Here is a 57,112-nt window from a genome sequence, read left to right on the forward strand (position 1 = left end):
TGCGTTCCAGCCTACCGAGGCGCGGTATTTCGGCCCTTCGAACGCGAAGCGACTCTCATGGCTCCACTGGTCGCCCTTGGCATCCTCGGCGAACTCCAGATACGCGGCCGGGCCACCGTCGGCGTCGAACACTTCGAGAGCGTCGAACCGGCGATACCCGTTGACCGTCGTGAAGGTGATCCCGGGCGACAGGTCTGCGGTGATCGTCAGGTTTGCGTCATAGACGTTGCGGTCGAGGCCAAGCTTGCGTGCGCCGAGAACCGCGGCGCTGTACGGCGAGCCCGAGAGTTCGGCGTAGCCATAGTCGCCGGTCTGCCCGCCGGTCGGGGCGTGCGCACGGCTCTTGAACGCAGTACCGGGGTTGCGCTGGCCGTCATAGGTGAGGACGAGATCGGCGGTGATGCTATCGCTAGGGCGATAGCGCAGCGAGCCGCGCAGGCCGCGCTGGTCCTGGCCGTTCAGATCGTCCTGGTCGACGAGGCCCTGGTTCTGGTTCGGGACCTTCGGATCGCCGGCGATGTTGCGGACATAGCCATCGCGGTATTTGTACGCGAACGCGATCCGCCCGGCGAGCACGTCGTTGCCGGCGTTGAGGAAGCCAGACACCTGCGTCCGGTTGAAATTGCCGTAGGAGCCGTTGATCGCGCCCGACACGCCGGGCTGCGGTTTCGCCGAGATGACGCTGATCGCGCCGACTGCCGCGGCTGTGCCGAACAGCGTCGCCTGCGGGCCCTTCACGACCTCGATCCGCTCGAGATCGAACAGGTCCTGATACGCACCGCGCGACCGGCTGATGTCGATGCCGTTGTAATACAGCGTGACGCGCGCGCCCTGCTGCGACGAGCCGTTGTCCGAGGTGATGCCGCGGATCACGAAGCCCGGGTTGTTCGCGCTCTGCTCCTGGATCTGCAGGCCGGGAATATACGCTGCGACCTCGCTCAGCGAATTGACGCCGATCGATGCCATCTTCGCGCCGGTGATCGCGGTGACGGTGACGGGAACGTCGGCGATCCGCTGTTCGCGCTTCTGCGCGGTGACGACGATCTCGTCGTTCGGGGTGGTGGAAGCCGTGGCTTCCGTGCCGGGCTCCGCTGTCGCCTGGGCCAGTGCCGCGGTCGAGCAGGTCGTGGCGAGCGTCGCAAGCGCGAGCCGCGTAAAGATGCGTGTCATTGTGTCCCCCGTGTTCGTGCATCGGCACTAGGCAGGGAACGTGACGGTTAAACGGCGTCTTCATGAAAGCAAGATGACAGTCCAGTCACGCCACTGTCACAGGGTTGCCACCGGAGTGTCGCGGAGTGCGCCTACCGCGGCGGTGCCTAATAACGAAAGCCCTGTTCAATGACGATCAACCGCCGCGATGCTTTGAAGACTGCGCTGAAACTCGCCGGTTCGGGTGCGACGCTCGCGCTGCCCTCGGCCGCGACGCACGCAGCGGGGGCGGCCAAGAGCCGCTTCGATCACGGCGTGGCGAGCGGCGATCCCTCGCTCGACGGTGCCATCCTGTGGACCCGCGCCACCCCGGTCGAGGCGGGCCAGGCCGGCGACATCGCGCTGACATGGCACGTCGCCGAAACCGAGAACGGCAAACCGCTCCGCTCGGGCAGGGTCAAGGCGCGGGCGGCGCGCGACTTCACCGCGAAGGTCGAGGCGACCGGGCTCCAGCCGGGCCGCGAATATCGCTACTGGTTCGACGCTGCCGACGGCACGCGCTCGCCGGTTGGCCGGTTCCGCACGCTGCCCAAGGGCAAGGTCGCCGACGTCGTCATGGCGGTCGTCTCATGCCAGCTCTACGCGGGCGGCCTGTTCAACGCCTATGACGCGATCGCCAAGCTCGACCGCGTCGACACGGTGTTGCACCTCGGCGACTATATCTACGAATACGGCGTCGACGGTTACGGCGCGGACATCGCCAAGAAGATCGATCGCTTGGTCGAGCCACGTCACGAGATCGTCAGCCTCGCCGATTACCGCATGCGCCACGCGCAGGTGAAGCGCGACGCCGACATGCAGGCCGCGCACGCGCGCGCCGCGTTCATTTGTGTGTGGGACGATCACGAGGTCGCCAATGACGACTGGATGCACGGCGCCGAGAACCACGATCCCAAGACCGAAGGCGACTGGGATGCGCGGAAAGCGGCGGCGATGCAGGCGTATTTCGAATGGATGCCGATCCGCGATCCCAAGCCTGGCCAGCCCTGGGCGGCGATCAACCGCAGCTTCGAGTTCGGCGATCTCGCGACGCTGGTGATGGTCGAGACGCGGCTGCTCGCGCGCAGCCATCAGGTAGTGTCGAAGGGCGAGGAGATCACACAGGCCGAATACGCGCCGATGCTCGCCGAGCGCGCGCGGACCGATCGCGAACTGCTCGGGCCCGCGCAGCTCGCCTGGGTCGAGAAGACGATGGCGTCCTCGGTCGCGGCGGGCAAGCCGTGGCAGGTGCTCGGCAACCAGGTGGTGATGGCGAAGGTCGCAGGGCCCGATATGGAGCGCCAGCTCGGGCCGGTGAAGTTCGCAGAGACGATGGCGAAGCTGCCCGCGATGTGGCGCGAGCGTCTGACCGCGAGCATCGCCTCGTACCGCGCCGGCCTGCCGTTCGGGTTCGACAGCTGGGACGGCTATCCGCCCGCCCGCGAGCGACTCTATGCGGCGTTCAAGCGCGCGAAGTCGCGGCCGATCGTGCTGTCGGGCGACAGCCACGCGGCGTGGGCGAACGACCTGCACGATGCGTCGGGCAAACTGGTTGCCGCGGAATTCGGCTGCACCGCGATCACCAGCCCGTCCTACGGCTCGCTGCTGCCCGGCATCGGCACGCTGATCGCCGACGCCAACAAGGGCGAGGTCCGGTTCTGCGACCAGGATCTGAAGGGGTTCACGCTGCTGACCCTGACGCCGGAGCATGCGACCGGTGATTCGGTGACGGTGTCGACGGTGTTCGCCAAGCCCTACACGCAAGGCAGCGCGGCGCGCTTCCGCGCCTATGCCGATCGACCGAACCAGCCGCTCGAAAAGATCGTCTGACGGGAGCGCGGCATAGGACCAGCGGGGCGGCATGGTCGATGCCGTCCCGCGGGCCTTGGGGATATCGGGCGAGGGCTAATTGAGACATTGTAACGCTGCGACGGTCCATGCAAGAAGCGCGTCATCACTCCTGTCTTTGTGAGACACCGATGCTGCGTTCCACTTTGCTTCGCTCCGCCGCCATACTCTGCTGTTTCGCGGGATTGACGCCCGTCCAGGCGGCGCGCGTCAATCCGCTGACCGTCCCCAGCACGCTGCCGTTCCAGGCACCGCGCTTCGACCAGATCAAGGACACCGATTACCAGCCCGCGCTGGAGCAGGGCATGGCCGAACAGATCGCCGAGATGAAGGCGATCGCGAATAACTCCGCAGCGCCGACCTTCGCCAACACGATCGAGGCGATGGAGCGCTCGGGCCGGACGCTCGACCGCGCGAGCCAGGCGTTCTTCGGCGTGTCGCAGGCCAACACCAACGACGCGCTCGACGCGGTACGGTCCGCCGAGGCACCCAAGCTCGCGCAGCACAGCGACGCGATCTACCTCGATCCGAAGCTCTTCGCGCGCGTCCAGGCGCTGTACGCGAAGAAGGACTCGCTGGGCCTCGATGCCGAGCAGAAGCAGGTCCTCGAGATCTATCACAGCGATTTCCTCCATGCCGGCGCGCAATTGAACGATGCCGACAAGGCCAAGCTGCGGTTGCTCAACACGCAAATCTCGACCGCGACAACCGACTTCCAGCAGAAGCTGCTTGCCGGCACCAAGGCGGGGGCGCTGGTGGTCGACGACAAGGCCAAGCTCGCCGGCCTGAGCGATGCGGAGATCGCCGCCGCCGCGGAGGGCGCCAAGGAGCGCGGGATGCCCGGCAAATACGTGCTGTCGCTGCAGAACACGACGCAGCAGCCCGCGCTCGCCTCGCTCTCCGATCGTGCAACGCGTGCGGCGCTCTTCGACAAGAGCTGGACCCGCTCGGAGAAGGGTGACGCCAACGATACGCGCGCGCTGATCCAGAAGATCGCGCAGTTGCGTGCGCAGAAGGCGCAGTTGCTCGGCTATCCGAACTATGCCGCCTATTCGCTGTACGATCAGATGGCGAAGACCCCGGCGGCGGCGAAGGGCTTCATGACGCAGCTCGTCCCCGCGACGGCGGCCGAACAGCGTCGCGAGGCCGCCGAGTTGCAGAAGACGATCGACGCGACCGGCGCCTCGTTCCCGCTCGCGCCGTCCGACTGGGATTTCTATTCGGACAAGGTGCGCAAGGCCAAGTACGACCTCGACCAGAACGAGCTGAAGCCGTATTTCGAGATCAGCCGCGTGCTGACCGACGGCGTGTTCTTCGCCGCCAACCAGCTCTACGGCGTCACGTTCAAGGAACGCCGCGACATCCCGACCTATCAGCCGGACATCCGTGTGTTCACGGTGTTCGACAAGGACGGCTCCGAACTCGGCCTGATGTATTTCGATTATTGGAAGCGCGACAACAAGGCGGGCGGCGCCTGGATGTCGAACTTCGTCGGCCAGTCGAAGCTGCTGAAAACCAAGCCGGTCGTCTATAACGTCGGCAACTTCACCAAGCCCGCACCGGGCCAGCCCGCGCTGATCACGTTCGACGACGTGACGACGATGTTCCACGAGTTCGGCCATGCGCTGCACGGGCTGTTCGCGAACCAGACCTATCCTCTGGTCTCGGGCACCAACACCGCGCGCGACTGGGTCGAGTTTCCGTCGCAGTTCAACGAGCATTGGGCGCTCGATCCCAAGGTGTTCGCGAACTATGCCAAGGATTATCGCACCGGTGCGGTGATGCCGCAGGCGCTCGTCACGAAGATCAAGAATGCGGCGAAGTTCAACCAGGGGTATGAACTGGGCGAACTAGTCGCGGCGGCGACGCTCGATCAGGACTGGCATTCGCTGCCGGCGTCGGCCGGGCCGCAGAATGTCGACTCGTTCGAAACCAAGGCGTTGAACTCGATGGGCCTCGACACGAAGGACGTGCCGCCGCGCTATCGCACCAGCTATTTCGCGCACATCTGGGCGGGTGGCTATGCGGCGGGCTATTACGCGTATCTGTGGACGCAGATGCTCGATAACGACGCCTATGCTTGGTTCATGGCTCATGGCGGGCCGACGCGTGCGAACGGCCAGCGCTTCCGCGACATGATCCTGTCGAAGGGCCATACCGAGGATTACGGTCCGATGTTCAAGGCGTTCTACGGCAAGAACCCGGATATCGGTCCGATGCTCGAAGACCGTGGACTTTCCGCTTCGGCAAAATGATGTGGTGACGAACCCTGAGCGGCGATCGACGACGATCGCCGCTCAGGAGGCGTGCTCCGGAAAGATGGTTGGTGGATCGCCGTCGGTCCACGGCGGAGGGCGGACCATGATCCGTTCGAAAAGCCGCGACGACAGATGCCGCGTCAGCCAGGCCTGCAAACCCGGCATCGGCAGACCGTCGAAATACGATCGATCGGTTTCCGCGAACTGGCGTACGAACGGCATGATCGCCAGGTCGACGAGGGACAGCGCGTCGCGTCCCAGATGATCGGCGACCCGCAGCCGTTGGTCGAGGTTGGCGAGGATGTCCGTGGCGTCCGCGCGATGTTCCAGACGGTTCACCCCATAGCGGTCGGCATATTTGTACCGATCGAGGTGATATTTGAACGCGCCGTCATTCGTGGCGATCAACGCATCCGGATCCGTCTCGCCATTTCGCGCGACGTCGCCGGAGGCGAACGCCCACCGCATGATCGCGAGGCTCTCGTCGATCACCGACCCGTCTGGCAGGATCAGCACCGGCACCGTACCCTTGGGTGACGCCGCAAGCATCGCGGGCGGCTTCGCGCGCAGGACGATCTCGCGCAGTTCGACACCGCGCGCGCGCACCACGATCGCAAGCCGCGCCCGCATCGCATAGGGGCATCGTCGAAAACTGTAGAGGATCGGCAGCATTGGCCGACCATACCGGATCGCTACGCTGACGTCGTCACTCCGACAGCTTCGTCGCTCCCGACCGATGACCGAATGTCGATCGGCCGGGATGTCTCGTTGTTACCGCATTAGAAGCGATAGCCGATCGTCGCCTGGACGGTGCGGCGGTTGCCGTACCAGCACCAGTTGTAGTTGGCGAAGCACGACGTCAGATACTTCTTGTCGAAGAGGTTGGCGCCGTTGACCGCCAGGCTCAGGCCGTGGAGCGAGGGGGCGAACTTCGCCAGGTCGTAGCGGATGAGCGCGTCGTACACGGTGTAGGACGGGCTGTTGCGCCCGACGGTTTCGCCCGGCGTGACGCCTGCATAGACCTGGTCGACATGGCGCAGTGCGCCGCCGATCGTCAGTCCGGCCAGGCCACCCTCGGGCGGGGACCAATTCAGCGCGAGCGTCGTACCGCCACGCCCGACTGTCTCGAGCCCGCGACCGACACGCGACGGATCGTCGGCGTCGCTCGTAACCTTAACGCGCTGGCGGCTATAGGCGACGCGCGCGTCGAACCCGTAGGGCAGGGGGGCGGTCCCTTCGAACTCGACGCCCTGCGAGCGAACGCCGCCGGTCTGCCGAGACACGCTGAAATTTGGTGTGCTTGTCAGGACATTGGTCTGGTTGATCCGGAACCACGCACCCGAGAGCAGGATCTGGGTGCCGGGAACGGTGAACTTCGCACCGGCCTCAAGTTGCTTACCCAGCGATGGGTCCGCGAGTCCCGCTGTTCCGTCGCTTCTCGTGACTGGGCTAGCTTGCTGTTCGAACGAGGTCGAATAGCTGACGTACGGCGCAAGACCGAACGGAAGTGTGTAAAGGGCGGCGGCACGATACGTGAACTTCTCATCGTGCTTGACGTCCTGCCCGTCCCGATGCGCACGCGCCCAATCCTGGCGCCCGCTCAGGATCACGCGAAGGTCGCCGAGCGACATCTGATCCTGCGCATAGACGCCCTGCTGACGCTGCTGCACGTTGATCGGAGGCTGGCTACCGATCGCTTCCGGCGTGGTCGGTACCACCACCGTGCCATAGACCGGGGCAAACCCATTCAGCGACGGCGCGGTGCCGAACGCGCCGACTTCGGCCGAATGCGCGACCTGGCGGTCGGCCCCGAACAACAGCGTGTGCTTGACCGGGCCGGTCTGCACCGTGCCGGTCAACTGGTTGTCGAACGTCCAGTTGTTGAGCTGCTCGCGGGTCGCATAGGAGGCGCGGCTATAGGTCTGCTGGGTCGGGTCGGTCGCATCGAGGGCGCCGGCGGTATAGATCAGGCCGAGGTTCGACTTCACGTATTGATACCGGCCTGACGAGCGGAACGCCCAGCCGCCGCCGAAATCGTGGCGGAAGATGTAAGTGAGCGCGGCCTGTTCGCGGCTGAACCGGTTGCCCGCTTCGCCACCGTCGAAGCTGGTCGGCAGCTTGCCGTTGGGGTTGGCGATCAACGTGCCGCTGGCCGGGAACACGCCGTAATCGCCGTTGTACGGATCGTGCGAATAGGCGCCGAGCAGCGTGAAGCTGGTCGAGGTGCCCGCGCCGACGGTCACCGCGCCCGAGATCGTCTGGCGCTCGCGCTTGCCGAATTTCTGCTGCGTGTCGGCCCCGTTAACGCTTCCGTTGATCCGCCATAGGACGCCGGCCCCGGCACGGCCGCCGATATCGGCATCGACGCGGTAGAGATCGTAATTGCCGTAGGTCCCGCCAATCGCGCCGTACAACGCCTGGTCGAGCGGCAGCTTGCTCGACTCCGCGACGAGCCCGCCGGGGCTGGACTGGCCGTAGAGTACGGAAGCGGGGCCCTTGATGACTTCGATCCGATCGAGCCGCGAGACGTCGATCTGCGGGACCGCGTAGCCGGACGCGCTGCCGAACTGCTTCAGCCCGTCGAGATAGACCGGCGCGTCGAACCCACGCAGCTTGAACTGGTCGTAGACCTCGCCGCTCGAGCCGCGCGTTTCCGGTGTGACGCCGGCGACGAAGCGCAGCGCCTGGTTGAGATTCTGGAGACTGCGCCCGGCAATGTCGTCGGCGGTGATGACGCTGATCGACTGCGGCGTCTCGGCGAGCGGCGTGTCCGTCTTGGTACCCGAAGAAGCCTGACCACGCGCATGCTGCCCCGTCACGACGATGGCGCCGGTTTCGCCGTCCTCGGTGCGGACTTGCCCCTGCACCGGCAATGCGGCCAGCGTAGAACCAAGCAAAAGGGCGGTGCCGAAGCGACGACGTGTCATGGGGTTTCCTTATCGAGAACCATCCCGCTAATGTTTATGATAACTATTATCAATAGTAAGTTGGCTCTTGGGATTTTCTGGCTTGCATCTGTGGTGGTGCGGCAACACCGCGTCGCTATGATCGGCGATACCGGTCGATGTGAGGAAGCGGCATGAATGGACAGACGATAGCGGTGCAGATCGCCGCCGCGGGCGACGATGCGTGGTTTGCCAAGCGTACGGACCGTCGGTTGCGACTCCGGAACACGATCCCGGGCGAATTCAACGACGTCGACGGCGAACCGCCGGTCGGGATGGCCTGGCGGACGATCGTGATCGAAGCACAACCCGGCGCGCGCAGCCGGCAAGCCATCGCCTTGCCGCTTGGCACCGACATCGAGCAGTTCACCGACGAGGCACTGTTCGAGCTATTCGTTCAGGTGGCACCGCCAGGTGCACGGCAGGTGATCGCCTCACTCCGCAAGGTCAAGCTTCCCGCCGCGACCGGTGCCTCTTAAGGTCAGGGTCCAGGGGATCATCGGCATACCGGGCAATAATCGGGATGGACGACCGCCAAACTGGACGAACGGAAGTTTTCAACGGCGTCGGCCGTGTTAGCTTGCCCATAGAGACGCGCGTCGATCGATGAAGCGTCCACGGCGCCCCGCCCGGATACGAGAGTGTCGCACGGACGGGCGGGGCGCTTCTCCCTAGTAACGCTCAGACTTCGTCGGGGCCGAAGCCAAGCGCTCGGGTTAGCGTGGCGCGCGCGCGCGTGCAGCGTTCCCAAAGTCGCGGATCGCCGAGGTCATCAGAGCCGATCGCCTCCGGCCATTCGCGGGCGACGACGTCTTCGATCCGGGTGCAGATCGTTTCGTCGAGCAGGAACCGGGGATCGATCGACGCCAGCGCGTCCTCGTCGACCTGGACGCGCAACCGCAGGCAGGCGGGGCCGCCGCCGTTGCGCATCGATTCCCGGACATCGACCACTTCAAGCCGGCGGATCGGACCGCCATCCGCGATCTGCTCGGTCAACCACGTCCATACCGCGGCATCCTCCCGCGCTTCGGCTGGAAGCACGAGGGTCATCGTACCGTCAGTCGCAGTGACGAGTTGCGAGTTGAACAGATAGGTCCCGATAGCGGTCTTCAGGCTGACCCTGTCGGCGGGCACGGCTAGGATCACCACGTCCGGCACGAGCCGGTGCAGGTCGCTATAGAACGCCTGCGGGTCGGCGAAGGCATGCTCGTGGGTGAAGAGAACGTGCCCGTTAGCGACCGCGACGACGTCGTTGTGGAATGCACCGGCTGCGATCGCGGCGTCGCTTTGCCGGACCATCAGCGTGCGCGCGGGATCGAGGCCGTGGCGACGCGCGACCGCTTCGCTTGCGGTGCGTGACTGGCGAGACGGGAAGCCGCCGGCGTGTCCCTCACCATAGACGAAGATCTCGACGCCACTGCCGCCCGCTTGCTGCACGATCCGCATGAAGTTCGCCGCGCCTTCGTCGCCGAAGGCAGCGGGGACGGGAGCATGGACGCGGAAGAAGCGCGCATCGCCAAACGCGAGCCGCAGCTGACGCTCGGTCTGTCCACACTCGCTCGCGCGATGCGGCATGGTCGACAGGTTCGCCACCGAGATATGGCAAAGCCCATTGGCGGTGTCGGGGGCGGGCGATACCGTCCCGGCATTCGCGGTCCACATCGCCGACGCGGAGAAGGCGTTGGCGACTAGCGCTCGGTCGGCGTTCCAGGCCGAGGCAAGCACCTCGGCATCGCTGCCGACAAAGCCCAGCGCGCGGAGCCAGTCGATATTCGGGCGGACGTGTGGGAGAAAGAGGCCCTGCCTGAATCCCAACGCGATCAGCCGGCGCATCTTCACGACGCCCTGGAGCGCGGCAAGCCGAGGCGCCGACACGGCACCCGCATTGTTCGCCGACGCCAGATTGCCGATCGAGAGCCCCGCGTAATTGTGCGTCGGGCCGACCAGCCCGTCGAAATTGACCTCGATCACGACAATCCTCTCCCGTACTGTCCGCGTCATACGACTGAACAGTAGCGCGTCGGACCGCGATCACGCCAGCCGGCGCGCTGAGAAATCAGACGATTTGCGCAAGCGTCACAGCCGGGCCCGCGACGGCGGAGATCGCAGCGTAGGATGCAAAATGTTCGGGGAAAGCAGGGCTGAACCCCGAAAAATCGGCAATGGTCGGGGCGATAGGATTCGAACCTACGACCCCTGGACCCCGAGACCAGTGCGCTACCAGACTGCGCCACGCCCCGACAACATTGCCGGTGAGCGCCCTAGCCGCGACATCTCGAACGTTCAAGACAAATATCCTGCTACGATCGATTGGAAGAGCTCGTAGCGGGAAGCTGCACCGGGATGGCGGTTCTTTTATCGGGGCCGGCCGGTAACCTGGATCAAGCCTGCACATCGAGAACTCGTTTTGCCGCCGAAACGGATTGTGCGGCGATTGTCCGGGGTATCGCAAGAGCGCAGCGTCGTTGGAACGCGGATTGCCGATACGAAACAGCCGCCGCGTTTTCTCGAAACTCCAGGAGAGCAGACATGCCTAGCGAACAGGAAATCAACGACATCGTCGCCCGCGTTTCGGCGCAGGTGCTGCGCGAAGTGAAAAGCAGCGAGCAAGTGTTCCGGATCGGCGACCTCAGCACGCATGTGATCGACCTCGGCAAGGGCGGCGATGCGGCCTGGACGATTTCGTACAGCACCGCGGCCGCAACGCTCGACGGCGGGACGCGCATCCGCACGCTCGACGAGGTCGCATGGACGATCAGCTACAGCACCTCGAAGCCGACGCTTACCGAGCGCGGTATCGAACAGAAGAACTAGGGCGATGGACGGGAAGATCTGGCGCGGGGTTCAGTCCCTGCTGGACGCCTATGTCCGGATCGCCGGCGGCGACACCGCGGTCATCCTCTATACGAGCGATAGCCAACGGTCCGCCGCCCTAGTCTGCGCCGCGCTCGAGATGCGCGCCATCCCCACGATACGCGTGTGGATGGCGCCGCTCGTCGACGAGACGTTCGAGGAGAGGCTCATTGCGGTCTTGCCCGCGGTCGATGCGTTCGCGGGGCGGCTGATCCTGTTGTCGTTCGAACGCGATACCTTTTCGCATACCGGCGCGCTGACCCGCGCGTTGTCGGTATATCCGCCGGAACGCCTGCGGATATACCGCTCGATCAGCGCCAGCGACAGCCTGTTCGCGGATGCTCTGCTCGCGACCCCCGACGAACTTTCGCGACGCAACGTCGCGATCCTCGAACGGTTGACGCGCGCGTCGCACCTGCGGATCACGACGCGGGGCGGCGCCGATCTTGAGGTCACGCTTGATGCCAGGCACCGCTGGATCAGCAACCGCGGCCGTGCGCGCGAGGGCGGCACGGTGATCCTGCCGGCGGGTGAGGTTGCGACATTTCCAGCGGAGATTTCGGGCATTCACGTCGCGGACTTCGCCTATAACGTGAACGCGATCACCGAAGACGACGTGCGGCTGGAGACCTTTCCGGTAACGATCGAAATTGAAGGCGGGCGGGTCGTCGCGCATCGCTGCGAGGATCCGCGGACGATGCGGTTCCTCGACTCTGCATTGACCACGCATTGCGCCTACAATGTCGGCGAGCTTGGTTTCGGCACGAACTTCGGCATCGGTGAGCCGATCGCGATGAATTCGCACATCAACGAGCGTCGGCCAGGCGTCCATATCGGGCTCGGCCAGCATAACCAGGACCCGGGCGTGGTCGGCTATCAATGTGCGATCCACCTCGACCTTATCGCGCGCGGCGGGATCGTCGAGGTCGACGGGAGCGGTGATGTCATCGATCTCGAGCATCTGTTGCCGTCGGACGCACCGCATCCCGAAAGCACGCGCGACGAAGACGTGTTTTCGCCCGACACGTTGCAGATCGAGGACGGCGACTGCTGCGGGTTGTTGTCGGACGGCGTGCTCACGCCGTGCCCTGCGCCACTGGTCGCGGCATGAACTACTGGACCGCAGCGCCAGACATCGTCGACGCGTTCGTGCAGCCGGGTGGGCATGGAGGCGCCAGTATCCCGCTCGAACTGATGCTGCGTACGCTGACCGCGGTGTTGCCCGAGCGGCCATTGCGCTTGGTCGATCTCGGGGGTGGCGACGCAACGCTGGCGGTTCGGCTGGCGATGGCGGGGCATGAGGTCGTGGTCCAGGATATCGACCCGCAGATGATCGCGCTCGGCGAGCAGCGACTCGCGCGCGGCCCCGGCGCGATCCGCGACCGGGTCCGGCTGATCTGCGCGGATGGCGCGACGATGGCGGCGGACCAGGCGGAAGTCGCCGATCTCGTCTGCTGCCATAGCGTCTTGATGTACGAGGATGATCCCGCGCCGCTGGTCCGCACCGCGGTCGCGCTGTGCAAGACGGGCGGTCTCGTGTCGATCGTAGCGATCAACCCGGCGGCGGCGGCGATGCGATCGGGACTGGCGCAGCGGTGGGCCGAGGCGCGCATCGCGCTGGAGACGGGCAGCGACGCGCATGGTCCCTATGCCGCGAGTCGTAATCATACGCGTGCAACGGTCGAGGGGCTGCTGAGCGAGGCGGGTGCCGGGATCGTCGAATGGTCGGGTATCGGCATCTTTACCGATCACCACACTGGCCCGATCTTGGCGGACGAACCCGAGGACGTGTTGCGCGCCGAATGGCTGGCGGGCCGGCTGGACCCGTATCGGCAGGTCGCGCGCTGCTATCATCTCATCGCGCGCAAGCTTTAGGTCGGCCGTCTATCCCCCGCGCGGCGTCGCTGCTAGGAGCGCGCCATGACTCCGCTCGACCGCATCCGCAATTTTTCCATCATCGCCCATATCGACCATGGCAAGTCGACGCTCGCCGACCGGCTGATCCAGGAAACTGGCGGCCTCACCGCGCGCGAAATGTCCGAGCAGGTGCTCGACAACATGGACATCGAGAAGGAGCGCGGGATCACGATCAAGGCGCAGACCGTGCGCCTTGCGTATCACGCGAAGGACGGCCTCGATTACGTCCTCAACCTGATGGACACGCCGGGCCATGTCGACTTCGCCTATGAGGTGAGCCGCAGCCTGGCCGCGTGCGAAGGCGCGCTCCTGGTGGTCGATGCCGCGCAGGGCGTCGAGGCGCAGACGCTCGCGAACGTGTACCAGTCGATCGAGCACGACCACGAGATCGTGCCGGTGATCAACAAAATCGACCTTCCAGCCGCCGAGCCCGAGAAGGTCCGCAAGGAAATCGAGGACGTGATCGGCATCGACGCGTCCGAGGCGGTGCTCGCGTCGGCGAAGTCCGGGATCGGCATCGTCGAGATCCTCGAGGCGATCGTCACCAAGATCCCGCCACCCAGCGGCGACCCGGAGGCGCCGCTGAAGGCGATGCTGGTCGACAGCTGGTACGACCCGTATCTCGGCGTCGTTATCCTGGTGCGCGTGATCGATGGCGTCCTGAAAAAGGGCCAGCAGATCAAGTTCATGCAGACCGGCACGATGCATCTGGTCGACCGGGTCGGTTGTTTCCGCCCGAAAATCGAGCAGCTGACTGAGCTCGGCACCGGCGAGATGGGCTTCATCACCGCGCAGATCAAAGAGGTCGCGCAGACGCGCGTCGGCGACACGATCACCGATGCCAAGCGGCCTGCGCTCGAAGCGCTCGCGGGCTTCAAGGAAGTCCAGCCGGTCGTGTTCTGCGGGATGTTCCCGGTCGATGCCGCCGAGTTCGAGAAGCTGCGCGAGAGCATCAGTAAGCTGCGGCTGAACGATGCGAGCTTCTCGTTCGAGATGGAGACGTCGGCGGCATTGGGCTTCGGCTTCCGCTGCGGGTTCCTCGGGCTGCTGCATCTGGAGATCATCCAGGAGCGGCTGACGCGCGAATATGATCTGGACCTGATCACCACCGCGCCGTCCGTCGTCTATGAGATCGAACTGACCCACCCCGATCCGTCCGGCACGACGCATATCGAGCTGCACAACCCCGCCGACATGCCCGAGCCGAACAAGATCGCGACGATCAGCGAACCGTGGATCGAGGCGACGATCTATGTTCCCGACGAGTATCTCGGCAGCGTCCTGAAGCTCTGTCAGGACCGCCGCGGCATCCAGAAGAACCTGACCTATGTTGGCGGTCGCGCGCAGGCGACCTACGAACTGCCGCTGAACGAGGTCGTGTTCGATTTCTACGATCGGCTGAAGTCGATGTCGAAGGGATATGCGAGCTTCGATTATCACCAGATCGGCTACCGCGAGGGCGACCTCGTCAAGATGGGTATCCTGGTCAACGAGGAGCCAGTCGACGCGCTCAGCATGATCGTCCACCGCGGCACCGCCGAAGTGCGCGGCCGGGGCATGGTCGAGCGGCTCAAGGAACTGATTCCGCGCCATCTGTTCAAGATTCCGATCCAGGCGGCGATCGGCGGCAAGGTGATCGCGCGCGAGACGATCAGCGCGATGCGCAAGGACGTGACCGCGAAGTGTTACGGTGGCGACGCGAGCCGCAAGAAGAAGCTTCTGGAAAAGCAGAAGAAGGGCAAGCTGAAGATGCGCGAATATGGTTCGGTCAGCATCCCTCAGGAGGCGTTCATTGCCGCGCTGAGGATGGGCGACGACGCCTGAGACCAAGCTCTGCTTGGACGAGGATAAGCGTCGAGCCGGACGGCGACCGGCCGAGCTTGTCTTCGGTCGTGTCGTCCGACGACGCGGCTTTGCCGCGGCGCGGCTACGTTGCATTCGGCAGCGATAGGCGTAGGCTCGCGTGATGGCGCAAGTCTCATCCAAACCCTTCGAGTCCGGGTCCTCGATCTCGGCAGAAGCTTATGATCGCTGGATACGCGAAAAGGTCGCGCGGTCGTTGGCAGATCCTCGTCCATCGATTTCACACGAAGATGCCGTCGCCGCAATGAGATCGGTTTTAGCCCCCACCGATCGATCAGGCGGAGATCGCTGAAGCTCATCTGGCGCCCTGAGGCGGTCGAAGATGCCACTACAATTCTCGATTATGTCGCCGATCGAAATAGGGACGCAGCCGAGCGGCTGTCGACATCGATCGCGGCATGCGCTGACCGTCTTGCCGATCACCCATTCATGTACCGACCAGGCAGGGCTGACGGTACGCGCGAAGCTGTCGTGCACCCCAACTATCTTCTCATCTATCGAGTCGTGCCGGGCATGATCGAGATCGTCAACGTCGTGCATGCGCGCCGGGATTATCCGTGATCTCTGTAACCAACTGTCATCATACCAACACAATCCCCGCCTAACCGCCGGATCGGGGAGTGAGCGTCGCGAGGCGTCGTCGAGCCGTCCGGGGAGGGCGGTCGAGGACAAGCCGCGACGTTGTATTTTTGGGATGTGCGGTCGGTCGTCAGGGACGGCGCCGCATTATTGGGGAATAGAATTTTGAAGATTTCGGTCGTTAAGTCGGCGCTGATGCTTAGCGTCGCGTTCGGTTCGGTGCTGGCTGGTTCGGCGGCGTTCGCGCAGGATGCGGTGCCCGTCCAGGAGCAGGCTGCTCCGGCGGACGGTCTCGGCGATATCGTCGTTACCGCGGAGCGTCGTTCGGAAAACCTCCAGAAGGTGCCGCTGTCGGTTGGCGTCGCATCGGGCGATGCATTGCGCGCCTATACCGCAGGCGGCGACGACACGTTGCTCGCTCTGTCGGGCCGCGTCCCCGGCCTGTACGTCGAATCGACGACCGGCCGCATCTTCCCGCGTTTTTACATCCGCGGTCTCGGCAACATCGATTTCTACCTTGGCGCATCGCAGCCGGTCACGATCATCCAGGACGACGTGATCCTCGAGCATGTCGTGCTGAAGTCGAACCCGGTGTTCGACGTCCGCCAGGTCGAAGTGCTGCGCGGTCCGCAGGGCTCGCTGTTCGGTCGCAACACCACCGCCGGCATCATCAAGTTCGATACCAACAAGCCGACCAACGACTTCGACAGCCGTGCTTCGGCGTCGGTCGGTTCGTACAATAGCGTCAGCCTCGATGCCGGTGTGGGTGGCCCGCTGATCAAGGACCTCCTGGCCATCCGCCTGTCGACTTTGATCCAGCACCGCGAGAACTATGTCGACAACCGGTTCGCGGGTGTCAGTGCCGACAATACCGCGACGCCGCGCAAGGACGCGATGGGCGGCTTCGACGATCGCAACGTCCGCGTGCAGCTTGCGCTGACGCCGGGCGAGCGTTTCACGCTGGACCTGTCGGGCCACGCCCGCTGGTATGACGGCACCTCGACGTTGTTCCACCGCGGTGCCCTCAAGAAGGGCTCGAACGACGTATCGGCCGAGCCGCGCAACGTGGTCTCGTACGACGAGGGGAACGACAACCCGCAGAGCTACAACACCTATGGTGGTTCGGCCCGCGGGACCTACGACTTTGGTCCCGCCGCGCTGACCTCGATCACCGCGTACGAGACGACCTCGGGGTTCAGCCGCGGCGACACCGATGGCGGTGCGGGCGCGAACTTCCCGGTCGGCGGCATCGCGAACGGCTTCGGGCAGTCGCAGGGCCAGATCCGCGATCTCGATCAGTGGTCACAGGAAGTCCGGCTTGCAGGCACCCCCGGCGGTCGCTTCAATTGGCAGGTCGGCGGCCTGTATTTCGATACGCGCGACATCACCGATTTCTATCAGCGCGGGTTCTTCCTGACGACGGCCGCGCGCAACCCCAACAACTGGGTACGCCTGCACGACGTCAACACGTCCTGGGCGGGCTTCGGGCAGGTCAGCTATGAGCTGGTCGACAAGCTGACGCTGACCGTCGGCGGTCGCGTCACCGAGGACAAGAAGCGCACGCAGCTTCTGAAGACGGCGGACCAAGCCGATGGTAGCGTAACGTATCGCGGCCGCCGCGACGTGACGTTGAAGGCGACCAAGCCAAGCTGGGACGCGAGCCTGTTGTATCAGGCGAGCCCCGACGTCAGCCTCTACACGCGCGTCGCCGAGGGCTTCCGCGGGCCGACGATCCAGGGTCGCTCGGCCGTGTTCAACTCCGACTTCACGACCGCCAAGTCGGAGACGATCCTGTCGTGGGAGGGTGGCGTCAAGAGCCGCCTGCTGAACAACACGCTGAGCCTGAACGCCACGGTCTTCGCCTACCGTGTCAAGGACATCCAGCTCAACGGCAACGACGTGAACGGCAACGGCGTGCTGTTCAACGCCGACAAGGCCGACGCATACGGCATGGAAGCCGAGGCGAACTGGAAGCCGGTGCCGAACCTGACGCTCGGCGCGGGGCTCAGCCTGTTGCACAGCAAGATTCGCGACAAGAACGTCTATGCGCAGGTCTGCATCCTGAACGGCGTCGTGGTCTGCACGGTCGAGGATCCGACGATCAAGGTCGGCGCCAACACGTTCGCGCAGATCAATGGCAACCCACTGCCGAACGCGCCCGAGTATAACGTCGACCTCAACGCGCGCTATGACCAGCCGCTCGGCAATGGCGGTCGCGCGTTCATCGCGGGCGACTTCAACATCCAGGGCTACACGCAGTTCGTGCTGTACAAGACCAAGGAGTTCACCGCGAACGGCAACTTCGAGGGTGGCCTGAAGATCGGCTACGCCGCGCCCGACGATGCGTATGAGCTGGCCGTGTTCGCGCGTAACATAACCGGCGAGAAGAACCTCAAGGGCGTGATCGAGAACTACATGGCGGCGGTGTTCAACGAGCCGCGGATCATCGGCGTATCGCTCAGCGGCAAGTTCCGTTGATCTGACTTCGCCCCTCCCGCATGCGGGAGGGGTAGGGGGTGGGCTCGCGCCATCACCGGACGCAACGCTGAAGCAAGCAGGGTGCCCACCCCACGGTCCCCTTCCGCGTGCGGGAGGGGATGCAGGGATTACGGGTTCATCCCACCGCAGCGTGACGGATTTTTCAGCAGCGTCCGCCGGAACCGCGCTGTAGCGGCCTAAAATAGAAATTTGCCGTTTTCCTTCCGTCGGTTGATACTCCCCCTCATGTCGCTCAATCCTGTCTTCTATGATGCAAGCGGCCGTCGTCGGCGGCGGTTCACCTTTGGCGTCGCGGCGTTCGTCGCGCTGCTGCTGCTATCGATCGCGATGTTCGCCGTTTCGATCGGTGCGGTGCCCACCGCGCCGCTGCTGCCGATCGAGCCCGAGCACCCCGCGCTCCACAAGCTGCCCGCGCCGCGCGGTGGCATCCTTCGCGAAACGCGGCGCGACCTGAATTACTATGCCAAGCAGCTGTTCGGCACGAGCGCGGCGAAGCCCGGTGTCGGCAACGGCGCCAACCCGGCACTTGCGATCGCCTTTCACGCGCCGTGGGACGAGGCGAGCACCGCCAGCCTCGCGCGGCATGTCGAACAGCTCGACTGGCTGATCCCCGGCTGGGTCTCGATCACCGGCAAGGATCACCACATCACCGTGTTCCGCGACCAGGCAGGTCGCGATATCCTCAACAAGGCGGTCCACCGGCCAGTGATCCTGCCGATGGTGCAGAACGCTGTCGACGGGAACTGGGACGGCGCGGGCAGCGCGGCACTGTTCGCCGATCCGAAGGCACGCGCGGCCTTCCTCGACAAGCTCGTGCCGTTCCTGGCCGCCAACCGCGCCGGCGGCGTGTTCTACGATTTCGAGGATCTGCCCGCGTCGGCACAGCCCAAATACCGCGCGTTCCTCGCCGAGACGCGCGCGCGGTTCGCGAGCCGCGGCTGGGTAGTCGCGATCGCCGCGCCGGTCGCCAACCCCGACTGGAACCTGCCCGCCTATGCCAAGGTGACCGACAAGATCTTCCTGATGGCGTATGACGAGCACGAAACGAGCGGTGCGCCAGGGCCGATCGCATCGCAGCGCTGGTTCGCGCACATGGTGGCCGATGCGGCACGTGGCATCCCCCCCGCCAAGCTGGTCGTGGCGATCGGCTCCTATGCCTATGACTGGCATGCGGGGGCCGATGCCGGCAACGGCGATGCGCTCGATGTCGAGGAAGCGTGGCAGAACGCAGCGGACTCGGGCACGGTGCCGACCTTCGACAAGACCAGTGGCAACAGCAGCTTCGCCTATTCCGAGGGTGGCGTGAAGCATCAGGTGTGGCTGCTCGATGCGGCGTCGGCGTACAATCAGATCGCGTTCCTGCAAAAGGCTGGCCTCGGTAGCGTCGCGCTCTGGCGTCTCGGGTCGGAGGATCCCGGGCTCTGGTCGATCTGGGGTCGCGATCATCGCAAGCTGCCGATCCCCGATTCGATCGACAAGATGCCGGCCGGCACCAATGTCGATATCGAGGGCAGCGGCGAAATCCTCAAGATCGCCGCCGAGCCGGTCACCGGCATTCGCGATGCGGTGCCGGCGAAGGACGGCACGATCGCCGACGTGAACTTCACGCGGATGCCGTCGCCCTATGTCGTGGTGCGAACCGGCTATCGTCCGAAACAACTCGCGCTGACCTTCGACGACGGGCCCGATCCCGAATGGACGCCGCAGATCCTCGACGTCCTCAAGCGCGAGCATGCGCCGGCGACGTTCTTCGTGATCGGCGAGAATGCGCTGACCGAACGCCCTCTTCTCGAGCGCATGGTCAACGAAGGCCATGAGATCGGCAGCCACACGTACACGCACCCCAACCTCGCCAACGTCTCGCAGCGGCAGGTGAAGTACGAGTTGAACACTACGCAGCGGCTGTTCCAGGCGTTCACCGGGCGGTCGTTGCGGCTGTTCCGCGCGCCCTATTTCGGCGATGCCGAGCCGAGCACCGCGGACGAAATCCTGCCTGCGCTCGAAGCACAGAAGCGCGGCTATATCTCGGTCGGCCTCCACGTCGATCCCGACGACTGGAAGCGCCCCGGCGTGCGGGCGATCATCGACCGGACCATCGCCGGCGTCGAGGCGGGCAATCCCGAGCGCAGCGGCAACATCATCCTTCTCCACGACGCCGGTGGCAACCGCGCTGAGACCGTCGCCGCGCTGCCGATCATCATCGAGCGGCTGCGGGCGATGGGCTACAGCTTCGTCCCCGTGTCGACGCTTGCCGGGCTGTCGCGCAACCAGTCGATGCCGGTCATCTCGTCGAGCGACCGCGTCGCCGCTGTCGCCGACCTCGCACTGTTCAGCACGCTCGGCGGCATCGTCGTTGCGCTCCGCTGGATCTTCGGAATCGCGATCACGATCGGCATCCTCCGCGCGCTCGCCTTGTCTGCGCTCGCGCTTATCCAGGCGCGGCGCGAACTGAAGACGGTGTTCCCGGCGATCGATCCGTCGCGGTTCGTGACGGTGATGATTCCCGCGTTCAACGAGGAGCGCGTGATCGTGCGCGCCGTGGAGGGCGTGCTGGCGTCGAAGGACGTCTCGATCGAGGTGATCGTGATCGATGACGGGTCGAGCGACGGCACCAGTCGCGTCGTCGCCGAAGCGTTCGCCGGCGACGACCGCGTCCGCCTGCTGACGCTGGAGAACGGCGGCAAGGCGCGCGCGCTCAACCGCGGGCTCGAACTGGCACGCGGCGAGATCGTGATCGCGCTCGACGCCGATACGCAGTTCGAACCGATGACGATCGCCCGCCTTGCGCGGTGGTTCGTCGATCCCGAACTGGGCGCGGTCGCGGGTAATGCGAAGGTCGGCAACCGCGTCAATCTGATCACCAAATGGCAGGCGCTCGAGTACATCACCGCGCAGAATCTCGAACGGCGTGCGCTCGCGCGGCTGAACGCGATGACCGTCGTGCCGGGTGCGGTCGGCGCGTGGCGGCTCGAGGCGATCCGCAGCGTCGGCGGCTATCCCGACGACACGCTCGCCGAGGACCAGGACCTTACGATCGCAATCCAGCGGCATGGCTGGACCGTCCAGTACGACCAGTTTGCGATTGCCTGGACCGAGGCGCCAGAGACGATGCGCGCGCTTGCCAAGCAGCGGTTCCGCTGGGCGTTCGGGACGTTGCAGTGTCTCTACAAGCACCGCTCGGCGATCGGCCGGTCGCACCCGCGCGGGCTCGGCTGGGTCGGCTTGCCGCAGGCGATCGTGTTCCAGATCATCCTGGCGTCGATCTCACCGATCATCGACCTCGCGCTGCTGGTCAGCTTCGCCTCGACCTATCTGTCGGTGCAGGCGCATGGCTGGGAGCAGACCAGCCACGACGTCTATACGATGCTCGCCTACTGGCTGATCTTCACCGCGATCGACCTGTTAGCCGCGACGATCGCGTTCGCGCTGGAGCGGAAGGAACGATGGCGGTTGCTGTGGCTGCTGATCCCGCAGCGGATCGGCTATCGTCAGGTGATGTATTACGTCGTGCTGAAGGCGATTGCGCAGGCGTTGCGTGGACCTTTGGTCGGCTGGGGCAAGCTGGCGCGAACCGGGCGGGTCACGGCGAACTAACGCGCAACGCATTGCCGCGCGCGACGTTACCGTGTCTGCTGGCGTTCGCCGGTCGAAATTATGGGGTCTCTGTATGCGGTATCTGATGGCGGCACTGGCAATCCCGGTGGGCCTTGCGAGCGGCACCGCATATGCGCAACGTGCACCGCTCGTGCTGGCGGCCGCATCGCTGCAGGAATCGCTGACCGCCGCGGCCGATGCCTGGGCCAAGAATGGCCATATCAAGCCGACCATCTCCTTCGCCGCATCATCGGCTTTGGCCCGGCAAGTCGAATCCGGTGCGCCCGCCGATCTGTTCGTCTCCGCCGACGAAGACTGGATGAACGAGCTCGCGAAGAAGAACCTGATCGTCGCATCGACCCGCGTGACGTTCCTCGGCAATCGCCTCGTCGTCGCCGCCCCCGCGGGCAGCAAGGTCCGGATACCGGTGCGCCCGCCCGCGGCACTCGCGCGCGTGCTGACTGCTGGGCCGCTGGCGATGGCGGACACAGCGGTGCCCGCGGGTAAATACGGGCAGGCGTCGCTGGAGAAGCTCGGCGTTTGGGCGCAGGTCTCGCCGAAGGTGGTGCGCGCTGAGAATGTTCGGGCGACGCTGGCCCTGGTCGAGCGCGGCGCGGCACCGCTCGGGATCGTCTATGCGACCGATGCGAAGGCGTCCGCCAAGGTCCGCATCGCGGGTGTCTTCCCCGAAAACACGCATCCCGCGATCACCTACCCGGTCGCGCGATTGAAGGCCTCGACCAATCCCGATGCCGAGGCGTTCCGGCGATTCCTCGTTTCGCGCGAGGGCAAGGCGATCTTCGTGCGCTACGGGTTCTCCGCGCGCTAGATGCTTGACGCGGCCGAATGGGGGATCGTCGCGCTCTCGCTGAAGGTCGGCGGCGTGGCGATGCTGGTGACCCTGCCGGTCGCTTTCGCGCTGGCCTGGCTGCTCGCGCGCGTCCGCTTCCCGGGCAAGGTGATCGTCGATGCGGCGATCCATCTGCCGCTGGTGGTGCCGCCTGTGGTGACCGGCTGGCTGCTACTGCTCGCGTTCGGACCGAATGGCCCGATCGGCGCGTGGCTCCAGGACTGGTTCGGGATCACCGTGCTGTTCCGCTGGACCGGCGCGGCGATCGCGGCGGGGGTGATGGCGTTGCCGCTGATGGTGCGCGCGATGCGGATCTCGATCGAAGCGGTCGACCGGCGGCTGGAGAATGCCGCGCGGACGCTGGGCGCGGGGCCCTGGCGTGTGTTCTGGACGCTCACGCTGCCGCTCAGCATCCCCGGCGTGCTGGCCGGCGCGGTGCTCGGCTTCGCGCGATCGATCGGCGAGTTCGGCGCGACGATCACCTTCGTGTCCAACGTCCCGGGTGAAACGCAGACCTTGCCGCTGGCGATCTACTCCGCATTGCAACAGCCGGGGGCGAACGCGATGGTGTGGCGATTGTCATGCGTGTCCGTGGGCTTGTCGCTCGTTGCTCTGATCGCCTCGGAACTGCTGACGCGGCGCGCTGGACGGGGGCTTCATGTCCTTTGAAATCGATGTCGAGAAGCGGCTCGGCGATACGCGGGTATCGCTGACGCTCGACGCAGGCGGGGGGGCTACCGTGCTGTTCGGTCCCTCGGGCGTCGGCAAGTCGAGCGTCCTGAACATGGTCGCCGGACTGCTCCGGCCCGATCGCGGACGGATCGCCGTCGACAGCGAGACGCTGTTCGGCGACGGCATCGACGTGCCTCCCGAACGCCGCCGCGCGGGTTATGTCTTCCAGGAAGCGCGGCTGTTCCCGCACATGCGCGTCCGCGCGAACCTGCTCTACGGCGTACGCGGCGAGGCGGAGCGGTTCGAGGACATCGTCGGCTTTCTCGGCATCGGCCATCTGCTCGAACGCTGGCCCCGCACGCTGTCGGGCGGGGAAGCACAGCGGGTGGCGATCGGTCGCGCGCTACTCAGCCGGCCTCGCTTCCTGCTGCTCGACGAGCCGCTGTCGTCGCTCGATCGCGCGCGGCGGGAAGAGATCATGCTGGCGATCGAGCATGTCCGCGACGTGCTCAAGCTGCCGATCCTGATGGTCACGCACGACCCCGAGGAAGCCGAGCGGATCGGAAACCGGGTCGTGCGGATGTAGCGTGTTCCCCCGCCGAGGCGGGAGAACAGCTTATACGAGTTCGAAGCTCTGTTTCTCGCCGGCGACCGAACTCGTCGCGACCCAGAGGTCGAACATACCAGGCTCGATCACCCAATCGCCGTCGCCCCAGAAGCGGAGGTCTTCGCGCTTCAAGGTCAGCGTCACGCGTTTCGATGCGCCCGGTGCCAGCGAGACGCGCGCGAACTCCTTGAGTTCGCGAACGGGCCGCGTGCGGCTGGCGACCCGGTCGTGGATGTAGAGCTGCACGACTTCGTCGCCGGCCCGCGCGCCGGTGTTGGTGACGGTGGCGGTGACGGCGAGCGTATCGGTCATTTGCGCCGGCACGACGACGTTCGAGACCGAAAAGCTGGTGTAGCTCAGGCCGTGCCCGAACGGGTAGAGCGCTTCGTTCTTCGTCTCGCGGTAGCGCGATTTGTATTCCTGGCTGCCCGTATCCGGTGCCGGGCGACCGGTGTTCTTGTGGTTGTAGAAATAGGGTTCCTGGCCGCTCTCGTTGGGGAAGCTCGCGGACAGCTTGGCGGACGGGTTGACGTCGCCGAACAGCACGTCGGCGATCGCGTTGCCGCTTTCGGACCCGAGAAACCACGTCGCCAGGATCGCCGGCGCATCCTTGACGGCACCGTGCAAGGCGAGCGCGCGGCCGTGGCGGAGCAGCACGATGACCGGCTTGCCCGTCGCCGCGACGGCTTCGGCGAGCGCCATCTGCGGGGCAGGGATCGTGATCTCGGTGCGCGATTGCGCTTCGCCCGACATGAGCTGCGATTCGCCGACCGCGAGCAGGACGATATCCGCAGCGTTCGCAGCGGCGACCGCTGTCGCGATCCCGCCGGGCAGGGGGGCTTCGATCTCGGAGCCCTGCGCCGTCGTCACGGTCAGCCCGCGTGCGCGAAGTCCTTGCGCGATCGAGACGTTGAGCTTTTCGTCGGCCATGAACGCCCAGGTGCCGACGACGTTCTTGCGGTCCTCGGCGAACGGCCCGATCACCGCGATCCGGCCGGGGTTCTTCTTCAACGGCAACAGGTTGCTGTCGTTCTTTAGCAAAACGATCGAGCGCGCGCCGGCCTCACGGCTGAGCTTCAGCATGGCGGGCGTCGAGACGCTGGTGCGTTCGGCCTTCCGGCTGACCGAGCGATAGGGGTTGTCGAACAACCCGATCGCATCCTTCAGGTGGAGCACGCGGCGCACGCCTTCGTCGAGCCGCGCGACCGGGACTTCGCCCTTCTCGACGAGGTCGGGCAGCCACAGATTGAACAGGTTCGACTGCATGGCCATGTCCATGCCCGCTATGAACGCCTTCTTCGCGGCGTCGCGGCCGTCCTTGGCATAGCCGTGCGCGATCAGTTCCTCATCGGCCGTGTAGTCGCCGACGACCATCCCGCGGAACCGCCATTGCCCGCGCAGGAGGTCGGTCATCAGCCAGTGATTGCCGCTGGAAGGAACGCCGTCGATATCGTTGAACGCGCTCATCAACGTCGCGATCCCTGCGTCGACCGCGGCCTTGAACGGCGCGAGATGGACCTCGTGCAGCGTAGCGGGGGAGATCTCGGTAAAATTGTAATCCTGGCCGCCCGAGACCGCGCCATATGCGGCGAAATGCTTGGCGCAGGCCGCAACGCGGGTCGGATCGCGCAGATCGTCCCCCTGGAAACCGCGCACGCGCGCCTTGGCCAGCTGGATGCCCAAATACGGGTCCTCGCCGGAGCCTTCCGCGACGCGGCCCCAGCGCTGGTCGCGCGCGACGTCGACCATCGGCGCGAAGGTCCAGTGAATGCCGAGCGCGGTGGTTTCCAGTGCCGCAGCGCGCGCGGTGCGCTCGGCGAGGTCGGGATCGAACGCGCAGGCCTCGGCGATCGGCAGCGGGTAGGCGGTGCGCAGGCCGTGGATCACGTCGCCGGCGAAGATCAGCGGGATCTTGAGCCGCGTGGCCATCGCCGCATCCTGCGCAGCCTTCGCGCCGGTGTAGCCGACGCCGTTGAACAGCATGCCGATCTGGCCGGTCTTGATCCGGGCGATCTGCTCGGCCGCGCCGCCGGTCGCGAGACCGGGATTGAACGGCACGCCGATCGGGCGGATCTGATCGGAGAAGCAGCTGAGCTGGCCCGCCTTTTCGGCCGGGGTCATCTTCGCGATGAGGCTCTCGATCCGGTCGTTCTGCGCGAGTGCGGCGGTCGAGCCGAGCGAGAGGCCAGCGATGGCCGCGCCGCCGGTCAGTATCTGGCGGCGATCTAGAATGGGCGACATGTCCTGCTCCTCAGTCTTTGAAGCGGACTAGTCGCTGGACCACGGTTCCGCAAATCCGCGGAACCGTGGTCGAGGTCGCTCAGCCCAACGCGCGCGTGAACAGCCGCGACAGGCGGGCGGAGAAGGCGCGGGCATCGACCGGGCGCTCGCCATCGGCGATCTGCGCTTCGTCGAACAGCAGGTGCGCGGCGTCCTCGCGCAGCGCCGTCTCGTCCTCGCCGAGCGCGGCCAGCTTGGCGATCAGCGCAGAACGCGGGTTGATCTCCAGCACCGGCTTGGCGGCGGGCATCGCCTGACCGCTTGCGGCGAGGATCCGCTCGAGCTGACGGTCCATGCCGCTATCGGCCGCGACCAGGCAGACCGCGCTGTCGGTCAGACGCTCCGACGCGCGGACCTCCGAGACCGCATCGGCGAGCGTCGTCTTCACGAACGCGATGAAGTCCGCGACTTGCGGCGTGGTGTCGGCCGTCGGTGCTTCGATACCGTCGACCAGCGGGATCAGGCCGAGATCGGCAGCGCCCTGCGTCACCGACTTGAACGGCTTGCCGTCGTGATCGATACCCGCCGTCACCCAGAAGCCGTCGACCGAGTCCGGCAGCAACAGCACTTCGATCCCACGCGCGCGGAACCCTTCGAGCTGCGGCGAGGCCTCTAGTCGGTCGAGATCGGTACCGACCGCGTAATAGATCGCGGTCTGGTTGTCCTTCATCGCCGCGACATAGTCGGCGACAGAACGCCATGCGCCGGCCGACGTCGTGGTCTTGAACCGTGCGAGTTTCAGCAGGGCCTCGCGCCGTTCGAAATCCTCGTACAGCCCTTCCTTCAGGACCGCGCCGAAATTCTCCCAGATCTTCGCATAGGCATCCGCATCGCGGGTCGCGAGCTTGTCGAATTCGCCGAGCACGCGGCCGGTGACGCCCTTGCGGATCGCGGCGAGCATCGGGCTCTCCTGGATCATCTCGCGCGAGACGTTGAGCGGCAGGTCTGACGAATCCACCAGCCCGCGCATGAAGCGGAGATAGCGCGGCAAAACCTCGGCGTCGTCGGTGATGAAGACGCGCTTCACGTACAGCTTCATACGGCCGTTGCGGTCGGGATCGAACAGGTCGAACGGCTTTGCGCCGGGGACATAGGCGAGCACCGAATATTCGTGCAGCCCCTCCGCGCGGTAGTGCAGCGTCAGCGCGGGCTCGTCGAACTGGCCGGAGACGCTGCGATAGAAATCGGCATAGTCCTCCGTGCTGATCTCGGACTTCGGCTTGGTCCAGAGCGCGGCGCCGTCGGCGATCTCGACCGGCTCGGCGTCGGGCGTTTCGCGGAGCGTGATGGGGACGGGGACATGGCCCGACTGGTCCTTGATCAGCCGTTCGACGGTATAACGCTCGGTGAAGGACGTCGCGTCTTCCAACAGATGGAGCACGACGCGGGTCCCGCGAGCGGGCGCCTCGGCAGGGTCGATCGGCGCGATCGTGTAGGTGCCGAGGCCGTCCGACGACCAGACCGACGCGGTGTCGGCGCCAGCGCGGCGCGATATCACGTCGACCTTCGATGCGACCATGAACGCGGAATAGAAGCCGACGCCGAACTGGCCGATCAACTGCGCACCGTCCGAGCCGGTCGAGGCGGCGATACGGTCCATGAACGCCTTGGTGCCCGAGCGCGCGATCGTGCCGAGCGCCTCGGCCATGTCGTCGGCGGTCATGCCGATGCCGTTGTCCTCGATCGTCAGCGTCTTGGCGTCGGGATCGAGCGTTATGGCGATCTGCGTGCGGGCTTCGTCGCCCAGCAATTCGGGGGCACTCAACGCCTCATAGCGCAGCTTCTCGCACGCATCGGCCGCATTCGAGATCAGCTCGCGCAGGAACACGGTCTTATCAGAATAGACCGAGTGCACCATCATGTGCAGCAATCGCGAGACATCCGCTTCGAACGCGTGCGTTTCGGCAGGCTGCGTTTCCGCGGCTTGAACGGTTTCGTTGGTCATGGGCTGTTACGGCTCTCTTATGGGTAATGACGGTCGAGAGTTGGCCGGCTCGGAGGGTGATTTCAAGAGCGCGTCGTCGTCGGACAGGGTGCCTCAAGCCGGCCGATGTTGCGTCGGCAGCGCTTGGCGGTTAGCGGGCCTCGATCAGCCGCTATGGGAATGATCGACATGCGCCGTTTTATCATCGGGTTGGCGGGGGTGTTGAGCCTCACGACCGCGGTCGGGGCGCAGCCTGCGTCGCGCGGCACATCGGTCACCAGGCCCGGGATCGTGCGGGTCCGGATCGTTACATCGGAAGGGCCGATCCTGCTGGCGCTTGACGCGCGTCATGCGCCCAAGACGACGCAGAATTTCCTCGAATATGTCGACGACGGGCGCTTGGACGGGACCGACTTCTACCGCGCAAGCCGGCAGAAATCGGCGCCGAAAACGGGGTTCATCCAGGCGGGAATCCGCACCGACGCACGGCGGATCCTGCCGCCGTTCCCGCTCGAGACGACGGCGATGACCGGGATCAAGCACGGCGATGCGACGATTTCTATGGCGCGCGGGATGAACCCGGCTTCGGCAGGGGGTAATTTCTTCATAACCGTCGGCCCGGCGCCGGCGATGGACGCGCGTGCGGGATATCCGGGGTATGCGGCGTTCGGGCACGTCATCGCCGGGATGGACGTGGTGAAGCGCATCCTCGCCAAGCCGACCGGTGGCGGGATGGATGCGTTCAAGGACCAGATGATCCTGAAGCGCGTGGCGCTGGTCAGCGCGCAACGGCTCGACGGCGTGGCGAAGCCGACCGGGTTGCCGAAGGCGTGGCTGATCAGGGTGCGGCCTGATCGGCGGAGATGAATGCTTCGTCGTCCCTTGCTGGTTCCGCGCCGATCGGTGCGACCGTGTCAACCGCCCGGCGGAGGCCGGGGTCCAATGGGAAAGGTCGCGGTAACGGAGGGTAGTCCTCTGCTATCGACGTCCCCCAATCGAACCCCGGTCTTCGCTGGGGTGGTATTTTGGGAGCTCGTCTCGGACGTCACGCAGTCAGGCTGAGCGCGACCGCCTCCGCCACCTTGATACCGTCCACCGCCGCCGAGAGAATCCCCCCCGCATAGCCAGCGCCTTCGCCCGCAGGGAAAAGCCCGGCGGTGTTAAGACTCACGAAATCGTCGCCGCGGGTGATGCGCACCGGCGACGACGTACGCGTCTCCACTCCCGTCAGCACCGCGTCCGGATGATCGTAACCGGGAATCTCGCGACCGAACGCCGGCAATGCTTCGCGGAGCGCGGTGATTGCGAACTCGGGTAGGCATTCGGAGAGGTCGGTCATGTGCACGCCCGGCTTGTAGGACGGTATCACCGAGCCCAGCGCGGTCGACGCGCGGCCGGCGAGCAGATCGCCGATGCGTTGTGCGGGCGCCTTGTAGTTCGAGCCGCCGGCGACGTAGGCGCGCGATTCCCAGTGGCGTTGCAGTTCGATGCCAGCGAGCGGGTGGCCGGGATAGTCGCGCTCCGGGTCGATGCCGATGACGATCCCCGAGTTCGCATTGCGTTCGTTGCGCGAATACTGGCTCATGCCGTTGGTCGCGACGCGGCCCTCCTCGGAGGTCGCGGCGACGACGGTGCCGCCTGGGCACATGCAGAAGCTGTAGACGGTCCGCCCGTTCTTGCAGTGGTGCGACAGGCTGTACGCCGCTGCACCGAGATCGGGATGGCCGGCGCACGGCCCGAACCGTGCTTCGTCGATCCACGATTGCGGATGCTCGATGCGGACGCCGATCGAGAACGGCTTGGCTTCGACATGGACGCCCTTCGCATGGAGCATCTCGAACGTGTCGCGCGCGCTGTGGCCGACCGCGAAGACGACGTGGTTGGCTTCGAGATAGTCGCCGGTGCTCAGGTGGAGGCCGCGTAGCTGGCGGGTGCCTGACTCTTCGGCGATGTCGAGACCGTCGACGCGCGTCGAGAAGCGGTATTCGCCGCCGAGCGCCTCGATCGTCTCGCGCATGCTCTCGACCATCGTGACGAGGCGGAAAGTGCCGATATGCGGATGTGCTTCGGTCAGGATTTCGGGTGGCGCACCGGCTTTCACGAACTCGGTCAGAACTTTACGGCCGAGGTGGCGCGGGTCCTTGATCTGGCTCCAGAGCTTGCCGTCGGAGAAGGTGCCGGCGCCGCCCTCGCCGAACTGAACGTTGGATTCGGGGTTGAGGACGCTTTTGCGCCACAAGCCCCAGGTGTCCTTGGTGCGCTCGCGGACGACTTTACCGCGGTCGAGAATGATCGGGCGGAACCCCATCTGCGCGAGGATCAGGCCCGCGAATAGTCCGCACGGGCCTGCACCGACCACGACCGGGCGGGGGCCGGTGTAGCTCGCGCCGCCCTTGGTGACGAAACGGTAGCCGGTAACCGGCGTGCGCTGGACGTGGCGATCCTTGCGGAAGCGCGTGAGGACGGTGTCCTCGTTCTTCAGCGTGACGTCGACCGAATAGACGAGCTGGATGTCCATCTTGTCGCGGGCATCATGCGCACGGCGCGCCACGGTGTAACGGATCAGGTCGCGCGGGGTGACGCGCAGGCGGTCGCGGATCGCGGCGGGAAGCGCTTCGTCGGCGTGGTTGAGCGGCAGCTTGAGGTCGGTAATGCGGAGCATGTCGGTCGCTCTAGCGCCGCGCGGCGCGATCCGCCATCGGGAGCGCGAGAGGACTTGATGATGCGAACCGACGAAGAACAGAATGCCAAGAGCGCTAAGCGCAAGGAGGTCCATGATAAGATCGTCGCGAGCAAGACGATCGAGAAAGGCCTCATCATCGTCCACACCGGCAAGGGCAAGGGCAAGTCGACCGCCGCGTTCGGCATGGCGGTGCGGATGATCGGGCATGGGCGCAAGGTGGGCGTGGTGCAGTTCGTCAAGGGTGCGATGACGACCGGCGAGAAGGCGATCTTCGATGCGTTCCCGGAGCTGTGCGAGTTCAAGCCGATGGGGGAGGGCTTCACCTGGGACACGCAGGATCGCGCGCGCGATATCGCGGTGGCGCGCGAGGCTTGGGACGAGGTGAAGCGGATGGTTGCCGATCCGTCGTACGCGATGGTGGTGGCGGACGAGCTGAACATCGTTTTGCGGTATGAGTATCTGCCGGTCGACGAGGTGCTGGCGGTGTTGGCGGCGAAGCCCGAGATGACGCATGTCGTGGTGACCGGGCGGAACGCGCCGGATGCGCTGATCGAGGTGGCGGATCTGGTAACCGAGATGACGCAGGTGAAGCATCCGTTCCGGTCGGGGGTCAAGGCGCAGGCGGGTGTGGAGTTCTAGGCGCGTTTCAGACGGCGGTTGGGTCGGTCGCGCTGCCGACCCAACCGCCGTCATCCTGACGAAAGTCAGGACCCAGAGCCACGAAGGCTGCCGCCCGTAACCCTGGGTCCTGACTTTCGTCAGGATGACGGGCGGGCGGTTGACCTGCTGGTGAGAACGCCCAACTGCGCACCGCCGTCTTGCGTCCCCCAAGCCTCCCGCCTATCGCTCCCCCCGCGACAGGTTCCCCCGATGCTGGCGCGGAGGGGGATGAAAATGGGAACGGGAAACACCCGGCTGCCCCTGCAACTGTACGCGGCGAGCCATCGTGCCTCATGCCATTGGGATATTCCCGAGAAGGCGGCGCGGACGGCGTTGACCCGCGAGCCAGGAGACCTGCCCGTCGCGGTCGTCTTTCGTCCGGCCAGGGTGCGCCGAACGGACGGGTAACACCCCGAGCGACGACATCGCTTCGCGTCGCGCGGAGGCTGGAGGCGCGCGCCTTTGGCCCTTCGCGTGGTGCGGGACCGACTGTCTGAAGGGGTTCCTATGCCAAGCTTACATCATTTTAAGATCGTCCGGGAGCGGACATGCTGAACCCGGTCGAAGACGGCGTCGCGGTGGTCGCGTGCAACACGTGTCGCCATTCCACCGACGCGCGCGATGACGAGCACGGTCAGCGCGGCGGCGCGCGGCTGGTCAGCGCGCTGAAGGCGGTGCAGGCGAGCGATCCCGCTTATGCCGACGTCGCGGTGCAGGAGATGCCGTGCCTGTTCGCGTGCCAGGATTTCTGCACCATCCATCTGCGCGCACCCGCCAAGGTTGGCTATGTGCTCGGCAGGTTCGAGCCGACCGAAGACGCCGCGCGTGCGATCCTCGAGTACGCGCGTCTCTACGGCGAGAGCGCGTTCGGGCAGGTGCCGTTCAAGCAATGGCCGCAGGGGGTGAAGGGTCACTTCATCACGCGCACGCCGCCCGCCGGGTTCGTCGTCGAATGACCGCCTTCGCGACGCCCGCTGCGTTTCTGGCGGCCTTGCGCGGCTTGCCGCAGGCGGACGCCGCGGCGCGATCCGCTGCGATCGCACGACAGGGGGAACTGACCAAGCCACCGGGCTCGCTCGGTCGGCTGGAGGATATCGCGGTGTTCATGGCCGGCTGGCAGGGCAACCCGCTGCCCCGGCTCGATCGTGGCAGCGCGGTCGTGTTCGCGGGCAACCACGGCATCGTCGCGCGCGGCGTGAGCGCGTTCCCGGCCTCGGTCACAGCGCAGATGGTGGCCAATTTCGAGCATGGTGGCGCGGCGATCAACGCATTGTCGCGCGCGGCTGGCCTAGATCTCAAGATCGTGTCGCTCGACCTCGACCGGCCGACGGCGGATTTTACCGAAGCCCCGGCGATGTCTGAGGATGAGTGCCTTGCCGCGATCAACGCGGGCGCGGCGGCGGTCGCGGATGCGCCGGACCTAGTTGTGCTCGGCGAGATGGGCATTGGCAATTCCACCACCGCTGCCGCGCTGTGTCTGGCGAGCTTCGGCGGGTCGGCAAGCGACTGGGTCGGGCCCGGCACCGGGGTCGATGGCGAGGGTATTGGGCGCAAGATCGCGGTCGTCGAGGCGGGAATCGCGTTGCACCGGGATGCTCTCACCGCGCCGTTCGAGATCTTGCGAAGGCTCGGCGGGCGTGAACTGGCGGCGATTGCGGGCGCGGTAGTAGCGGCGCGACTGGCGGGCGTACCGGTGATGCTCGACGGGTTCATCTGCTGTGCGGCGGTCGCGCCGTTGGCGGCGGCCTGTCCTGACATCCTCGCGCATTGCCTGGCCGGGCATGTCTCGGCCGAAGCGGGGCACCGGCGTCTTCTCGACCGCATGCGTCTCGAGCCGCTCCTGTCGCTCGGGATGCGGCTGGGCGAAGCGAGTGGTGCAGCGACGGCGACGTTGCTCGTGCGGGCGGCACTCGCGGTGCATGCCGAGATGGCGACGTTCGCCGAGGCGGGCGTTTCGGCGGCGTGAGCGCCCACATGCTGTATCTGATGCGGCATGGCGCGCCCGAGGTTCCGGGGCGGTTGCTCGGGCGGACCGACGACCCGGTGACCGAAGCGGGGATCGCCGCCTGCGTCGCGCGGGCGGACGGCCTCGCCGTGGACCGGATCGAGGCGTCTGATCTGATCCGCGCGCACGCTTGTGCGAAGGCGATCGGAGGCCCGCGAGGCATTGCCGTCGAGGTCGATCCAAGCTGGCGGGAACTCGATTTCGGCGTCTGGGACGGGTTAGCTCCCGCGGCCATCGACTGCTCAGCGTTGTCCGCGTTCTACGACGATCCCGACGCGTCGCCGCCGCCGAATGGTGAACGCTTGTCCGCGCTACAAAGCCGTGTCGCGCGCGCATTGGCGGAAATGCCGCCGGTCTCGACACTGGTCGTGACGCATGGCGGCGCGATCCGGGCGGCGCTCGCGGACTTGTGCGGGTTCGATCGGCGGCAGGTCTGGGCGTTTGATCTGCCCTATGCCGCGCTTGTCTCGCTACGCATTTGGCCGGGCCAGCCACGGACGGTGCAGATCGTCGGGCTGGCGCTGTGAAGCGGCTGATCGTCGCGTTCGGGTTCCTGACGCGCTTGCCGATGCCCCGCATCGATGTCGGCGCTGAGGATTTCGCGACGGCGATCCGCCTTTACCCGATCGTTGGCCTCGCGATCGGTGCGCTCGTCGCAGCGGCCGGCTGGCTCGGTGCACTCGTCGATCCGTGGACGGGCGCCTGTGCCGCGCTGCTGACCTGGATCGCAGTTACTGGCGCGCTGCATCTCGACGGCCTTGCCGACCTCGCCGATGGTCTCGGCGCCGCGCATGGCGATCGGACACGGTTGCTTGCGGTCATGGCCGATCCGCATATCGGCAGCTTCGGCGTCGTCACGATTTCCGGTCAGATGCTCGCCAAGCTGGTGCTGCTGCATGCGGTGGGAGCGAGCTGCGTGTTGATCCTCGTGCCGTTCGCCGCGAGGATGGGACCGCTCGTCTGGGCTAGGCTGCTGCCACCGCTGCGTCCCGGCGGCCTCGGCGCAGCGGTTGCCGGTGCGGTGCGTGGGCGTGACCTTCTGGGGTGGGGGCTGCTGCTCGCGCTTGCCGCTGCCGTGGTGCCGGCGCTTGTCGCCCTGCCGCTGCTCCTGCTCGGCGTCGCGACCTGGCTGCGGCGGACGCTCGGCGGGGTGACCGGCGATGCGCACGGCGCCGGGATCGAGATCGTCGAGACGGGGTTGCTAGTCGCGCTCGCGGTGGCCGGCGCGCTCGCTTAGCGCCAGCAGCGCGTCGAGATCGACATGACGTTCGAGCGTCGCGGCGATCGCATCGAGTGCGGCATCGATCGACGCGCCGTGATCGGGCCCGCTGGCGGCGACGCCGAGCCGCGACAGCCACGCCGCACGCTGCTCCGCGAGGGCGAGTAGACCGTGGATATAGCTCCCCGCCACCAGTCCGTCCGCACTCGTCGCGCCCTCGGGACTGCCATCGGCGCGGTGCCCGACCGGGCGCGCGGTGGCCGGCCCGGTCGTCGCGCCCATGTGCATCTCGTATCCCTCGAACGCCGCACCCTGCGACCGCCCGCGGACCCGGTCGAGCGTCTTGCGGCCGGTGAGGATCGTGTCGACGTCGAGCAGCCCCAGCCCGTCGACGCGCCCCGCCGGCCCCTCGATTCCATCTGGATCGGCGATGCTGCGGCCGAGCATCTGATAGCCGCCACAGAGCCCGAGCACCGGCTTGCCGCGGCGATGATGCGCGCGGATATCGATGTCCCAGCCCTGCGCGCGGACGAAGGCGAGATCGGGGATCGTCGCCTTCGACCCGGCGAGCACGATCATGTCGACGTCGGGGATCGGCGAGCCCGGCGGCACCATCACCAGCGCGACGCCGGGTTCGAGCCGGAGCGGATCGAGGTCGTCGAAATTGGCGATTCGTGGCGTGATCGGGCAGGCGATCGTGACGCGGCGCTGCACACTGGCGACTGGGCGTTCGAGGATCACCGCATCCTCGCTCGGCAGCCGCATCGCGTCGGTCAGCCACGGCACGACGCCGTACCCGCGCCATCCGCTGCGTGCCTCGATCGCGCGATAGCCGTCGTCGAACAGCACAGGGTCGCCGCGGAACTTGTTGATCAGGAAGCCGTGGATCATCGCGGCGTCGGCCGGATCGATGACCGCGCGCGTGCCGACGATCGCCGCGATCACGCCGCCACGGTCGATGTCGCCGACCAGCACCACGGGCACGTCGGCTGCACGGGCGAACCCCATGTTGGCGATGTCGCTGGCGCGCAGGTTGATCTCCGCGGGGCTGCCCGCGCCTTCGACGACGACAAGGTCGCAGCCGGCCGACAGTCGCTCGAAGCTGTCGAGCACGTCGACCAGCAGTCCTTCGCGCCCCTCGCGCCAGCGTGCGGCGGCAAGCGTACCACGGACCTGCCCGCGGACGATCAACTGCGAGGTGCGGTCGCCCTGCGGCTTGAGCAGCACCGGATTCATGTCGACGCTGGGCTCGACGCGGCACGCAATCGCCTGCGTTGCCTGCGCCCGGCCGATCTCGCCACCATCGGCGGTGACGGCGGCATTGTTCGACATGTTCTGCGGCTTGAACGGTCGCACCGACAGCCCGCGATTGGCGAACGCGCGACACAGCCCCGCGACGAGCACCGATTTGCCGACGTCCGAACCGGTTCCCTGCAACATCAGAGCGCCCATGCAATCCCTCCGGCAATCATGAGAAGAAGGACGCACACCCGGCGATAGACGCCAAGCGCAGCGCGAAGGTCGACTGCGGTGGCGTCGCGGCGGCCATCGCCGATATAGGGTTTGGCAAGGGTCAGCCCGTCATAGGCGATCGGTCCGGCGAGGCGAAGACCGAGCACGCCGGCCATCGCCGCTTCGGGCCAGCCGGCGTTGGGTGAGGCGTGATTGCCGGCGTCGCGCCACATCGTTCGCCACCCACCGAGCCCCGCGACGCAGACCAGGACGCCGCTCAGCCGCGCCGGAATCAGATTGACCAGGTCGTCGGTCCGCGCGGCGGCCCAGCCGAACGCGCGCCAGCGGTCCTCGCGGTGGCCGATCAGGCTGTCCGCCGTGTTGATCGCCTTGTACGCCCACAGCCCGGGGACGCCCGCCACGAGCAGCCAGAACAGCGGTGCCACCACCCCATCGCATAGGCTTTCCGCCAAGCTCTCGATCGCGGCGCTCGCGACGCCACTCTCGTCGAGCGATGCGACGTCGCGCCCGACGATCATCCCGACGCGGGATCGTGCGGCTGGGAGGTCGCCGGCTTCGAGCGCCGTCGCACACGGCACGACATGATCGTACAGGCTGCGGATCGCCAGCCCGGGTGCCGCCAGCAGGCCCAGCCCGAGCCAGGCGATCGGACCAAGCGCAAAGCGGGCAAGCGCGACGAGCGCCAGGGCGGTGGCAATCGTCACGCTGAGCAGCAGGACCAGCGCCAGAACGCCGGCAATGCGCCGTCTCGCGAACGACCAGGACGTCCTGTTCCAGTTTTTTTCGGTGTATCCGATGAGGCGGGCGAAGCCGCCGACGGGGTGGCCGATCCGTGCATAGACCCACGAGGGCCAGCCGATCGCGATGTCCAGTACCAGCGCGACCAGAGCGACGGGTTCAGCCATGCGCGAGGGCCGCATCGAGGCGGGCGAATGCGGCATCATCGCCCGGCACGCCCAGTCTCAGCCATCGCGGCGCATAATCGAAGCGGCGGGTTAGGATGCCGGCGTGCGCGAGACGCTCGAATATCGCGTCGGCCGCATCGTGTTCGATCAGGCGAAACAGCGGGCATTCGCCCGATACGGCGATGCCATGACCGCGCAAGAGCGCGTCGAGGCGATCGGCGCGCGCACCAATCGATTGGCGCGCCTCGGTTTGCCAAGCGGTATCACGATAGGCCGCGCACCCATAAGCGATCGCCTGCGCGGATACGGGCCAGCTCCCCAGCCTGCGCCGCATCGCCGTCGCGAGATCCGCCGGCGCGATCATGAAGCCCAGGCGGAGGCCGGCAAGCCCGAAAAACTTGCCGAACGAACGGAACACGACCGCGCGGTCGTCGGCGGCGAGATGCGGCACGATGCTGGTCTCGGGCAGGACATCGGCAAACGCCTCGTCGACGACCAGCCACGTGCCGCGTCGGGCGAGGCCAACGAGACGTTCGGGCACATCGCGCCGACCATCGGGATTGTTGGGGTTCGCGAGCAACACGGTTCCGTTCGTGACGCCGTCGATCGCCGCGCGCTCGATATACTGGGCATTCGCAAAAGCTTCTGCATGCGTGCCGTAACTCGGGACGACGACCCGGAGCGGGGAGGGGAGGTCGAGCGCGTCCAGCGACCGCAGCCCGATCTCGCTGCCCGGCAGCGCGACGACGCGATCAGGGGTGGTGCCGAACACATCCGCCGCCACCGCCTCGAGATCCAGCAGCGCATCGGGCGAAGGCAGCGCGTGCGTATCGACCTCGATCCCGGAGGGGGGCACCCAGGGTCGGGGATTGATCCCGGTCGAAAGATCCAGCCACGGCCGCGGCGCGTCGGGATAAAGTCGCACGGCAATGTCGACCCTTCCTCCATGAACGCGCAGTGCCGACATATCATCTTTCACACGATCAGACGGGCTTTCGCTTGATCTTCCGGGCGTCATCGTCATTCCGCTGACGCGCTGCAAGCGCGAAGGGGTGGAAATGTATTCAGTGGACGCGTCGTTCGGCAAAAGCCTGTTCGTCCTGGGGGGGGCGCGCTCTGGCAAGAGTCGCCATGCGCAGGGGATGGCCGAACAGGCCGCCGAACACGCCGCAGCACAGGGCGGTGATCTGGTCTATGTTGCGACGGCGCAAGCCTTTGACGACGAGATGGTCGATCGTATCGTCCGTCATCGCGCGGACCGCGACGCGCGCTGGCGCACCGTGGAGGCGCCGATCGCGCTCTCCGAGGCGTTGGCGGACGCCGATGGCGCGGGCAGCGTCATCTTGGTCGACTGTCTGACGCTCTGGATGACGAACCTTCTGCTCGGCGACCACGATATCGAGGCGCGAACCGTCGACTTGCTGGCGGTGATCGCCAGCATGCGGGGCCGGGCGGTGTTCGTGTCGAACGAGGTGGGGATGGGAATCGTCCCCGATAATGCCCTTGCCCGGCGGTTCCGCGACGAAGCCGGCCGGCTGCATCAGCGCCTCGCTGCGCAGGTCGACTCCGTCGATATGGTATTCGCGGGACTGGTCCAGCGGTGGAAGGGCGTTTCGCCCGCGCAATCATTTCATCGATAATCCACGATCTTTCGGGATGAATGATCAGACCGAAATCGTGACGCCCTCAACGAAAATGGAGCCCAAATAAGGGCTGTGCGTCACGATATATCGCGCTTAAATTCCATAATTACGCGATTATCGTAACAGTGATTCGCCTCTATAATTTGATCTGATCGCAGAGAATCCTAAAGCCAGCCCGCGCGATATTTATTTTGGTAATATTTATATTTCGTAAGATATGTGTGAATAGCGGGCGTCCTTCTATGTTATTATCGTTTATCGTCAGCCGATGCTTGGGCTCTGACGACCGAGAGAGGCTTGTGCTCCCGCCCCGATTTTTGCGGGAATACGTTTATGAGTTCAACCTCCGGACCGCTGTCGCTGTTGGTCCGCAAACTCGAGACGCACGCGGTCCTCGATGCCGCCGATCGGTCGGCGCTGCTCGCGCTTCCCTACACCTGCCGGACCTACGAGGCCTCGTCGTATCTGGTGCGCGAGGGCGATGCGCCGGCGCAATGCGCGGTGTTGTTGACGGGGTTCGCCTATCGCCAGAAACTCACGGGGTCGGGCATGCGACAGATCGTGTCGATGCACATTCCAGGCGAGGCGCTCGATTTTCAGCACCTCTTTCTCGATGTTGCGGATCACAACGTCCAGACGCTGACCCGTGCGGATGTCGCGACGATCCCGCGGCCCGCGCTGCGCGAGCTGGCGCGCTCGCGCGCGTCGATCGGCAATGCGATCTTCATCAACACGCTGGTCGAGGCGTCGATCTTTCGCGAATGGATCCTGAACGTGGGCCGCCGCGATGCACGGTCACGGCTCGCACACTTCCTTTGCGAGTTTGCGATCCGCCTCGATATGCAGGGGCTGACGGGGCCCGAGGGCTATGAATTGCCGATGAGCCAGGAGCAGCTAGGCGATGCGCTGGGTTTGACCGCGGTGCATGTAAACCGGACGATCAAGTCGCTCGAATCCGATGGATTGATCTCGCGAAACCGACGCCGGATCAGCTTTCCGCGCTGGGATGCGTTGCGCGAGCTTGCTGATTTCTCGACGCGCTATCTGCACCTATCCCAGCAGCGCGGTTAGCGATCGCGCGACGGGTCCACCGAGTCGATCAACCGCCCGCCGGCCATGAAGACCGCGATGGGGCAGGCTGCGAATAACAGCCAACCACCATAACCAGGGTATTGCTGGAGGTAATGCATCCCGCGCTCGACCGCGCCGAGCCCCAGCCCATAGATGACGAGGAACGCCTCGAACTTGGTCTTGACGACGAACAGGCGGGCAAATTTGGTCCACATGTCGCGAAAACAGCAAGAGCCGTGCCAGTGGCCGAATTCTGTCGATCCCAAGCGGAATCAGATGGTTAATTGTAAATTAACCCGACGCATTGGCGATCGTCGCAAGGTCAGATGCGGCTGACGTGCAGGACCGTATCGCCCTCGCCAACCGCTAGCGCTTCGGCGCAGTCTCCGGCCAACACGATCCCGTCGTCAGCCTCGCGCACATCGCCGAAGGCTGCACGAAAATCCGCGAGGTGTCCGGTAGCGACCAGATCCTGCTCACCGCCGCCGCCATCTATCGCGGCAATCCGGCTTTGACGCGCTTCGGCGATGGTGCGGACCCGGTCGGTGCGCGCGGTCATCGTCGGGCCACCGTCGAAGATGTCGACATAGTTTTCGAACGCGAAGCCTTCGTTCTCGAGCATCCGCATCGCCGCACGACCTGAAGGGTGGGGAAGGCCGATCGCGGCGCGCGCGCTTTCGGTGAGCATCGCGGTGTAGATCGGGTGCTTGGGCATCAGGTCGGCGATGAACTGGTGGCCGTTGATCGCATTGAACTGGTCGGCGTCCTGGAAATTCATCCCGAAGAACCGCCCGGCGAGACCGTCCCAGAACGGCGAACCGCCCGCTTCGTCGATCACCCCACGCAGTTCGGCGAGGATGCGGTCGGCGAAGCGCGCGCGGTGCATCTTGATGAACAAATAACGGCTGCGCGCGAGCAACAGGCCCAGGCCACCGGCGCGTTCGCCCGGGTGGAGGAACAGCCCGCCGACTTCGCTTGCACCCTCCAGGTCGGTGGCGAGCGTCAGCATGTCGGCGCGGAACGTGCGGTTCAACTCGCGGCTGTGCTGCGTGAGCTGGCCGATCCGGTAGCTGTAGAACGGGTAGCTCTGGCCGACCTGCGTGAAGATCTGGCAGGTGCCGCGGACTTCCTTCGTCGCGACATTCTCGAGCACCAGCACGAACAGTTCGTCCTGGACCGGGCCGTCGGTCCGCGCGAACGCGGCGTGGCTGCGTTCGAGCTTGGCGGTCAGCGCGCGCCGATCGGGGGGCAGGTTGGTGAATCCGCCGCCCGTGAGCTTGGCCATTTCGTAGAGATGCTGGAGATCGTCGTCGACCGCGGCCCGGATCCTGAAACTCACAAACGGCCCTCCGCGATACGTAATATGGTGACGGCCGATAGCGCCGCGCGCTCGGCCAGACTGTCGGGGATCATGAATTCGTCCACCGAATGGATCGCGCCGCCGCGCACGCCCATCGTGTCGACCACCGGCACGCCCGCCGCGGCGATGTTGTTGCCGTCGCAGACGCCGCCGGTCGCTTTCCATGCGATGTCGAGGCCGAGATCGCTGCCGGAGCCCTTCACCAGCTCGAACAATCGCGCGGCGCCGGCATCGATCGGTTTGGGTGGGCGGTTGAAACCGCCATGAACCTCGATCCGGACGTCGTGTTCGGCGGCGACCATCGCGACCGCGGACTCGATATGCGATTGCGCGCGCGCGATCTCGTCGAGCGTCGCGGGGCGGAAATTGATGCGGAGGATGGCGAGGTCGGGGACGACGTTGTTAGGCCCGCCGCCCTCGATCCGTGCCGGATTGACCGCCAGACGCGGACCGCGGACCTTCGCCAGCCGTACCGCGATATCGGCGGCGGCGACGATCGCGTTGCGGCCATCGTCCGGGTTGCGGCCGGCGTGCGCGCTCCGGCCGCGGACGATGATCGAGAAATTGCCCGTACCGCCGCGCGCGCCTGCCAGCGTACCGTCGGCGAGCGCGGGTTCGTAGGTGAGCGCCGCCACCTTACCCTGCGCGGCGGTGGCGAGCAGCGCGGCGGACGAGAACGAGCCGGTCTCCTCGTCCGAGTTGATCACCACGTCGTAACCGATCCGCACCGCCGCCGGGCTCGCCTCGACCGCGGTGAGTGCGGCGAGCATCACCGCGAGGCCACCCTTCATGTCGGCGACGCCGGGACCGTTGAGACTGCCATCGTCCTGCCAGCGAAGCGACTGGAACGCGTGATCGATCGGATAGACCGTGTCCATGTGCCCGGTGAACAGCATCCGCACCGGCGCTTCAGGCCTTACGACCAAATGCAGATGCTTGCCGTGCTGGAGCGAGGATACGACGCCGTCCGATCCGACGCTGTCGACCGGGGTCGGCTTGACCAGCGTGACCTCGCCCGGCAATCGCGCGAAGGCGTCGCCGAGCAGGGCCGCCATTGTCGCCAGCCCCGCCAGATTGCGCGTGCCGCTGTTTACCGCCGCCCAGGCCTCGACCTGCGCGAGCATCGGTGCCGCGCGCGCCGCGTCCACGGCATCGCGCTCGATAGTTGAAAGTCCCCTCATCGCGCGACCCTAGCGAGGCCAGGGGCGTGTGGGAACAGCGTCAGAAGCTGTAGACCAGCGAGGCGCGGCTGGTGGTGTCGGTCGAAACCGAGCCGAGCGGCGGTTCGCTTTCATATTGGACGTTGTACGACAGTGCGGCGGAGAGCGGACCGATCAGCTTGGCGGTCAGCGCCGTCGTGCCGCTCAGCGTGCTGTTGTAGCGCTGAACATAGGCGGACGCTACCTGGCTGACCGACAGCCCGCTGAGAATCCGGATGCTGAAGTTCGCGGTGCCGCGCGCGGCGATGCTGCTCTGCTCGGTATTGTCGGTGAATTCGGTGTAGCGATAGGCCGGCCCGAGCTCAAGATCGAGCTTGGTCCCGGCGGTCTTGATCACGCTGTAACCGGCACCGACCGACGTCGAATAGCGGTTGAAATAGCCGAGGAACCGATCGCCTTCATACTGCGCGACGCCGTAGATATAGGCGCGTTCGTCGATCTTGTAGTTGGGCTCGTACGAGGCGAGGTAGTGCTCGCGCGTCGTGATGTTGAGATTTTCCTGATAATCGGCCTGGGCGTGGAATTTCTGACGCCAGCGCAGGCCTTCGCGGGCGAGATCGATCACCGCGGTGCCGCCTGCCGTGTTCGAATTGCCCGTCGTCAGATAGCCGCCGACCTCCGCCTTGCCGCTCCACAGGTCGAGAAAGCTGGCTTGGCGGATCACCTGAGTTCGCTGTTCGGCGCGATCGGCCTTCCACTTTTCCGCGACCGCGAGCACCGCGTCGCCGCTGAGCGGGTCGGCGGCGCGTGCATATTTCGCGATCGTCGCGACGTCGGCCTCGTTGCCCGCCTCCAGCGCGGCGTCCAGCATCGCGCGGATCGTCTCGGGAATCATGACCGATTGCGGATCGGGCGCGTTGGCGAGCAACAGCGGGGCGAGGATGAGGCAGAGTAAGCGACGCACGCCGGTTTCCGTAACGGCCGCGCAACCGATTGGGAACTGCGCAACGACGCGGTTATGCGCCGAGATGTGGCGCGAAGGCGGCGAGTACCTGTTCGTAGAGCGCCTTCTTGAACGGCACGATCAGCCGCGGCAGGTCGGCGGGATCGCTCCAGCGCCACGCACGAAATTCCTCGTGGTCGGTGGCGATGTTCACGTCTGCGTCGGTGCCGAGGAAGCGGTAGAGGAACCAGCGCTGCGTCTGGCCACGCCATTTGCCTTTCCACACCTTGCCGAGCAACTCGGGGGGGAGGTCGTAGACGAAATCGCCGGGCGCTTCGGCGATCAGTTCGACCTTGTCCGGCATGACTCCGGTTTCCTCGCCGAGCTCGCGCAGCGCGGCGGCTTCGGCGTCCTCGCCGGGGTCGATCCCACCCTGCGGCATCTGCCATGCCTCCAGCGGCGAATCGTTGCGTTGACCGACGAAGATCTTGCCGTCCGCGTTCATGAGCATGATGCCGGCGCAGGGACGGTAGGGCAGGGTCGAAACGTCGGTCAAAATAGTCTCCGCAACGCAGGTGCTTGGGGGTCGGGCAACTTGGGGGTCGGGCAGCGCGCTCCTACCTACGGAGCATGATCCATGTCGTCCACCATCCCGACTATGTCACGCCATCGCCCGCGCGCTCGACCTATCGCTGGAACAAGAACGGGCTAATCCGCGACCTGTTGCTCGAAAAGGGAGATGCTGTCGCATGGCACCGCGCCGAGACGACGCCGACCGCGTGGCTGGAAGCGGTGCATGACGAAGACTACGTCGCTGAGGTGCTCCGGGCGGACGTGCCTAAGGATAAGGAGCGGCGGATCGGGTTTCCGGTGACGGCGGCGGTGGCGTCGCGTGCGGCGATCGTGCCACACGGGACCTGGCTTGCGGCATGTCTCGCGCTGGAGCACGGGTTTGCGGCGAATACGGCGGGTGGGAGCCATCATGCGTTGGCGAATACTGGCGCGGGGTTCTGCGTGTTCAATGATCTCGCGGTGGCGGCGGCGCGGCTGATCGACGAGGGGCGGGTGGCGCGTGTGCTCGTCGTCGATTGCGATGTGCATCAGGGCGACGGGACTGCGGCGCTGCTTGCGGGACGGCCGGAGATCGCGACCTATTCGATCCACGCGGAGAAGAACTTTCCGGTGCGGAAGGCGCGTTCGACGGTCGACGTGCCGTTGCCGGACAAGGTGGGCGACGAGGCGTATCTGGCGACGCTGGAGACGACCCTGGTGCCTTTGCTCGACGAGTTCCGGCCGGAGTTGATTCTGTATCAGGCTGGCGTGGATCCGTTCGAGGGCGATCGGCTCGGGCGGTTGGCGCTGACCTTGGATGGTCTGGCGCAGCGGGAACGGCTCGTCGCTCGCCTCGCGATTGCGCGCGGCGTGCCGCTCGCGAGCACCGTCGGCGGCGGATATGGGGAGGACGCGCTGGCGATCGCCGAGCGGCATGTGGCGGCGATCATGACGCTGGGGGAAACTTTCGCAGCGGCGTGATGCTGGATCGCGGGTTGCTGCGTTGGGGATGCGATGACGACTCCAACGCTTCTCTGGCTGCGCCAGGATCTCCGCCTTCACGATCAACCCGCGCTGATCGCCGCCGCGCATGCGGGGCCGGTGATCCCGGTCTATGTCATCGACGACGACGCGCCGGGCAAATGGAAGATGGGCGGCGCGCAACGCTGGTGGCTGCATCACACGCTTGACGCGTTCGCCAAGGCGCTTGCCGACAAGGGATCGAAGCTGATCCTGCGGCGCGGGAACGCGGTCGAGGTGCTGACGGCGCTCATGGAAGAAACCGGCGCGGAACACGTGCATGCGATCCGCCATTACGAGCCATGGTGGCGCAAGGCCGAGGCAGCGCTCGGCGATCGACTGTGCCTGCATGACGGCAACCATCTTGCTAGCGTCGAGGACGTGAAGACGGGGTCGGGCGGACAGTTCAAGGTGTATTCGTCGTTCTGGAAGGCACTGAACCAGATGATGCCGCCGGGCGACCCCGAGCCTGCGCCGCGCACTATCCTGGCGCCGTCGAAATGGCCGAAGAGCGAGACGCTCGCGGACTGGGATCTGCTGCCGACCAAGCCGGACTGGTCGACTGGGTTCGGCGACTGGACGCCGGGCGAGGCTCAGGCGCTGAAGAATGCGAAGGCGATGGTGCCGATCGTCGAAGCCTATGACGTCGATCGCAACATGCCGTCGATCGAGGGCACCTCGCGCCTGTCGCCGCATCTCCATTTCGGCGAGATTTCGCCGCGTGCGGTGTGGCATGCGGTCGACGGGCACGGCGATGCGACGACGTTCCGTAAGGAACTGGCGTGGCGCGATTTCACCGATGGCGTCGTGCTGACGATGCCGGATTACGGCGATACGAACGGTCGGCCCAAGTTCGACAAGCTTCCTTGGCGGTCTGGCAAGGAGGCCGAGGCGGACCTGAAGGCGTGGCAGGAGGGCAAGACCGGCTATCCGATCGTCGATGCCGGGATGCGCCAGCTCTGGGCGACCGGCTGGATGCACAATCGTGTGCGGATGATCACGGCGAGCTTCCTGGTGAAGCATCTGCTGATCGACTGGCGCGAGGGCGAGCGCTGGTTCTGGGACTGCCTCGTCGATGCGGATTATGGGAATAATTCGGTGAACTGGCAGTGGGTCGCCGGGACCGGAGTGGATTCGAACATGTTCGGGCGGATCATGGCGCCGCTGTCGCAGTCGGAGAAGTTCGATGCAGGGGACTATATTCGCGAGTGGGTGCCGGAACTGGCGAAGGTGACCGGCGAAGCGATTCATGATCCTGACGAGTCCGGTTGCCGGCCGAAGGCGTACCCAGCGAAGATCGTCGGCCACCGCGAAGGGCGGGAGCGGGCGCTCGAAGCTGGGCGGCACGCACGCTAGGGTCGCATCTGCTCCCCTCCTGGAAGAGGGGTTGGGGGTGGGTTGGGGTCCGCCTGGTCGACCGTCGCTTGCAAGAACCGGCCTACCCACCCCCGTCCCCTCCCTTTCAGGGAGGGGGGAACGTTGCGAGGTTGGCGAGGTGATCGCGTTCCAGCCGTTTCCGCGCCGACGCCTCTTTCCTCGCCGCGGCCCCTGTTGCATGGAGCGCCGCGATGACTGCCGTTCCCGCTTTTGAAGATGTGCCCGCCGCGCAAGGTTCCACGGTCGCGCGCCTCGTCGCGCCGGTGTTTCACCGTTTGCTCGACCGGATCGACGCGGGGCTGGAGAGCGGCGGCATAGACGCGCACTTGCCCGACGGCACGCGGCGGCTGATCGGCGGTCGGGCTCCGGGGCCTTTGCCCGTCGTGACCGTGCACCGCTGGCGCGCGCTGGTCCGTCTGACGACTGCGGGATCGGTCGGCTGGTACGAAGGCTGGGCGGCAGGCGATTGGTCGAGCCCCGATCCGGTGCCGCTATTCGACCTGTTCATGCGCAACCGCCGCTCGCTCGGGAGTTCGGCACGGTCGGGCGGCGTGGCGCGGCTGGCAGCGCGAGCGTGGCACCGGATGCGACGCAACGATCCGACCGGCTCGCGTCGGAATATCGCCGCGCATTATGACCTTGGCAACGACTTCTACGAGACATGGCTAGATCTCAGCCTGACCTATTCTAGCGCGATCTTCGCTGAGCCGATGGACGATGCCGAACCGCATGAGGCGGCACAGGCGACCAAGCTGCGTGCGATCCTCGACCGGACCGGGGCGCGGGCGGGCGATACGATCCTGGAGATCGGCTGCGGTTGGGGATCTTTCGCCGAAATGGCGGCGCGCGTAGGTGTCGGTGTGCACGCGCTGACGTTGTCGACCGAGCAGAAGCGGCAAGTCGACGACCGGATCGCAGCGGCAGGCCTCGGCGGTGTTCGCGTTGCACTGACCGACTACCGCGACGTCACCGGGACCTATGATGCGGTGGCGAGTATCGAGATGGTCGAGGCGGTGGGCGAGGAATATTGGCCGGTGTATCTCGACGCGATCGCGCGCGCATTGAAGCCGGGCGGGCGGGCGGCGTTGCAGTATATCTCCATCGACGACGCGATCTTCGACTCCTATTCACGGAGTGTCGACTTCATCCAGCGCTACGTGTTTCCGGGCGGGATGCTGTTGTCCGAGCCGCGGTTTCGCGCGCTTGCGGAGGCGCGGGGGCTCGTGTGGGAGGACCGGCGCGGGTTCGGGCTGCATTATGCCGAGACGTTGCGGCGGTGGCGAGTTGCGTTCGATGCCGCGGTTGCGGAAGGGCGGTTGCCGGCGCGGTTCGATGCGCGGTTCGTAGCGTTATGGCGCTATTACCTAATGTACTGCGAGGGAGGGTTTCTCGGCGGCGGGATCGATGTCGCGCAGGTTACGCTGGTGAAGCGGTAGTGTTTTCCTGCGAACGCAGGAACCCAGGGTAACAGGCGGTGGCGGTTGTGATCCTGGGCTCCTGCTTGCGCAGGAGAACGCTTAGCCGACCCGCTCGAAGTGACCGGCTTCGAAGCCTTCGATCGCCAGCGCAACGATGCGGTCGGCCACGACAGTCGGTTCCTTGACCGAGTTCGGATCTTCGCCCGGATAAGCGCGCGCGCGCATCTTCGTCCGCGTTGCGCCGGGATCGACGATCGCAGTGCGGATTGCGCTGATCTCGGCCATCTCGTCGCCATACGCACCGAGCAGCGTCTCGAATGCAGCCTTCGAAGCGCCGTAGAGGCCCCAATACGCGCGAGGCTTGCGCCCTACGCTGGAGGTCACACCGATCACCCGCGCAGACTTTGCCTTCTTCAGCATCGTGTCGAACGCTGCAATCATGGCCGCCTGCGCGCTGACGTTGAGCGTCAGGACTTGCGCCATCTCCTTCGGATCGATCGCGGGGACCGACGACAGCGAACCGAGCATGCCCGCGTTGAGCACGAGGATGTCGAGCGCATCCCAGCGGTCGCTGATCGCCGTCGCCAGCCGCGCGATGGCTTCGCTCTCGGCCAGATCGAGCGGGGCGATGGTCGCCGAGCCGCCGGCCGCGTGGATCGTCGCCTCGACCTCTTCTAGACCACCCGGCGTGCGCGCGGTCAGGACGACATGCGCGCCCTTTGCCGCGAGCGCGATCGCGGTTGCGGCGCCGATGCCGCGGCTGGCACCGGTGACCAGCGCCAGCCGGCCTTCGAGAGGCTTGTCCGTCATATACGCTCCGCGAGTATCAGATGACGCGTTCGGCGAGCATCGCGAACTGATCGACTTCCGAGCCTTCGTCATGGTCGGTCAGCGTAGTCGGATAGTCGCCGGTGAAGCACGCGTCGCAATATTTCGGGCGGACATCCGCGCGCTTCGCCTCGCCGAGTGCCTTGTACAGGCCGTCGATCGAGATGAAGTTAAGGCTGTCGGCATGGATGAAGCCGGTCATGCCGCCGAGATCGAGCTTGGCCGCGAGCAGCTTCTCGCGCTCGGGCGTGTCGACGCCGTAGAAGCACGAATGCCGCGTCGGTGGGCTGGCGATCCGCATATGGACTTCGGCCGCACCGGCTTCGCGCATCATCTCGACGATCTTGAGCGAGGTCGTGCCGCGGACGATCGAATCGTCGACGAGGATGACCCGCTTGCCCTTGATCAGCGCGCGATTGGCGTTGTGCTTCAGCTTCACGCCGAGATGGCGGACCTTGTCGCCGGGCGAGATGAACGTGCGCCCGACATAATGCGAGCGGATGATGCCGAGCTCGAACGGGATGCCCGACTGCTGCGCATAGCCGATCGCGGCCGGCGTGCCCGAATCGGGGACTGGGATCACGAGGTCGGCATCGACCGGCGATTCGATCGCGAGCTGCGCGCCGATCGCTTTGCGCACCGAATAGATCGAGTGATCGTCGACGATCGAATCGGGGCGCGAGAAATACACCCATTCGAAAATGCACGGCCGCGCCGCCATCGGTGCGAACGGGCGGATCGAGCGAATCTCGGAGCCCTGGACGATAACCAGTTCGCCCGGCTCGATCGCACGGACGAAGGTGGCGCCGACGACGTCGAGCGCGACCGTCTCGGAGGCGAAGATCACCGCGTCGCCGAGCTTGCCCATGACGAGGGGGCGAATACCGAGCGGATCGCGACAGGCGATCATGCCCTCCGGCGTCATCACGATCAGTGAATACGCCCCCTCGATCTGCTTCAGCGCGTCGATGAAGCGGTCGAGCAGCGTGCGGTAGTTCGAGGTCGCGACGAGGTGGATGATCGTCTCGGTATCGCTGGTCGACTGGAAGATCGAGCCGCGCCGTACGAGTTCGCGCCGCAGTCGCATCGCGTTCGAGATGTTGCCGTTATGCGCGATCGCGAAGCCGCCGGTCGACAGCTCAGCATAGAGCGGCTGGACGTTGCGCAGCGCGGTCTCGCCAGTCGTCGAATAGCGGACATGCCCGCAGGCGACGGTGCCCGGCAGCGAGCGGATGACGTCGTCGCGGTCGAAGTTGCCGGCGACGTGCCCCATCGCTCGGTGCGTGTGAAAATGTGCGCCGTCGAAGGTCGTGATTCCGGCAGCTTCCTGGCCGCGGTGCTGCAACGCGTGCAGCCCCAGGGCTACGAGCGCGGCTGCGCCATCGGTGGCCGAAACGCCGAACACCCCGCATTCTTCGCGGAGTTTGTCGTCATCATAAGGGTTTGTCGTCAGCATGCCGGTTCTCACGTCGTGCGGAAGCTGCCCTATACGAGCGGATCGCCGGCTTGTCGCCTGTTTGTAATAACATTGCGCGCCGCTGGTCGCATCGGGCCGGGTTTCGGGTATATCCAGGCCATGACACACAGCCGCGACACGGGCCTGACGCTCGATCCGAAATTCGATTCCGCCGGACTCCTGACCGCGGTCGTCACCGATCGCGTATCGGGCGACGTGCTGATGGTCGCACATATGAATGCGGAGGCGCTGGCGGAGACGCAGGCGACCGGCGAGGCGCATTTCTGGTCGCGCAGTCGGGAAAAGCTCTGGAAGAAAGGTGAGACGTCGGGGAACGTGCTTCGCGTCGCCGAGCTTCGGATCGATTGCGACCAGGATGCGGTGTGGGTGATCGCCGATGCGGCGGGGCCGGCGTGCCATACCGGCGAGCGGACGTGCTTCTTCCGGCGGATCGAAGGGGGCAGACTGGTGCCGGCCGAATGAAGCGCGTGCTGCTGCTCGCGCTGATGCTCGACGGGTGTGGGCGGGAGCCGGCGACTGCTGTGGCGGACAGCGCGGGGGCTCGGCTCGAGGCTGCGGCCGAGACGGCGGGGATCGTGCCCGACCCGAACGCGCCGCTGCAAGGATCGTGGGCGCGCGATACGGACCGGGTCTGCGTCGTCGGCGCCGAGAAGACCGCACGGATCGGCGTTAGCGTCGACTATGGCGAGGACCAAACGTGTGCCGGATCGGGGACGGTCGAGCGCGCGGGCGATGCGCTGAAACTCGCGTTCGGCGCGTGCAAGTTCGACGCACAGTTCGACGGCGATCGGATCGTCTTCCCGGCCGAAGTCCCCGAAGCCTGCGAGTCCCTCTGCACCGGCCGCGCGTCGCTCGCGGCACTGACCGTCGGCCGGCTCAGCGAATCGCGATCGGAGGCGGCGACGCTACGGTCAACTAAGGGAAAGTTGCTTTGCGGCAATTGACGTTGACGTAAACGAGAGTTATTTCTCCGGGGATGGCGACACAAGCATCCCCTCGATTGCAGGCGACCCCGCAATCCTACGCGGTGATCGAGCCGCGGCATGATCGCGAGAGCTTCACGATCTCCGACCTGTCGGCCGAGTTCGACGTCACCGCGCGGGCGTTGCGGTTCTACGAGGACGAGGGCCTGATCGCGCCCGAGCGTCGCGGGACGCAGCGCATCTATTCGCACCGTGATCGCGCGCGGCTCGCGTGGATCCTGCGCGGTAAGCGCGTCGGGTTCAGCCTCGGCGAGATCCGCGAGATGATCGACCTCTACGATCTCGGCGATGGCCGCCGTGCGCAGCGCCAGGTCGTGATCGAGCGCAGCCAGGCGCGGATCGCGCTGCTGACCGCACAGAAGCGCGACATCGATCTCGCCATCGACGAACTCACCAGTTTCGTGGCCCTCCTCGAAGTGAGCCGCGCCCAGGACAACCAAGGATAAACCATGCCCCAGTATACGCCCCCCGTCCGCGACACGCGTTTCGTCCTCGAGCATGTCGTCGGTCTCGATCGCTACAATAACCTCCCCGGCTTCGATGCGGCCTCGCCCGACGTCGTCGACGCGGTGCTCGAAGAAGGCGGCAAGTTCGTCGCCGAAGTGCTGTTCCCGCTCAACCTGTCGGGCGACCAGCAGGGTTGCACGCGGCACGAGGACGGCTCGGTAACGACGCCGGACGGCTTCAAGGAAGCGTACAAGCAGTATGTCGAGAGCGGCTGGGCGACGCTCGGCAACCAGCCCGAATATGGCGGGCAGGGCATGCCGCACGTCGTGTCGACCGCGTTTCAGGAATACATGATCTCGTCGAACATGGCGTTCGCGATGTACCCCGGCCTGACGCACGGCGCGATCGCCGCGCTGATCGCCAAGGGGTCTGACGCGCAGAAGGCGATGTACGTGCCGAAGATGGTGTCGGGCGAATGGGGCGGGACGATGAACCTTACCGAGCCGCAGTGCGGCACCGATCTCGGCCTGATCCGTACCAAGGCCGAGCCGCAGGCGGATGGATCGTACGCGATCACCGGCACCAAGATCTTCATTTCGTCGGGCGAGCATGACCTGACCGAGAACATCATCCACCTCGTGCTGGCCAAGACGCCGGGCGCGCCGGACAGCTCGAAGGGCATTTCGCTGTTCGTCGTGCCGAAGTTCCTGGTCGAGGAAGACGGTTCGCTCGGTGCGCGTAACGGCGTCACGTGCGGGTCGATCGAGCAAAAGATGGGCATCCACGCGAACTCGACCTGCGTGATGAACTATGACTCGGCGACCGGCTGGCTCGTCGGCGAGGAGATGAAGGGCCTCGCCGCGATGTTCATCATGATGAACGCAGCGCGTCTCGGCGTTGGTCTCCAGGGGCTTGGGGTGGCGGAAGTCGCCTACCAGAACGCCGTCCAGTATGCGCAGGACCGCCGCCAGGGTCGCGCGCTGACCGGGCCGAAGGAGCCACAGGAGAAGGCAGACACGCTGTTCGTTCATCCTGACATCCGCCGCATGCTGATGGAGGGCAAGTCGCTGACCGAGGGTCTGCGCGCGCTGATCCTGTGGACTGCGCTCCAGGCCGATCTCGAACATCACGCCGAGACCGAGGAAGAGCGTCAGCTCGCTGGCGACATCATCAGCCTGCTGACCCCGGTCATCAAGGGATACGGCACCGACATGGGCTATGCGATCGCGACCAACGCGCAGCAGGTGTACGGCGGCCATGGCTATATCGCCGAGTGGGGCATGGAGCAGTATGTCCGCGATGCGCGGATCGCGATGATCTACGAGGGCACCAACGGCGTCCAGGCGATGGATCTGGTCGGACGGAAGCTCGCGCAGAATGGCGGGCGTGGGATCCAGGCGTTCTTCAAGCTGGTGGCGGACGACGTCGCCGCGGCGAAGGCTGATCCGGCGACGGCTGTATTCGCGGAGGCGCTGGAGAAGGCGAACGGCCAGCTTCAGGCGGCGACGATGTGGTTCATGGCGAACGGCATGAAGAACCCCGAGAACGTCGGCGCCGGCGCGGTCAGCTACATGCACCTGATGGGGATCGTCGCGGTCGGCACGATGTGGCTGCGGATGGCGGTCGCTGCGACCAAGCTGAAGGCGGCGGGCGAGGGCGAGGCCGCGTTCCTCGATGCCAAGCTGGTGACCGCGCGCTTCTACGCCGAGCGGATCCTGCCGGATGCGGGCGCGCTGCGTCGGAAGATCGAGGGCGGGGCGGAGTCGCTGATGGCGCTGCCGCCCGAGATGTTCATGGCGGCCTGATCGCCGTGATCGGCCTGGGCTCGCGGATGCGGCCCAGGGCTGACACGAAAACGGCCTGCCACCCTTCGGGGTGAGCAGGCCGTATTCGTATCAGTCGCAGCGCAGACAGCGCTACGATCACCCGGTGAGCCGCCATGCCGCGACTGCCGGCTTATTCCAGATCGTTCTCGTCAACGACGACGGTGGTTGCCGACGGCTTGCGCTCGATCGCGGCAAGGCAGGCGTCGATGATGTCGTCGTTGAAGCGGTTGAACAGCTCGATGCCGTCGTCCTCGGGCTCGTCGCCACTGAGTTCCTTGAGAACTGCGTATTTCACCGCGAACTCATATTCGTCGCCGTCGAACTCGCCGGTAAATTCGATCTGCTTCTCGACGTCGTTATCGACGACGCTCGACTGGTCGATTTCGAGACTGTTTGCCATGCTGGAACTCCTTGGATTCACGCGTCTACTGCCTGCCCTCGGGCGACAGCGCAAGCCGTCGTCTGCCATCGCGAACGTCGATGACCGATCGCAATCGATGTCACCGCCTTCGGCTGGATGCGAAGGCGCTCAGATCGACAGATCGCGGCGCCTGATCTCGCCCAACACCGCCTCGGCAACGGGGTTGCCGATGTCGCCACCCGACTGCCGATACGCGTCGAGCAACTCCGCATCCGACGCGCCGTGCAACAAGGCGTCGGTCTCGGCCGTGAACGTGGCGGCTTCCTGCGCCGCCATCTCGGCCGCATCGTCACTCGACACCGTTGGCGCGGCACCCGGATCGGGCGCGTGCGCCATCGCAGCATCCTGCTTGAAGACGTCGAAAGCCTCGGCGGCTTCGTTACGCTCCACGATGGCGATCTCTAGACGCGTGAACAGGTCGAGCGGCGATACAGTATTTTCCATGCGAACAGCTTATCCGCACTTCGTGGGTCCGAGTAAATGGTTTGCGAGCCTCCCATCCGGCAGTGACGGCCGAAAGTGAGACCACCGCATCCAACGCACGCGCGCGTCCGTAGCTAGGAATCGGAGGAGGATCGTCATGGGACATGAATGCTGGCTTCCAGAAGCCGATCGGCAGCTTGTTCAACAATATAAGTCGGGTGTCGACGTCGCCGAAATAGCCGAGTCCTTCGGCAGGACGGTCAGCGCGGTGCGCACGCGGGTGGGGACGCTTGGCTTGCAGAGGCGCAAAACGACGAAGAGTTGAACCTTCGAGGCGCGCCTTATTCGAGCGCGATCCTTTTCGCGCGATCGGCCACATGGGGGGCGATCGCCAGTGCCGCGGCCTTGTTGCTTGCGGCCTCGCTCGCTCTGCCGGCCTTCGCGGCGGCCACGCCACGCGAATAGAGCGACCAGGCGTTGCGGGGACTGATCTTCAACGCGGCGTCATAGTCCGCGAGCGCGGCGTCGAACTCGCCGCGACGCAGTCGGACTAGCCCCCGGCTGTCCAGATACGCCGCATTGCCGGGAATCAGCCTGAGTGCGGCGTTGCAGTCCGACAGCGCCTTGTCGAGTTCGCGATTAAGCTGGCCACGCGCCCAACACCGTCCGTTCAACGCCGTCGATCGCGCAGCGTCCTCGGGATGTGCTCGAAACCACTGATCGTAATTCACCAGCGCGGCCGCCGGCATCTCGATCCGGTCATACAGTCCCCCAAGTGCCAGCCGACGATCGGAGGAGGGCGCGAGCGACGCATCCGCCGCCTTGATATCCGCGGTCGCGCCATCGCGATCGCCACCACTCAACCGCAGCCCGGCACGGACAATACGCGCGTCTCCATCGCCTGGCGCGAGCGTGATGGCATGATCGAGGTCCGACAAGGCTGGCAGCATCTGCCGATTGGCGAGACGGGCCATCGCACGTTGCTGATAATACCGGGCTTCGTTCGGCGCCATCGCGACCGCCTTGTCGAAGTCGGCAAGCGCCTCGGTGAGTTTCCGGTTCGACGCCAGGACCGCGCCCCGCCGGCTGTATCCAGCCGCATCGGTCGGTTCGGCCCCCTTGTCGGCCAGATCGATTGCCTTGCCGTCGGCGCTGCGCGCGCCGGACGGCGACAGGCCGAACACGGGTCCGCCTTCATAGGTGAAGAACATCGTCCGGATCGCGTTCGACACGAAGACCCGGTGCGTCAGGAAGAAGTCGGCGCCGATCAGCATGTCGGCATCGACCAGGGTCAGTTCGGCGATACGGATCTTGGGTTTCCTGATGAGTTCGCCACCAATATCGATCGTGTCGAACGGCGCGTACCACGAGCGCAGCTGGCGTGATCCGATCCCGCTGCTCATGCCATCCGCAACGACATCCGGCGAGTTCGGGGTCACGCCCAGGCGCTTGGCCGCCGCCAGGGTCATGACCGACGATGGCGCCCCGGTATCGAACACCGCGCGAACTGCGTGGCCGTTGATGAGGACGGTGCCGATGGTGTGCGGCTTGAACGGCCCGGTCTCCGACCCGCTGAGCTTCACCGTCGATACCGGCCTGTCGCCGGACCAATAGGCGAGGTTCGCCTTGCCGCAATCCTTCGCCACCATCAGCCGGACCATCCCGTGGGGCAGGTCGTATTCGACATCGCGCAGACCGAGGATGTTCTGGCCGAGCAAACCCGCCGTTCCGGTGTCGCTGCCACCGACGACGAACGAGATTTTGGGGACCGTCACGCCACCCAGTGTCAGGTTCTGGACCATGGCATATCCAGCGGATGCGTCGCCGTTGATGCCTTTCAACCGGAAATTGCCGGGAAGCGAATCGACTTTCAGTCCGAACTCCGTGGCGGTCGCACGCGCGATCATGCTGTAGAACGCACCGCTGTCGAGGATCATGCGCGCATCGCGTCCGCCGAATTGTGCGGTCACCATCGGCCGACGGCCTGCCATCGTCACCGGCAGTTCCAGCATCTTGCCAATCTGACATGCGGCGGATGCAGGGGCAGGGGCCAGAAGCACGAAAGCAGCAAACGCCAAGGTTTTGAATGCCATACACCGCCCCTGAAAGACACGCCTGCCGTCGGAATTGACCGATGGTGCGCGTGTCATCGCGCGACGACTTCGCAAATGCAATCGGCAGTTTCGCGTGTCTGAAAACGCAGCGACAGGATGAGATCGTGGGTTTTCGAGCCTGCAACGGGGCTTGCTCGTCTCGGCTATGGCCGAAAGCGTCTCGGTACAGGATGTTCCGAAAACGATGGTCGGGGAGACAGGATTCGAACCTGCGACCCCCTGGTCCCAAACCAGGTGCGCTACCAGCCTGCGCCACTCCCCGACGGCGCTGCGGTTAGGCGTAGTCGGCGGGATGCGCAAGCGCGTTATGATCTTTGTGTGACACGCCGGTGGCGGATCGCGCAGGAATTGCGCAGGCGGGGGATCCGGGTGTGCGAGGTTGAACGTGTCGATCGCGCGACGATACGAGGTTCCGATCGCGATCTCCCTGTGGCACAGCCGGCCAATGGGTGGCTCATCGACAGCAGCGGCGCGGATGCGCAGGATTTTCATCGGCGTTATCGCCATGATGGCGGGGAGCAGCCCCGCGCTGGCGCAGGACGATGCCGGGTTCCAGGCGTATATGACAACGCTTCGTCAGCAGGCGCTGGCTGACGGCGTGAGCGCGCGGACCGCCGCCGCGGTGTTTCCCACGCTGACGCTCAACCAGCGGGTGATCGATCTCGACCGCCAGCAGCCGGGTGCCGCGAACCCCAGCGCAGTGCCGGCGTTCGCTCCCTATCGGATCCAGCATGTCGACGCGGCGCGGATCGCACGCGGTCGCCAGAACTATCTCGCACAACGCTCGCGGTTGCAGCGGATCGAACAGACGACGGGGGTACCCGAATCGATCATGGTCGCGATCTGGGGGCATGAGACGAATTACGGCAGCTATACCGGCGATTTCGATCTGCTGCGCTCGCTCGCCAGCCTCGCCTATGAGGGGCGGCGCCGGTCGCTGTTCGCAGGCGAGTTCATCGCCGGGCTCAAGATGCTCGATCGCGGCGTGACGCGCGACCAGTTGAAGGGGAGCTGGGCAGGCGCCACCGGCAATCCGCAATTCCTGCCTTCGATCTATCTCCGCCTCGCCCGCGACGGCGATGGCGACGGGCGCGCGGACATCTGGAACAGCCCGGCGGATACGCTGGCATCGATCGGCAACTACTTCGTCGACGCCGGATGGCGTGCAGGCCAGCCTTGGGGTGTCGCCGTGAACGTACCGGCCGGGTTCGACCGATCGGAAGTCCG

50 protein-coding genes, 2 tRNA genes and 1 riboswitch (2 of these 53 cut by a window edge) are annotated in these 57,112 nt (G+C 65.8%); of the genes, 30 read left to right on the plus strand and 22 right to left on the minus strand.

Going from position 1 to position 57,112, the window contains the following annotated elements; translation table 11 throughout:
* On the minus strand, positions 1-1,170 hold the start of the coding sequence (locus ASF09_RS06465; RefSeq protein ID WP_060525435.1) for a TonB-dependent receptor domain-containing protein. Its footprint begins 1,227 nt before the window's first position; the window shows 1,170 of its 2,397 coding nt (coding positions 1-1,170); the start codon lies at positions 1,168-1,170; its stop codon lies off the left edge, out of view.
* A gap of 168 nt (positions 1,171-1,338) precedes the next feature.
* Between ASF09_RS06465 and ASF09_RS06470 the strand changes: the two genes are divergently transcribed.
* Positions 1,339-3,018 carry an alkaline phosphatase D family protein gene (locus ASF09_RS06470; protein ID WP_060525436.1) on the plus strand — a complete coding sequence of 560 codons (1,680 nt, stop codon included), beginning with the start codon at positions 1,339-1,341 and terminating at the stop codon, positions 3,016-3,018.
* A 149-nt stretch (positions 3,019-3,167) separates the two neighbouring features.
* The gene (locus tag ASF09_RS06475) at positions 3,168-5,291 is read left to right on the plus strand and encodes a M3 family metallopeptidase (protein WP_060525437.1); all 2,124 of its coding nucleotides are present in this window, start codon (positions 3,168-3,170) and stop codon (positions 5,289-5,291) included.
* A gap of 42 nt (positions 5,292-5,333) precedes the next feature.
* Here the strand turns inward: ASF09_RS06475 and ASF09_RS06480 are convergent, their stop codons facing one another.
* Positions 5,334-5,966, minus strand: a complete 633-nt coding sequence (locus tag ASF09_RS06480) for a glutathione S-transferase (protein ID WP_060525438.1) — start codon at positions 5,964-5,966, stop codon at positions 5,334-5,336.
* 107 nt (positions 5,967-6,073) lie between these two features.
* Positions 6,074-8,221 (minus strand): TonB-dependent siderophore receptor, encoded by a 2,148-nt coding sequence (locus tag ASF09_RS06485; RefSeq protein WP_060525439.1) that lies wholly within the window; start codon positions 8,219-8,221, stop codon positions 6,074-6,076.
* A 152-nt stretch (positions 8,222-8,373) separates the two neighbouring features.
* On the opposite strand from ASF09_RS06485, the gene ASF09_RS06490 reads away from it, so the two are divergent.
* Positions 8,374-8,718, plus strand: a complete 345-nt coding sequence (locus ASF09_RS06490; protein WP_060525440.1) for a hypothetical protein — start codon at positions 8,374-8,376, stop codon at positions 8,716-8,718.
* A 202-nt stretch (positions 8,719-8,920) separates the two neighbouring features.
* Here ASF09_RS06490 and ASF09_RS06495 read toward each other — a convergent pair whose 3' ends face one another.
* Complete coding sequence (locus tag ASF09_RS06495; protein WP_060525712.1) at positions 8,921-10,216, minus strand: N-succinylarginine dihydrolase; 1,296 nt, start codon at positions 10,214-10,216, stop codon at positions 8,921-8,923.
* 186 nt (positions 10,217-10,402) lie between these two features.
* Positions 10,403-10,479, minus strand: a tRNA-Pro gene (locus tag ASF09_RS06500).
* Between the two features lie 289 nt (positions 10,480-10,768).
* Between ASF09_RS06500 and ASF09_RS20575 the strand changes: the two genes are divergently transcribed.
* The 11 genes from ASF09_RS20575 to ASF09_RS06550 all read left to right on the plus strand — a co-directional run bounded on the left by ASF09_RS20575 (position 10,769) and on the right by ASF09_RS06550 (position 23,652).
* Complete coding sequence (locus tag ASF09_RS20575) at positions 10,769-11,053, plus strand: hypothetical protein (RefSeq protein ID WP_060525441.1); 285 nt, start codon at positions 10,769-10,771, stop codon at positions 11,051-11,053.
* Positions 11,054-11,057: 4 nt separating this feature from the next.
* On the plus strand, positions 11,058-12,203 hold the full coding sequence (locus tag ASF09_RS20225) for an aminopeptidase (protein WP_060525442.1): 1,146 nt from the start codon (positions 11,058-11,060) through the stop codon (positions 12,201-12,203).
* Positions 12,200-12,967, plus strand: a complete 768-nt coding sequence (locus ASF09_RS06515) for a class I SAM-dependent methyltransferase (protein ID WP_156359242.1) — start codon at positions 12,200-12,202, stop codon at positions 12,965-12,967. Before ASF09_RS20225 ends, ASF09_RS06515 begins: the two co-directional genes overlap by 4 nt.
* Positions 12,968-13,012: 45 nt before the next feature.
* Positions 13,013-14,833 carry a translation elongation factor 4 gene (gene lepA, locus ASF09_RS06520; protein ID WP_056049136.1) on the plus strand — a complete coding sequence of 607 codons (1,821 nt, stop codon included), beginning with the start codon at positions 13,013-13,015 and terminating at the stop codon, positions 14,831-14,833.
* 142 nt (positions 14,834-14,975) lie between these two features.
* Positions 14,976-15,164, plus strand: coding sequence for a type II toxin-antitoxin system RelB family antitoxin (relB, locus tag ASF09_RS21120; RefSeq protein ID WP_082444115.1), 189 nt, complete (start codon positions 14,976-14,978; stop codon positions 15,162-15,164).
* A 5-nt stretch (positions 15,165-15,169) separates the two neighbouring features.
* Positions 15,170-15,433: a type II toxin-antitoxin system RelE/ParE family toxin gene (locus ASF09_RS06525; protein ID WP_268795618.1), complete on the plus strand. Its 264-nt coding sequence runs from the start codon at positions 15,170-15,172 to the stop codon at positions 15,431-15,433.
* Positions 15,434-15,646: 213 nt separating this feature from the next.
* Entirely contained in the window at positions 15,647-17,929 is a 2,283-nt protein-coding gene (locus tag ASF09_RS06530) for a TonB-dependent receptor (RefSeq protein WP_082444161.1), read from the plus strand.
* Between the two features lie 246 nt (positions 17,930-18,175).
* Positions 18,176-21,544, plus strand: coding sequence for a polysaccharide deacetylase family protein (locus ASF09_RS06535; RefSeq protein ID WP_060525445.1), 3,369 nt, complete (start codon positions 18,176-18,178; stop codon positions 21,542-21,544).
* An 85-nt stretch (positions 21,545-21,629) separates the two neighbouring features.
* On the plus strand, positions 21,630-22,373 hold the full coding sequence (gene modA, locus ASF09_RS06540) for a molybdate ABC transporter substrate-binding protein (RefSeq protein ID WP_235529687.1): 744 nt from the start codon (positions 21,630-21,632) through the stop codon (positions 22,371-22,373).
* Complete coding sequence (gene modB, locus ASF09_RS06545; RefSeq protein ID WP_060525447.1) at positions 22,374-23,063, plus strand: molybdate ABC transporter permease subunit; 690 nt, start codon at positions 22,374-22,376, stop codon at positions 23,061-23,063. It begins immediately after the preceding gene.
* Positions 23,053-23,652, plus strand: a complete 600-nt coding sequence (locus ASF09_RS06550) for an ATP-binding cassette domain-containing protein (protein WP_060525448.1) — start codon at positions 23,053-23,055, stop codon at positions 23,650-23,652. The genes modB and ASF09_RS06550 overlap by 11 nt, the downstream gene beginning before the upstream one ends.
* Positions 23,653-23,682: 30 nt before the next feature.
* Here ASF09_RS06550 and ASF09_RS06555 read toward each other — a convergent pair whose 3' ends face one another.
* Complete coding sequence (locus ASF09_RS06555; RefSeq protein WP_082444116.1) at positions 23,683-25,914, minus strand: glycoside hydrolase family 3 N-terminal domain-containing protein; 2,232 nt, start codon at positions 25,912-25,914, stop codon at positions 23,683-23,685.
* A gap of 79 nt (positions 25,915-25,993) precedes the next feature.
* Complete coding sequence (htpG, locus tag ASF09_RS06560) at positions 25,994-27,898, minus strand: molecular chaperone HtpG (protein WP_060525449.1); 1,905 nt, start codon at positions 27,896-27,898, stop codon at positions 25,994-25,996.
* A 168-nt stretch (positions 27,899-28,066) separates the two neighbouring features.
* On the opposite strand from htpG, the gene ASF09_RS06565 reads away from it, so the two are divergent.
* On the plus strand, positions 28,067-28,744 hold the full coding sequence (locus ASF09_RS06565) for a peptidylprolyl isomerase (RefSeq protein WP_060525715.1): 678 nt from the start codon (positions 28,067-28,069) through the stop codon (positions 28,742-28,744).
* Between the two features lie 178 nt (positions 28,745-28,922).
* Here the strand turns inward: ASF09_RS06565 and ASF09_RS06570 are convergent, their stop codons facing one another.
* Complete coding sequence (locus ASF09_RS06570; RefSeq protein WP_060525450.1) at positions 28,923-30,539, minus strand: NAD(P)/FAD-dependent oxidoreductase; 1,617 nt, start codon at positions 30,537-30,539, stop codon at positions 28,923-28,925.
* A 54-nt stretch (positions 30,540-30,593) separates the two neighbouring features.
* On the opposite strand from ASF09_RS06570, the gene cobO reads away from it, so the two are divergent.
* The 5 genes from cobO (at position 30,594) to cobS (ending at position 34,462) form a co-directional block, all read left to right on the plus strand.
* Complete coding sequence (gene cobO / locus ASF09_RS06575) at positions 30,594-31,199, plus strand: cob(I)yrinic acid a,c-diamide adenosyltransferase (RefSeq protein WP_060525451.1); 606 nt, start codon at positions 30,594-30,596, stop codon at positions 31,197-31,199.
* 203 nt (positions 31,200-31,402) lie between these two features.
* A riboswitch (cobalamin riboswitch) is annotated at positions 31,403-31,596 on the plus strand.
* Between the two features lie 172 nt (positions 31,597-31,768).
* Positions 31,769-32,176 carry a DUF1636 domain-containing protein gene (locus ASF09_RS06580; protein ID WP_060525452.1) on the plus strand — a complete coding sequence of 136 codons (408 nt, stop codon included), beginning with the start codon at positions 31,769-31,771 and terminating at the stop codon, positions 32,174-32,176.
* Positions 32,173-33,186 carry a nicotinate-nucleotide--dimethylbenzimidazole phosphoribosyltransferase gene (gene cobT / locus ASF09_RS06585; RefSeq protein WP_060525453.1) on the plus strand — a complete coding sequence of 338 codons (1,014 nt, stop codon included), beginning with the start codon at positions 32,173-32,175 and terminating at the stop codon, positions 33,184-33,186. Before ASF09_RS06580 ends, cobT begins: the two co-directional genes overlap by 4 nt.
* On the plus strand, positions 33,183-33,752 hold the full coding sequence (locus ASF09_RS06590; protein WP_156359243.1) for a histidine phosphatase family protein: 570 nt from the start codon (positions 33,183-33,185) through the stop codon (positions 33,750-33,752). Before cobT ends, ASF09_RS06590 begins: the two co-directional genes overlap by 4 nt.
* Positions 33,749-34,462, plus strand: coding sequence for an adenosylcobinamide-GDP ribazoletransferase (gene cobS / locus ASF09_RS06595; protein ID WP_060525455.1), 714 nt, complete (start codon positions 33,749-33,751; stop codon positions 34,460-34,462). Before ASF09_RS06590 ends, cobS begins: the two co-directional genes overlap by 4 nt.
* Here cobS and ASF09_RS06600 read toward each other — a convergent pair.
* Genes ASF09_RS06600 through ASF09_RS06610 form a run of 3 tightly spaced genes read right to left on the minus strand, consistent with a single transcriptional unit; the run spans position 34,427 to position 37,747 of the window.
* A complete protein-coding gene (locus ASF09_RS06600; RefSeq protein WP_060525456.1) occupies positions 34,427-35,896 on the minus strand; it encodes a cobyric acid synthase in 1,470 nt (489 codons plus the stop codon). The genes cobS and ASF09_RS06600 overlap by 36 nt on opposite strands.
* Positions 35,884-36,822 (minus strand): adenosylcobinamide-phosphate synthase CbiB, encoded by a 939-nt coding sequence (cbiB, locus tag ASF09_RS06605; protein ID WP_060525716.1) that lies wholly within the window; start codon positions 36,820-36,822, stop codon positions 35,884-35,886. The genes ASF09_RS06600 and cbiB overlap by 13 nt, the downstream gene beginning before the upstream one ends.
* Positions 36,815-37,747, minus strand: coding sequence for a threonine-phosphate decarboxylase (locus ASF09_RS06610; RefSeq protein WP_327196552.1), 933 nt, complete (start codon positions 37,745-37,747; stop codon positions 36,815-36,817). The genes cbiB and ASF09_RS06610 overlap by 8 nt, the downstream gene beginning before the upstream one ends.
* A gap of 142 nt (positions 37,748-37,889) precedes the next feature.
* On the opposite strand from ASF09_RS06610, the gene cobU reads away from it, so the two are divergent.
* Both cobU and ASF09_RS06620 read left to right on the plus strand, forming a co-directional pair.
* Positions 37,890-38,462, plus strand: coding sequence for a bifunctional adenosylcobinamide kinase/adenosylcobinamide-phosphate guanylyltransferase (gene cobU, locus ASF09_RS06615; RefSeq protein WP_268795610.1), 573 nt, complete (start codon positions 37,890-37,892; stop codon positions 38,460-38,462).
* A 336-nt stretch (positions 38,463-38,798) separates the two neighbouring features.
* Entirely contained in the window at positions 38,799-39,536 is a 738-nt protein-coding gene (locus tag ASF09_RS06620; RefSeq protein WP_060525459.1) for a Crp/Fnr family transcriptional regulator, read from the plus strand.
* Here the strand turns inward: ASF09_RS06620 and ASF09_RS06625 are convergent.
* The 5 genes from ASF09_RS06625 to ASF09_RS06645 form a co-directional block, all read right to left on the minus strand.
* Entirely contained in the window at positions 39,533-39,751 is a 219-nt protein-coding gene (locus ASF09_RS06625) for a hypothetical protein (protein WP_056049081.1), read from the minus strand. The two genes, ASF09_RS06620 and ASF09_RS06625, sit on opposite strands and share 4 nt — an antisense overlap.
* A 107-nt stretch (positions 39,752-39,858) precedes the next feature.
* Entirely contained in the window at positions 39,859-40,875 is a 1,017-nt protein-coding gene (locus ASF09_RS06630; RefSeq protein WP_060525460.1) for an arginine N-succinyltransferase, read from the minus strand.
* Positions 40,872-42,077, minus strand: a complete 1,206-nt coding sequence (locus ASF09_RS06635; protein WP_060525461.1) for a hydrolase — start codon at positions 42,075-42,077, stop codon at positions 40,872-40,874. Before ASF09_RS06635 ends, ASF09_RS06630 begins: the two co-directional genes overlap by 4 nt.
* Positions 42,078-42,117: 40 nt before the next feature.
* Positions 42,118-43,020, minus strand: coding sequence for a DUF481 domain-containing protein (locus ASF09_RS06640; RefSeq protein WP_060525462.1), 903 nt, complete (start codon positions 43,018-43,020; stop codon positions 42,118-42,120).
* A gap of 52 nt (positions 43,021-43,072) precedes the next feature.
* Positions 43,073-43,555 carry an RNA pyrophosphohydrolase gene (locus tag ASF09_RS06645; RefSeq protein ID WP_060525463.1) on the minus strand — a complete coding sequence of 161 codons (483 nt, stop codon included), beginning with the start codon at positions 43,553-43,555 and terminating at the stop codon, positions 43,073-43,075.
* Between the two features lie 74 nt (positions 43,556-43,629).
* Here ASF09_RS06645 and ASF09_RS06650 point away from each other — a divergent pair, with 74 nt between their 5' ends.
* From ASF09_RS06650 to ASF09_RS06660, 3 genes are all read left to right on the plus strand, one after another.
* The gene (locus tag ASF09_RS06650; RefSeq protein ID WP_060525464.1) at positions 43,630-44,532 is read left to right on the plus strand and encodes a histone deacetylase family protein; all 903 of its coding nucleotides are present in this window, start codon (positions 43,630-43,632) and stop codon (positions 44,530-44,532) included.
* A gap of 33 nt (positions 44,533-44,565) precedes the next feature.
* A complete protein-coding gene (locus ASF09_RS06655; protein WP_060525465.1) occupies positions 44,566-45,927 on the plus strand; it encodes a cryptochrome/photolyase family protein in 1,362 nt (453 codons plus the stop codon).
* 212 nt (positions 45,928-46,139) lie between these two features.
* Positions 46,140-47,384, plus strand: a complete 1,245-nt coding sequence (locus tag ASF09_RS06660) for an SAM-dependent methyltransferase (protein ID WP_060525466.1) — start codon at positions 46,140-46,142, stop codon at positions 47,382-47,384.
* Between the two features lie 81 nt (positions 47,385-47,465).
* On the opposite strand, the gene ASF09_RS06665 is transcribed toward ASF09_RS06660, so the two are convergent.
* The gene (locus ASF09_RS06665; RefSeq protein WP_060525467.1) at positions 47,466-48,176 is read right to left on the minus strand and encodes an SDR family NAD(P)-dependent oxidoreductase; all 711 of its coding nucleotides are present in this window, start codon (positions 48,174-48,176) and stop codon (positions 47,466-47,468) included.
* A gap of 16 nt (positions 48,177-48,192) precedes the next feature.
* Positions 48,193-49,650 carry an amidophosphoribosyltransferase gene (purF, locus tag ASF09_RS06670; protein ID WP_056058607.1) on the minus strand — a complete coding sequence of 486 codons (1,458 nt, stop codon included), beginning with the start codon at positions 49,648-49,650 and terminating at the stop codon, positions 48,193-48,195.
* A gap of 120 nt (positions 49,651-49,770) precedes the next feature.
* Between purF and hisI the strand changes: the two genes are divergently transcribed.
* Genes hisI through ASF09_RS06690 form a run of 4 tightly spaced genes read left to right on the plus strand, consistent with a single transcriptional unit; the run spans position 49,771 to position 52,906 of the window.
* Entirely contained in the window at positions 49,771-50,133 is a 363-nt protein-coding gene (gene hisI / locus ASF09_RS06675) for a phosphoribosyl-AMP cyclohydrolase (protein ID WP_060525717.1), read from the plus strand.
* Positions 50,130-50,615, plus strand: a complete 486-nt coding sequence (locus ASF09_RS06680) for a hypothetical protein (protein ID WP_060525468.1) — start codon at positions 50,130-50,132, stop codon at positions 50,613-50,615. The genes hisI and ASF09_RS06680 overlap by 4 nt, the downstream gene beginning before the upstream one ends.
* Before the next feature lie 32 nt (positions 50,616-50,647).
* Complete coding sequence (locus ASF09_RS06685; protein WP_056049049.1) at positions 50,648-51,100, plus strand: MerR family transcriptional regulator; 453 nt, start codon at positions 50,648-50,650, stop codon at positions 51,098-51,100.
* A 3-nt stretch (positions 51,101-51,103) separates the two neighbouring features.
* The gene (locus ASF09_RS06690; RefSeq protein WP_060525469.1) at positions 51,104-52,906 is read left to right on the plus strand and encodes an acyl-CoA dehydrogenase C-terminal domain-containing protein; all 1,803 of its coding nucleotides are present in this window, start codon (positions 51,104-51,106) and stop codon (positions 52,904-52,906) included.
* A 151-nt stretch (positions 52,907-53,057) separates the two neighbouring features.
* Here ASF09_RS06690 and ASF09_RS06695 read toward each other — a convergent pair whose 3' ends face one another.
* The 4 genes from ASF09_RS06695 to ASF09_RS06710 all read right to left on the minus strand — a co-directional run bounded on the left by ASF09_RS06695 (position 53,058) and on the right by ASF09_RS06710 (position 56,147).
* Complete coding sequence (locus ASF09_RS06695) at positions 53,058-53,327, minus strand: DUF1488 family protein (RefSeq protein WP_056049042.1); 270 nt, start codon at positions 53,325-53,327, stop codon at positions 53,058-53,060.
* Positions 53,328-53,456: 129 nt separating this feature from the next.
* Positions 53,457-53,792, minus strand: a complete 336-nt coding sequence (locus tag ASF09_RS06700) for a hypothetical protein (protein ID WP_060525470.1) — start codon at positions 53,790-53,792, stop codon at positions 53,457-53,459.
* A 320-nt stretch (positions 53,793-54,112) separates the two neighbouring features.
* Positions 54,113-55,864, minus strand: a complete 1,752-nt coding sequence (locus ASF09_RS06705; protein WP_060525471.1) for a retroviral-like aspartic protease family protein — start codon at positions 55,862-55,864, stop codon at positions 54,113-54,115.
* Between the two features lie 206 nt (positions 55,865-56,070).
* Positions 56,071-56,147, minus strand: a tRNA-Pro gene (locus tag ASF09_RS06710).
* 213 nt (positions 56,148-56,360) lie between these two features.
* Between ASF09_RS06710 and ASF09_RS06715 the strand changes: the two genes are divergently transcribed.
* On the plus strand, positions 56,361-57,112 hold the 5' portion of the coding sequence (locus ASF09_RS06715; protein ID WP_235529688.1) for a lytic murein transglycosylase. 265 nt of this gene lie beyond the right edge of the window; the window shows 752 of its 1,017 coding nt (coding positions 1-752); its start codon is at positions 56,361-56,363; the stop codon falls past the right edge of the window.

This window comes from Sphingomonas sp. Leaf242 (genome assembly GCF_001422045.1).
Classification (GTDB): domain Bacteria; phylum Pseudomonadota; class Alphaproteobacteria; order Sphingomonadales; family Sphingomonadaceae; genus Sphingomonas.

What these genes read in the sequence shown, in the direction of transcription:
- ASF09_RS06470 (WP_060525436.1), top strand. Translation starts at nt 1,339, where the DNA reads ATGACGATCAACCGCCGCGATGCTTTGAAGACTGCGCTGAAACTCGCC.
- ASF09_RS06475 (WP_060525437.1), top strand. Translation starts at nt 3,168, where the DNA reads ATGCTGCGTTCCACTTTGCTTCGCTCCGCCGCCATACTCTGCTGTTTC.
- ASF09_RS06480 (WP_060525438.1), bottom strand. Translation starts at nt 5,966, where the DNA reads ATGCTGCCGATCCTCTACAGTTTTCGACGATGCCCCTATGCGATGCGG.
- ASF09_RS06485 (WP_060525439.1), bottom strand. Translation starts at nt 8,221, where the DNA reads ATGACACGTCGTCGCTTCGGCACCGCCCTTTTGCTTGGTTCTACGCTG.
- ASF09_RS06490 (WP_060525440.1), top strand. Translation starts at nt 8,374, where the DNA reads ATGAATGGACAGACGATAGCGGTGCAGATCGCCGCCGCGGGCGACGAT.
- ASF09_RS20575 (WP_060525441.1), top strand. Translation starts at nt 10,769, where the DNA reads ATGCCTAGCGAACAGGAAATCAACGACATCGTCGCCCGCGTTTCGGCG.
- ASF09_RS20225 (WP_060525442.1), top strand. Translation starts at nt 11,058, where the DNA reads ATGGACGGGAAGATCTGGCGCGGGGTTCAGTCCCTGCTGGACGCCTAT.
- ASF09_RS06515 (WP_156359242.1), top strand. Translation starts at nt 12,200, where the DNA reads ATGAACTACTGGACCGCAGCGCCAGACATCGTCGACGCGTTCGTGCAG.
- lepA (WP_056049136.1), top strand. Translation starts at nt 13,013, where the DNA reads ATGACTCCGCTCGACCGCATCCGCAATTTTTCCATCATCGCCCATATC.
- relB (WP_082444115.1), top strand. Translation starts at nt 14,976, where the DNA reads ATGGCGCAAGTCTCATCCAAACCCTTCGAGTCCGGGTCCTCGATCTCG.
- ASF09_RS06530 (WP_082444161.1), top strand. Translation starts at nt 15,647, where the DNA reads ATGCTTAGCGTCGCGTTCGGTTCGGTGCTGGCTGGTTCGGCGGCGTTC.
- ASF09_RS06535 (WP_060525445.1), top strand. Translation starts at nt 18,176, where the DNA reads ATGTCGCTCAATCCTGTCTTCTATGATGCAAGCGGCCGTCGTCGGCGG.
- modA (WP_235529687.1), top strand. Translation starts at nt 21,630, where the DNA reads ATGGCGGCACTGGCAATCCCGGTGGGCCTTGCGAGCGGCACCGCATAT.
- modB (WP_060525447.1), top strand. Translation starts at nt 22,374, where the DNA reads ATGCTTGACGCGGCCGAATGGGGGATCGTCGCGCTCTCGCTGAAGGTC.
- ASF09_RS06550 (WP_060525448.1), top strand. Translation starts at nt 23,053, where the DNA reads ATGTCCTTTGAAATCGATGTCGAGAAGCGGCTCGGCGATACGCGGGTA.
- ASF09_RS06555 (WP_082444116.1), bottom strand. Translation starts at nt 25,914, where the DNA reads ATGTCGCCCATTCTAGATCGCCGCCAGATACTGACCGGCGGCGCGGCC.
- htpG (WP_060525449.1), bottom strand. Translation starts at nt 27,898, where the DNA reads ATGACCAACGAAACCGTTCAAGCCGCGGAAACGCAGCCTGCCGAAACG.
- ASF09_RS06565 (WP_060525715.1), top strand. Translation starts at nt 28,067, where the DNA reads ATGCGCCGTTTTATCATCGGGTTGGCGGGGGTGTTGAGCCTCACGACC.
- ASF09_RS06570 (WP_060525450.1), bottom strand. Translation starts at nt 30,539, where the DNA reads ATGCTCCGCATTACCGACCTCAAGCTGCCGCTCAACCACGCCGACGAA.
- ASF09_RS06580 (WP_060525452.1), top strand. Translation starts at nt 31,769, where the DNA reads ATGCTGAACCCGGTCGAAGACGGCGTCGCGGTGGTCGCGTGCAACACG.
- cobT (WP_060525453.1), top strand. Translation starts at nt 32,173, where the DNA reads ATGACCGCCTTCGCGACGCCCGCTGCGTTTCTGGCGGCCTTGCGCGGC.
- ASF09_RS06600 (WP_060525456.1), bottom strand. Translation starts at nt 35,896, where the DNA reads ATGGGCGCTCTGATGTTGCAGGGAACCGGTTCGGACGTCGGCAAATCG.
- cbiB (WP_060525716.1), bottom strand. Translation starts at nt 36,822, where the DNA reads ATGGCTGAACCCGTCGCTCTGGTCGCGCTGGTACTGGACATCGCGATC.
- ASF09_RS06620 (WP_060525459.1), top strand. Translation starts at nt 38,799, where the DNA reads ATGAGTTCAACCTCCGGACCGCTGTCGCTGTTGGTCCGCAAACTCGAG.
- ASF09_RS06625 (WP_056049081.1), bottom strand. Translation starts at nt 39,751, where the DNA reads ATGTGGACCAAATTTGCCCGCCTGTTCGTCGTCAAGACCAAGTTCGAG.
- ASF09_RS06635 (WP_060525461.1), bottom strand. Translation starts at nt 42,077, where the DNA reads ATGAGGGGACTTTCAACTATCGAGCGCGATGCCGTGGACGCGGCGCGC.
- ASF09_RS06650 (WP_060525464.1), top strand. Translation starts at nt 43,630, where the DNA reads ATGATCCATGTCGTCCACCATCCCGACTATGTCACGCCATCGCCCGCG.
- ASF09_RS06655 (WP_060525465.1), top strand. Translation starts at nt 44,566, where the DNA reads ATGACGACTCCAACGCTTCTCTGGCTGCGCCAGGATCTCCGCCTTCAC.
- ASF09_RS06660 (WP_060525466.1), top strand. Translation starts at nt 46,140, where the DNA reads ATGACTGCCGTTCCCGCTTTTGAAGATGTGCCCGCCGCGCAAGGTTCC.
- ASF09_RS06665 (WP_060525467.1), bottom strand. Translation starts at nt 48,176, where the DNA reads ATGACGGACAAGCCTCTCGAAGGCCGGCTGGCGCTGGTCACCGGTGCC.
- purF (WP_056058607.1), bottom strand. Translation starts at nt 49,650, where the DNA reads ATGCTGACGACAAACCCTTATGATGACGACAAACTCCGCGAAGAATGC.
- hisI (WP_060525717.1), top strand. Translation starts at nt 49,771, where the DNA reads ATGACACACAGCCGCGACACGGGCCTGACGCTCGATCCGAAATTCGAT.
- ASF09_RS06680 (WP_060525468.1), top strand. Translation starts at nt 50,130, where the DNA reads ATGAAGCGCGTGCTGCTGCTCGCGCTGATGCTCGACGGGTGTGGGCGG.
- ASF09_RS06685 (WP_056049049.1), top strand. Translation starts at nt 50,648, where the DNA reads ATGGCGACACAAGCATCCCCTCGATTGCAGGCGACCCCGCAATCCTAC.
- ASF09_RS06690 (WP_060525469.1), top strand. Translation starts at nt 51,104, where the DNA reads ATGCCCCAGTATACGCCCCCCGTCCGCGACACGCGTTTCGTCCTCGAG.
- ASF09_RS06695 (WP_056049042.1), bottom strand. Translation starts at nt 53,327, where the DNA reads ATGGCAAACAGTCTCGAAATCGACCAGTCGAGCGTCGTCGATAACGAC.
- ASF09_RS06700 (WP_060525470.1), bottom strand. Translation starts at nt 53,792, where the DNA reads ATGGAAAATACTGTATCGCCGCTCGACCTGTTCACGCGTCTAGAGATC.
- ASF09_RS06705 (WP_060525471.1), bottom strand. Translation starts at nt 55,864, where the DNA reads ATGGCATTCAAAACCTTGGCGTTTGCTGCTTTCGTGCTTCTGGCCCCT.